Here is a 56,229-nt window from a genome sequence, read left to right as displayed (position 1 = left end):
GACTGACCTGAGTGGGGAACTGATCGTTGGTCGGCTGCCGCTCGAACGAATTCACGTCTACATCGAAAGACTTCTGATCGAACTCGACCGAAAGCACCCCCCTGTCGTCTAGGCGGTAGCGATAGCGGCAGTCCATGGCCTGCGGTTTGCGGCCGCCGTCTGGCGTCGGAAAGTCGCCATATCCGACCTGGTGTTCGGTGACGAGCAAGGCGCCGTCATCAATCCGCATCTGGACTAGGAAGCAGGTCCCCGCCAGCGGGTCGAAGTGTGTATTGGTTGAGCTGACGTACCGGGCGAAGCCGAGGAGCTGGCCCGTGCTCACGCGCTCGGTCATCGCGTACCGGTACACCCGGACTGCGTCCATTGTTCCGGCGGCCGCACCGGGGCGGTCTTCGGCGTCAAGGTGGAACTGGCGACCGTGCGTGATCAAGGTCAAGTCGAAGTCGAATCCGTTTGTACGCTGGACCAGGTTGCTGAAGAAGGTCTGGTCCGTGTACGTCGTCTCCACGCGACCCTCGTGGGTGCGCGTGTTGATCGGCTGAGAGGTCAGAGTTCTGCCGATGAGGTTGTGCCCGATGAACTCGACCACGTCCTTGGACGCCGCACTCTGCATCGGACCCCCTTCCTGGTCAACGGGGTGTACCCAAGAACTGTAGCCCGTGAGCATTCCGGAAGCCTTTAGGCTGATCGGCCATGTCGAGCTCGTAAACTGATAGGAACTCGAATATGGAGCCCCAGCAGAGCGCGAGCGAGAGTCAGAGGGAAGCTGGCAATACATTGTTTGCCGCCCCGCGAGACGCTCACCGGCCCGGCCGAATGGAACGCATTATGGTGTGGCTCGCCGGTTGCCGTCGCCTGCGCCGCCACACGGCGTGTTCGGCTTGTGCCCGCTGCTGGTCTCCTGCGACAACCGCCCAGATGATCGGGCGACGCGGGCTGCAACGACACCGAAGCTAACAACAAGATCTTCCTGCAGGCTATCGAGCAGGTCAGTGCCTCGTGCCCTGATCCTACTCTCAACACTTCCATCACTACTCCGGCCGGTCGGAGTAGTGATGCTCCACCACGAAGGTCTTGGCCTCTTTCTCCGACTGCAACTCGACCGCGTACCGCCGGGCATCGAACCCGCCCTCACCGAGGTGACGGAAGGAGTGCCGTCGGCCGTTTCAACCCTGGCACCAGTCGGAGGCGGTAGGCAACTCGGTCAACTCGACGAAAGGAAGGGTGCCTTGGGCGAGGTCATCAGCCGCGAGCCCGTCGCCCTGGTAGCGTCGTCAGCCGAGCGGCAACACGCGACAACCGTCCGCAGAAGCGGTGATTGCCGCCGTGGCGCATCGCTACGGCGCCGATCTGCGGGAGAATCTCGGCCAGCCAGCGGTCTCCCGGCTCTCCCGGAAGCCGTGGGCGCGCGCCGAGCGCTTCGAGCCGTCTTTCGGCGCCAACGTGCCCAGAGTGGTCGGCTTTGATCTTGGCGATGGTGCGTTCGGAAGCGCACGGGTTCACAGATTCTTGGAGGTCAGGACGAAGGAACCCGTATGCCGAGCCACCGATGCTTCAGCTATGCGTACGAGTTCCACAACCCCTGGCTACGGGCGACCAGGGGGCGGTCATGGGCAACACCGGGCCGGTACGGCCCATGGGAGACGGTGTACGGACTGTTCCGGCGTTGGCATCGGGACGGCACCTGACACCGCTTCTTCGAGCAACTGCAGGCGCGGGCCAAGGCCGAAGGACTGATCATCTCGGACGTCTCGGTGGACTCAACCATCGCCCGCGCCTACCAGCATGCGGCTGACGCCCACAACAAGGTAAATGCAGCACGCGACGACGGTGCCTCGGAGATCGTCAGGACGAGAGGCGCGCATTACCCCAGGACCCGTAGTAACTGCTCCCGGCGTCTTGACCGGAATAGGTCACGGTTAGTTTCATCCGTAGCGCGTTACTCAGGTCCAGCTCGATCTTCTGTGACCTTCCGAGTGGAACCGTCTCGCTGTATTCCTGCTTGCCGTCAACGGAAACCTCGAAGGTCAGCTTTCCTCCAGTTGGGGAATCATCACGTAGCCCGATAGTGGCGGAAAACATGTCCCAGTGGCGGCTCAGGTTGTATTCGACGCTATTGACGGGACCTGCAGCGTTGGCGATCAGCGTCACGCTCCGGGCGAAGCCTTCACCGTTTATCTCGACTGCGCTGGTGTCTACGCCTTGGGAGGAAGTCAGTGGGGTGAGATCGCTCAGATACCGGGTCTGTGAAGTCGGGCTTGTACTCACAGACGGGCTCGGTGTCGAGGTCTCACCCGCGGTGACCGTCTGGGTGATGGTGCGGGTGGGCTGTGTAGCTTGGCGGCCTTCGCCTCCGCATGCTCCCGTGCCCGCCAGCATGACAGCCGTTGCCATACCCGCAGCTGCTATATGGAAACGCTTCAAAGGCGTGCGGCTGGCCTTGCGTGGCACGTTCATGGAGCTTGCCCCGTCACCCATTGCTGGGTCCGTGGGGCGCATCGGGCGGATCTTTTGGACGCGGTGGGTAGTTAGAGTAGGCGTCCCGTGATGTGCTGTCTCTGGGTTCCCGGGTTTCCCTGAGAGCCGCAGGATACATGAGTGTTTCTCCGGACCCCCACTTGAGGCCCAAGGCCAGGAGAACACAGAGCAACGTCAGTAGGGCGAAGACGAACCCTAGCCACAGCCCGGCACCGGTGCTGACGCTCACGGTCGTGAGGGCTCCCTCCGCGAACCGGTTGTACAAATCTGCGAGTTCGGAGACGTCCGCAACCTTGACCACGTATACGGCCAGGAGAATAGAGGTCGGCACAAGCGCGGCCCTCAGAAGTCGCCTGTCTATCCTTGTCAGAGCAGCTCCCAGCAATGCGATCGTGGCAACCGCCATCACGATGATGAGCGCCGGGCCAGCCGACTGCAAGCTGTCCCCGAAGGCGTTTTCACTCTCCTCCCCGCCGGTAAGCCAAGGTGGGAATAGCATGATGAAACTCAGGAAAGCCGTAACGGTAGCTCCGATGAGAGGCCAATCACGTGACATCTTCAGGCGCAACGAGTGACGTGGTTGGGAAGCGGAGACCGTCATGGGTCCTCCCTCCGATGTATCACGCAAATCCGGGTCATGTAGTCGCGAACGGTGTAGGCAGAGTCCTTCCTTGACTATGCGCACTGAATTCTCCTTTCCGCATCCCATACCTAACCTGAATGGAGCATGCGGTCACCCACTGGCCCAGAAGGCTCCATAACAGAAAACCCGTCTGGCCTAGCATGATATGCGCGAACGCGTGGTCGTTGGTATGTTTTCCGGCATGCGTAGAAACAGGGGAATTCCGGGAAATCGGTGGCGGGTGCGAACTGCTGCATCGCTGGTATGCGTGGTTTTGATGTCGGCTGCGCTCCCATCTTGTGGAGGCAACTCGACCTCCGAGGTGAAACCCTCTCCTGTACCGTCGTGGAAACTTGGACCATCTGTCACGATTGAACGTCCACGAGGGATAGCCGTATCCCCGGATGGGCGACGAGTGTACGTCGCAAATGAGGCGGCACTCGATTCAGATTTTGGAAGCATTTCAGTAATAGACGCAGCAACCGCTTCGGTGGCTGCCATCATTCCCCACGTAAGCGATCCAGAGAGTATCGCCCTCACCACTGACGGGCGCCAAGCCTACGTGATCGGAAAAGCGTTTTCGGTTGTTGATACCCAATCCAACACGGTTACCACTATTACTGAAGAGACGTCGGGTGATGACATCGTCATTTCCCCTGATGGACGTCGAGCCTATATTTATTACGGTCGTAGCGGCGGCATGGCAGTAATCGACCTCGGTACGTATAGCACTGCTCTCATCGGAACACCGGGATTTGCGGAGGCCATCGCAACTGCTCCAGATGGCAGTCGCATTTACGCGGCAACACATGACGAGAACGGCCTCTCGGTGATCGATAGCGTAACGAATAAGCCCACTGCAATGGTACGCCTGCCCGGGGATCCGCGTGGCCTCGTGGTATCACCAGACGGCAAGTACGCCTACGTCACCTACCGTAATAGTAAAGATCCCAAACGCCACGGTGTGGCCGTGATTGACACCCAAAAGAAAGCCATCGCGTCAACTATATCCACGGCTGATGCGCCAACGGCTATTGCCCTTAGTCCAGACGGCCGATACGCCTACGTAACTATCGCAAACAAGACGAGCAATGCAATCACGATGATCGATACGGCTACGAAATCCACGACTGCCACGCTACCCATAAATGGAATTCCTTGGTACGTCGCCATCAGCCCAAATGGGCGCCGAGCGTACGTGAGTGTGAGCTCGTCTGAGCCGCCTGTACAAGAGATTCCTGGCCACCTGCAAGTGATCAACATTGATTGATCACATGCGCACTCCTACATGAACACCAAGCGGCTACCTGTGATGCCGGGGCGTACCTGACCGACGCGCGAATCACTTGGGGAGCCGGGACGTACGCTCTGGGTGGGAAGCCGCGACGTAGCGCATGGCCGTCTGCTCCGTGATGCCGAACAGCCGCATGAGCCGTAGGGGATCACCGGTCTCGAACGCTTCGTTGAGGATCCGGTCCTGGCGCAGGCCGTCCAGGGTCAGGCCCTTAGGGAGGGCCGCGCGCAGCGTGCCGATACTGGCGGCCGGGTGGTCGGGATCGACAGCGGTCTTCTGGCTGACCAACAGGTGGGGATTGGTCGAGGCGGGCCACCGAAGATGGCGGTAGGTTGTCCAGTCGGCGGCGAGTTGGTGGGTGAGCTCGTCCAGGTAGAGGGTGTGCCGCAGCAGCCCGCGCGGTACTTCGAGGGTGCCACGGGAGAGGTCGAGGCCCGTCGTGTGCAGGGTTCGGATCTCGTGTCCGGGCAGTGCGTGGATAGAGGCCAAGGCGACGACGAGGCGGCCGAGCGGCGTCGGCGCCTGGTCGAGTAGCCCCATCAGGAGGTCGGAGGGGACGGACTTCGGGATCCCCTTGAGATCGCCGACCGGGAGGTCCCGGGCGGGGTTGCGGAAGATCACTCGCTCGCGTTTGAGCGCGCGGAACAGGCTGCGCAGGGCTGTGGCCAGCCCTCGGCGGGCGTAGCCGGACAAGCCGTCCACGGCGTTCTCGACGTGGTCCTTCGTGATCTCTCTCAGTGAGTTCACGCCGGCCGTGGTCCACGCGGTGAGGGTGGGCTGGAGCGTGGTGAGGTAGCGGCGGATACCGTCGTACCCGCGGGGCTCGCCTTCGCGGCGGCCCTGCTCGCGCATGACTTTCACCCAGGTGCCCACCTCACTCGCGACCGTCTCCGGCAGGGCGGTGAGGGTCGACTCGATCCACGCCAGATCCGCGTCCCGATGCAGGGAGGGGTCCTCCACCAGCAGCCCCCGGGCACGCAGGAACTGGCAGACGGGCTTGGCAGCGAGGTTCACGTCGATCCGGGCCAGGTCGTGCACCTCTCGTTCGAAGACAGCCGTATCGGCGCCGAGCCAGTACAAGAGAATCGTGAGCGTGCGGGTGTTCTTCCGGTAGTCCGGCCGCTGCCCCGGTCGATGGCGGGTGAACTCCTCAAGCAAGCACTGGGCGGTCTCGGTCAACGGCGGCTCACCCGAAGGCATGCTCCGCAGCCGGGCCAGCACCGGCGCCCAGTCGCGCCGGCTGGTGAACAGCGGTTCCTGTCCGCGGCTCGTATGCAGAGCGGGCCGGTGCTCGCCGTAGTCGGGCGCCTGGCCGTCGCCGACCGGGAACGCCTCGAACGGCCCGCCCTTGCCGGTCGGCAATGCGATCACCAGCTGCGTGAACCGCCGGGACGCCGGGCGGGCTTGGTCGATGAGGCGGTAGGGGTGACAGCTGCGGCAACGGTCATCGCGCAGGGCCAGTCCCTCGCGCCCGCAGCGGCAGCACCGGCCTCGCCCCGCCCGCTCCCGCCAGTGCCGACACGGATCGCAGACAAATCCTGCCCGTCGGCCGGCGGGAATCCAGGCGTAGCAGTCGGCGCACTGACGGGGCGCCCGAGGCGGCAGTGGCATCGGAGCGGTGATGTACGGGGTACGGGCGGGCTGGTCCGAGATGGAGAACCGCATAGGTTTGGGCGCCTCGTCCAAGAGCCCAACCCGCAGCAAGATCAGGCGGACCGCGTCCCCGTTGGTCGGCAGGTCCCGCAGCATGGCCTCGGGCAGCCGCTCGGCGCCCTCGGCCTCACGCACCGCCAGGGCGAGGCGGACCATCTCGGCGACCTTGCTGCGCCAGCCCGCGGTCAATCCGTGCTCAGCCGCCATCGCCTCGATCACCTGCCGGGCCTCCTCCCACCCGACGACCGGCCGACCGACGATCGCGCTGACCGTGGCGTCGCTCAATGCCCGGGGCACGGTGAAGAGAGGAACCTGACCGCGCATTTGGGTCTCCAGCACAGGCGGCCCGGCGGGAGCGGCGCGCTGCCGCCTGAGCTTGGTCCACCACTCGACCCCCACACCCCGTCCGTTCTTGATGGGTCGGCGCAGCGGCCGGGCCGACGACGACCGGTCGCCGTAGGTGCCGCCGACCGTGAGCTGGACCGGACGAGGCCGCGCGTCCTCCAGTCCCAGAGCCCACTCGGCGTCTTCCTCAACTCGGATCGCCATGAGGCACGGCTTGCACAGGCCGTCAGTGTTGAGGTGTGCCTCGTGCCGGCACCGCGGGCACACCCCGCGCTCGGGGTACTTCCTTACCCAAGGCCGGCACCCGTCGCACACCCGGTACCAGTGCACCACTATCCAGCCCAGGCACACCGGGCAGCTCCGCGCCAGCCCCTTCCCGCGCCCCACCGTCACTGGCTGGCCCTCAGCTCGGCGGGAGCGAGCGCGGCCCGGCACCATGACGGCTGCGCGGCACCGGCCGCACCGGGCCCGTCGTCGGCTGTTCCCCGGCGCTGACGGCCCGTTGGCCGGACTCCGGCGCGGCCTGGCCCTCTGCGAGCGGCTCGGCCTGGAGCAGGTCGGCGACCGTGCAGTTCAGTGCGGCGCACATCTTGTCCAGGTCATCGAGGCGCACCGTGACCGGCGTGCCGCTCCACAGTGCGGCCACCTTGCTCAGCGATGGGTTGAACCCGACCTGCTGGAAGGCGGCGAGCACCTCGGTCGGCCGCCACAGGTCCCGCTGGGCGGCCACCATCCGCAGATTCCACTTCACCGAAGGTTCCCCTTGTCCATCACCAGTCGCTGGGCCGCCCGAGAGCTGGCCGCCAGATTCGCGAGCTCCGGGTCAGCGTGAGCCGTCGCTAACGGTGGAGTCGGGTATTGGAAGTGTCCGAATGCCTGGCGGATCACGTGTTGCGGAGCTCGATTCGTGCCTCTCCCGGGGCTCTGGCGAGGATCTCGTCGACGGTCTGGGTGGGGGTCTGTTCGGAGGTGTCGATCCAGAGTCCGCGGCGAGGTGTCTCCTGCCGCAGAGCGTGATCGAGGGGGCCGATGGTCCACGCGTCGTAGGCGGTCTTGGATCTGGCGGTGTCGCGTGCGGCGATGGCGTCCGGGTGTGGGGTGAGGGCGATCACGTGGAGAGGGCGGCTGCGGATCTGCGCGATCATCCTGGCAAGGTGTTCTCCGAGGATGACGTCCTGGGCGACCACGGTGAAGCCGGTCTCGAAGTAGCTGTCGATGGTCTGTGCGGTCAGCTGATGACGCAGCCGGAGTTGTCGTACTGCTTCCTCGGACGGGTCGGCAGTCATCTCGGCTCGGCCGTTGATCACCATGCGCCGGAACAGATCTCCGCGCACGTGCACTGACCTCGGGAGCCGCTCGGCCAGCAGTTGGGCGATCGTCGATTTGCCCGCCGCGGGGATTCCGGTGATGAGGTAGATCTCCTGGCTCGTGGTCGGTCCGGTAGCCGTGGGCTGCTTGCGGTTCGCAGGTTGGTCGGTAGTGGTCGGGATCATGGGGCCGGATGCTCCTTGGTTCGTTGGCTCACATCAGCGGCGTAGGCAGCCCAGTCTCCGGCGGCGGCTCGCTGCCATTTGACGGCGACGGTGATGTCGATGCCGAGGGTGCGGGCGAGGACCGCGGCGGGCAGCTCGGTGGCGAGCTGGAAGAGTGCGGTCGAGCGGGCTTCCGCCAGCCGGATGCCGAGTTTGCGGAGTCGTTCGCCCATGGCCCAGGCGCTGATCGGGCGGCCGGGCTGGCCTCCGGGGAAGAGCCAGGGTGAGTCTGTTCGGGCGAGGACGGCATGGCTGTGGCGGACCGCGACTTGTTGGAGGGCGAGTTCAGCAACGGGTGCCGGAAGTTCGACCGGGACGGCGCCGAGGCGGATGCGGACGGCTGCGTCGGTCTCCTCGATGTGGTCGACGGTGAGCCGGGAGATCGCCGCGGGCCACTGGGCATAGAGGAGCAACAGCAGGCCGGCGAGGCGGTCTTCGGGCTTGAGGGTGTCGTCGTGCAGCAGGCGTCGGGCGGTGGCCCAGCGGGCTTCGTTGTCCATCGCCTGGGAGGGGCCGTTCCATCGCTCGGCCGGGAAGCTGAGATCCCGGGCGATCTTCTGGGCGAGGGCCCAGCGCACGAAGTGGCCTGCCTCCTGGCGAAGGCGGACGTCGTCGCTGGTCATCCAGCGTTCGAGGTCGGTCTGTCGGCAGGCGGCAAGGGTCAGGTTCTGGTCCTCGAGCCAGTTCAGGAGATAGACGGCCGCCCGCAGATGTTGTCGCGCGACCGTGAGCTGATAGTGCGTGATCTCTTTTCCGCGGCTGCGACGGCGAAGCCGGCGCAGGAGGTGCCACGTCGCGTACCGGTGCAGGACTTTCCGTCCCTCGGCCGTCGTATGGGAGGCGACGAGGTTCTTCACGTGCCGTTCGAGACGGACCATTTGCTCGTCCCGACTGGGTAGGACGCCGGTGGCGACGAGAACACTGCGGATGTGTTCGACGACCTTGTCTTCAGGCAGTTCGTCCAGGGCCTCGTGGGTGAGGGGACGGCGGCCGGAGCCGAGATCGGACAGGACCGTGGAGACAATGCCCTTGGAAAGCCAGCGCATCGCGGTGCCGGCCCGTTCAGCGCTGGCCAGGGCGTCGTGGAGGGGCTGCAGCTTCGGGGGTATAGAGCCGGTGCCGTCGCTGAGGATCTCGTGGAGCCGATGCTTGAGTGTGCAGCGAGGGCACGGACCCGGCGCGTGCAGCCGCTCGGCTTGTTTGCAGGTCGGACATGGACGCCAGAGTTCAGCGTCCGGTGTGGTGCAGGGGCCGCAGATGGGGGCGTCGGCGGTGCCGGAGTGAATGCCACGCATTCGTCCGCAGACAGTGCAGTGAGCTTGGCGCCTGTCACAGCCGCCGCAGCGGGGCAGGCCGGTGAGCTTCGAGAGCATGCAGGGTGCGGTGCGGCCGCAGATCGAGCAGAGCAGTTCGGGCAAGGGACGGCAGTTCGGACAGATCGGCCCGTTTGCGGTGCGGGAGTTGACCATGCGTGACTCGCCGCAGACGATGCAGGTCTCCAGGTTCGCCGGGTCCCTGACCAGGCAGCTCGGACACAGCGGGCGCCCCTCGGCGTCGCGGGTGGCCGGCTCGCGCCGGGCACCACAGCGTACGCATTCTTCGAAGCGGGACTTGGCGATGCAGTTGCGGCAGACCCGCTGCCCGTCCAGCGGCTTGTCGATGTGGACCACCCGGCGGCAGCGAGGGCAGGCGGGCCGGACGATCCCGGCGACACCAGCCTCGTGCAGCAGGTCAATGAACTTCAGGATGGCGCGCTGCGGTGCAAGATGTCCCTCCCCGGTCAGCAGGCGCGGGTTGTCCTCCAGGGCCCAGACCACTCGCTGGCGATAGTGGGGACGGTGGGGTGCCGTCCGGCGGAGGGCCTCGGCGACCGCGTCACGGTCGGCGCCCGGGGCGATCGTGGTGATCAGTTCGTGGACGACGGTGACGGGATCACGGTCGTCGTGGTCGGGACACATCGAGCAGCGGGGCAGGCCCTTGCGGTCCCGGAAGCCGACGCGTCGGATGTTGCCGCAGGTGGTGCACTCGGCCCTCTCCTGACCGCAGACTGAGCAGTACCAGTCCTGGCCCTTGCGGTGCAGGGTTCGCAGCTTCTTGCCGCACTCGGCGCAGACCGGCGGTGCGATCGCCGATGCCCCGGCCTTGCGGAGCTCGATGAGCAGATCGCCGACGGCCCGGGGCGCCGGAGAGCGGCCGTCGGTCAGGACGGCAGGCCGTATCGCCAGGTTCTTGGCCACGTTCCGCGACTTCGCGCGGCCGCCCGCGACCGAGGTGACCACGGTCCGGATGGTCTCGCTGTCGAGATCGTTCTCGACGTCGGCGACGAGGTCGGTGATCAGGCCGATCGGGTCGGTGACGGCGCGATCGAGCTGGTCCGCTGTGGTCATGACCGGTCAACGCCCCTGATCCGGGCCCGCTTTGGCCGCAGCCCGCCAAGTCCCTCCGTATTGGGTGCCGAGCCGCCGGAGGCTGCCTTCTTCGGCTTCTTCACGGCGCCCGCCGCCGCGATGGGCTCGATGAGGTCGTCCATGGTGCAGTCGAGGATGTCGAGCAGGGCCATGAGGATCTTCAGGCTCAGTCGCTCCGGTCGCTCGACGACGAGCCGGTAGACCTGGCTCGACGACAGGCTGATAGCGCGTTCGGCGAGCGGAGGGATGAGGTCGGTGGTAGAGAACATCCCGCGGTCCGCCATGACTTTGCGCAGGTGCCAGTGGTAATCGAGCTTGGCGGCCATCGCCGGGATCCCTCCTGTCAGGCCCCGGCGAACGCCGGAGCCAGTGCCTTGTGCAGGGAAGTGTTCATGAAGTCGTCGCTGACGTGCGTGTAGATGGCCAGGGAGCTGTCGCACTCATGGCCGACCTGCTGCTGGATGAACCGGCGGTCGACTCCGTCCTCGGTCAGATGCGTGACGTAAGAATGCCGGATTGAGTGGGGAGTTAGATCTTTTGGGATCTTTAGGGCGTCCCGGTATGCCTCGAACCGGTCGTTGATGGAGCCGGGCTGGAGACGGCCCCCGCGCTCGGTGATCCACAGAGCCGGGTGATCAGGGAATCCGAATCGCGGCCGGACGTTCTCGACATAGTCGGCGACCGCCTCGACGGCCCAGTCCATCACCGACAGCACGTTCCGCCGCCGCGGCGGCTGGCCCTTCTTCGCCTTGCCGTAGCGGACGTTGAGCGTGCCGTACCGGCCGAACTGCCGGGCCTGCGGATTGCGTCCGAAGTCGACCACATCGAGCTTGGAAGTCTCGGTCCGGCGAAGCCCCCACCCGTAGATGACCTTGAAGAGGGTGGCATCCCGGTAGGCGGCGAGAGCACCCTTGCGCTTGGCCTTCACGGCGCGTGCGACCTGGTCGTCGGCATAGTCGAGGAACCGCTGCAGCTCTTCCCTTGTGAACGGCCGTGCCTCCGGCTCGCCCTCGTAATCCTGCAGGTGAGGGAGGGTATTCCACTCGTGACAGATCGCCACCGGATAAGTGCCGAATGCTTCTTCACATGCCGGACCCCAGCCGTATCGGGCGTCGATGAGAAACTCGCTGAACAGGCGGACGTCACCCTGGTAGCTGCGGATCGTGGACGGCGCCAGATGCTTCTCGCTCGTCAGAGATGCCGACCACTCGTCCAGGTGGGCCGGCGTCCACTGCCACGGGTACTCGTTCGCGAACTCCAGAAACCGGCGGATCAGCCGTTCCCTCGGGTCGATCGTCTCGTCCTTCAGCCCTCGCGACTTCTGCTGAGCCCGCCAGCCCCTCACTAGCTGTTTTCCAACCGATCACGTGTCTGACCTGCTTGTTTGCAGCTTGTGATCTTCGGGTTCGGGCGTGCAGGGTGCCGGTGTTCTCGTCGTCGAGCCTGGAGGTCCGCCGTGCCCACGCCCGCTGCTGTCATCAAGCGCCGACTGGGTGATCTCGAAGCCCGGGCTGTCGAACTCCACGAGCGGATCGCGGTGTTGCAACGGGAGGCGGCCCAGGTCGAAGAGCAGGTCACGCGCTGGCGTATCGGCGGTGAGGTCTTCGAGGAGGTTGAACAGGAACTGCGCGAGGGCAGGGCTGGTGGCCGGGCCACCGGGGCGGACGATGCGTCCGAGGTGGCCGCTGCGGAGGGCGGTGGGGAGTCCTCGCAGGCGGTGACGGGGGCGGAGCCCGCCTCGCGGTATGTGCCGCAGTGGAGCGAGGGGGCCGATCCGGCCCGGCTGCCCGGCCTGTACGCCAAGATCGTGGAGTTCGTGTCGGGCGCGGACGGGCCGGTGCGGGTGCCCGATGTGGTGCGGGCCCTGTTCGGCGAGGGCGCCAGCCGCAGTCGGCACGAAGGCGTCCGTGTGCAGCTCAAGCGGCTCGTGGAGCGGGAGTGGCTGGCCGCCGGCGACGGCCGCTGCTTCACCGCCGTCTCACGCTGAGGCGAGTCGGCGCGTCATCAGCGTGACCATCGCCCACTTCACATACGCCTCGTGCGCGGCGGCGGTGCGTTCGTAATCACGTACCAGGCGACGGCAGTTGACCAGCCACGCGAACGACCTCTCCACCACCCACCGTCTCGGCAGCACCACGAAGCCGCTCATGTCGTCGGTGCGGCACACCACTTCGACTTTCAGGGCGAGTTTCTCGCGGGCCCAGTCGGCCAGCGCGCCGGCGTAGCCGGAATCGGCCCACACCAGACGCACCCGGGTGAACAGGCGGCGCACGGCACTGAGCAGGGTCACGCCCGCGTCGCGGTCCTGCAGGTCGGCGGCGGTCACCATCACCACCAGGAGTAGGCCCAGACAGTCCACCGCGATGTGCCGCTTGGAGCCCGACACCAGCTTGGCCCCGTCATAGCCCCGGCGTTCGCCGGTGAGGGTGGCCGCGCCGCGCAGCGACTGGGAGTCGACGATCGCCGCCGTCGGCTCGGGATCGTCCCGGCCCTCGACCAGGCGGACCTGTTCGCGCAGGCGGTCATGGAGGACGTCGAGGAGTTCGTCGGCCTGCCAGCGATGTTGGAAGGCGTAGACCGCTGACCAGGGCGGGAAGTCGGCGGGCATCGCCCGCCACTTGATCCCGTTGGTCACGAAATAGCGCACCGCATCGAACATTTCCCGGTGGCAGTAGCCCTCCGGGTTGCCCCCGCGCCCGCACAGCCAGCCCGGAAGTGGCATCATCCGCCGGATGACCTGCCACTCCTCATCCGTCATGTCTGACTCGTAAAACCGGGACCGCAAGGGGCGGTCGCCGGCGTTGCCGTACAGATGGGCGAGACAGTCGCACTCCGCGGCGAACCGCAGATCCGGAAGCGGACGATCAGGTGCACAGACGGTACCGTGATGCACAACGGGGCTCTGTTCCTTGCGAGTTCGGCGTAGACAACCGACACGCTAGGCATCGGGGCCCCGTCCTCATGCCCGCTCCCGCCAGCAGATCACCCGATCAAGCTCACCGTACGGACCGCCATCGAACACCCGACGGTTGGAAAACAGCTAGTCAGCATCGCGTCGAACATCGCGTCCTCCGGACGCAACTGGACCACGCCGGAGACAAGCTCCAGATGAGCCGACCCCGCCAGGGCCGCCATGCGCTGATGCACCACTCCAGACCATCCCTTCTGGAGAGCAGATCATGCATCAGAAGGGATCATCTCGGCAACACACCTGTTCAGGCTGCCAGTTCGTGCAGGGTACGGAGTCCTTCCGTCTCCCGCCGTGACCACGCGACCTGCGGCTTCTCGCCCGCCTGATGCAATTCCCGAGGGTTCATGTACCGAAGAGTCGTAGTTGCCCAGTCGTGTCCGAGGACCTTCTGGACCTCCCAAAGTGTCATCCCACGCTCGTAGTTGTGGGTCGCGCAGGCATGCCGCAACAGGTGCGGAAACAGGTCGGTGACCGGACCCGTCAGGTAGTGCGCGGCCGCGGTGTGCAATGCCCTCCGGAACGTCGAAGGCACGATCGCCGGCGCGATTGGCACGTTCAGATCGGCGATCGCCTTCGACTTGCGCTCCGATGGCCACAGCGGCGCCCGCGGGTGCTCGGCGTCGTCACCGAACTCGCCCCGAATCTCCTCGATGTACCACCACAAGAGGGCGCGGCCCTCTTGGAAGAGGTACGCCTCGCGCGGCCGGGGACCTGAGCCTCGGGCGCCCTTTCCGAGGACGACGAACCGGCCCCACTGGCCGTGCTCCCAGTGGATGTCGCCGATGCAGACCCCGCACAGCTCCGCCGCGCGCACTCCCGACAGGTAGGCGATCTTCGTCATCACGTAGTCGCGGCAGGCGACCGCGTACTTCCGTGCGTTCGGCAACTCGTCGCGCCAGCGTGCGAAGAAGTCTTTCGTCGCGGTCTGGGACGGCGGGATGCGTAGCCCGAAGTCACCTCGGTGGCGCGGCCGGTTGAACGGGTCGATCGGAGACTCGACGGTGGCGCCGAAGCGGCGCATGACCTCGCCCGCGTAGCGCTGCTCGAGGAAGGCGAAGTACGCGTCGATCTTGTTGATCTTTCCGCGCAGTGTCGACTGTGCCCGCTTGCCGGGGCCCGCGAAGTACTTGTCGACCTCACGGGGCGTCAGCTGCCAGGGGACCGTGCCGTAGTACTCACAGACTTCGATCACCGGCTTGATCAGCCCGTCGAGCGTCGTCGGCGCCAGGCCAGCCGCGTCGCGCGCCCACTGGTATTCCGAGAGCGTGTCGAGGAAGAAGCTCTCCTCGTCGTATGCGGACATGCGGGCCTGACGGCGCCGCTGGAGCGTGACGACGTCCGCGAGCCCGGTCTCGACCGACACCGACGCCGGGTCCACCGGCACGGTCGGCTCCGGCGCGGGGCGAACGAGCGTCAGCACGCGACTTTCGGAATCTGCCACGAGGCTGCATATTACAGCGATCGCTCGCAGATTTTGCGAGTAACTGCGGATATCTCACGCCAGAGGTTAGGGCGGGCTGATGTGGTGATCTACCTGCTGAGACGCGGCTTTGCGGTCGTCGATCGTCCGATGGGAACCCGCGCGTACTCCACTAGCGAGAACGGACCCGTCTGGGAGCACGGTGAGGGTTCTGGCTCGGGTCCGCTGCAGGTAGTGCATGTTCAGAGCCTGGTAAATGGTGCCAACATGCCCAGGGAAGAGCGGTTCAGGGCCGTGCGGCGTTTGACGCAGGCGCGGCTGTGGGTCGCTGTGAGCTAGGATACCGCGGATGCCCTGAGTGTGGGCCTGGCGGAAGCATCGGGCCGCGAACCAGCTCTCGGCCGGCGCTTTCACCTCGTCCAGGAGGACGAGCCTGTTCAACTCGAGGGACTGCCGGTACGGCACCTTCTGCGCACCGGAAGGTGGCATCCTCCCAGGTCGCGTCATGTGTGATCTGTGAGTCGATGCGTTGAGCGACTGGGGCGTCGGGTCGTCCGGCTCGCGCGGGCCGGTGTTCGTCACCCACCGCCGCCCCGGCCCGGGGAAGGTGCTCTCCGCCCAGGACGCTGCGCGTCCAGTTCGAGGTCGAGATCGAACCCGAAGAACCCTGAACGGCAGCGTCCCCGTCGGCGTCAAGATCCTGGTGCTGGACGGGGACTATGAGCCGCAGCCGCTCCCGTGGGACGCCCTGGAGCCCGCAGACCTTCCGCGCCTGATCTCCAGCCTCCCCGCAGACTGAGACGCACGGGCGCGCCCGGCGCCCTCTGGCCTGACCGGCCCCCGGCCCCTGGGGCGCCCGCCTCCCGGAGCACGCAGGTACTCTCCCGTAGGCCTCGAACGCGGTCGGCGGCGACCGTACTGGCCGCCGCCGGGCTTGAGGATCGGCTTCTCAGCGCCGGACTGCCGCCGCTGTCCAGAACGGAGGCGCCGGCAGCAGGAGGCGGTGTCGCCAGTGTCGCCCGACACCGGGGTGTTCGTGGTGACTGCGCCTGCCACTACGGTGATCGCATGGCACCCTCCGCTGCCCCGAGCGGGCTCGTCGCTGTCCACGTCGCCGTCCGGAACCCCGCCGAGTTCCCCGAGCCGCATCCGGACGCGCATGAAACCCTCCGGGACCAGTGGGTGGCCGCTCACAAGTACGACGGCATCACCTGGGAGAAGGCCGGCGCCGACCCTCGGTGGCTCGGGACGGACACCAGCACCTGCGCTGCGGCCATCAACCCGAGCATCTTCGGCGGGCGGGGCGCGGACGAGTTCACGAGATTCCTCGACGGCGCTGCCTCGCGCGGTGAGACGGCCCTGATCATCGCCACGATCGGCGACGCGGACAGCGAGCCGCGCAACTCGGTCTTCGGTGCCGACGTCGCCCACGTGTACTTCCGCGGCCTTGACAGTTCGATCGCCGGCAAGCGCCTCGGGTCCGGTTCGGAGATCGCTCTGGTCCCGGGCCTCGATGCGGTCGACCAGGACCTCGCGCTCCGGATCCGCAACAGCTCCGGTGAAGGCCCCTGGTGGGCGATGGCCCCGCGGTCCCTGGCGGCGGAGGGGCCGTCAGGAACCACCGTCTACGAGCCGGAGGGTGAGCTCGTCCCCATCATGGTGGACACCCTCGGTGATCCGGTCGTGGCTCGTTGGATGCCCAGCGACGGCAAGCAGATCTGGTACATCCTTCCGGACGGGATCAACTGGAACACGGTGGTCGGCTGGCTCGTCGAGCGAGCTCTGCCCGCGCATGTCCCAGGCGCTCTTCGCCGGGTCCGCTCCCCGCACAGCCTCGACCCCAACCTGGAGACCACCGCCGAGTCCTCGGCCCGGCTGGCGCTGGAAGAACTCGAACGCTACTACGCCACCGAGAAGGCCCGGCTTCACGCCGAGCAGAAGCGCGCGAAGGAGGCGGCCGAGCCGATACGGACAGGGCTGCTGTTCGGCACCGGCAGTGAACTGGTCGACGCCGTCGCGGCCGTTCTGCGCGCGGCTGGCTTCGACGTCACCGACCTGGACAAGGAACTGGGCACGAAGTCCGCGGACCTGCTTGCCATCCGGGGCGAGGATGCACGCCTCGTCGAAGTGAAGTCTGAAGGCGGCCAGGCCAAGGAAGCGCTGGTGGCCGATCTAGAGCGTCATCTGAGCACCTGGCCGCAGCTGCGCCCGCACCAGCCGGTCAGCCGCGGAACCCTGGTCGTCAACCACCAACGCAAGCTCGACCCGGCGCAGCGTACGCCGGCGGTGTACGGGCGCCGCGAGTTCGTAGCCACACTCCAGCACCCCGTCATTCCCGCCACCGCCCTCTTCGGGTGGTGGCGGACCGAAGACTGGGAAGCCGTGCGTGCTGCCGTGCTCGGGCAGCAGAACCACAGCACCGAGCCGAACGGACCCGCGCTGACGAAGCCTGAAAGAGCCGCGCAGCGGCGCAGCCTCTGGTCCCGCCCGCGCCGCTCCGCCGACCCGACCGATACCTGACGGTGGCGTCGGGCAGCACCGCCAGCCGGCGCGGCCGCGTCCGGCCGAGGTAGGCGAACCCCTGGACCGCGTTATGGGGGTCGTTCGCTCCTGTCCGTTGTCCACCAGCCGAGCTCTCGCTCTACCCAGAGACCTCAGCCAGCAGAAGACCCACACCAACATGGGGTGCCCCGGCAGCACCCCCCGGATCATCAACGACAGGGGCAAAGAGCCATACCGGCCCCGGAGACCACGAGCACAGTTCGGGCTCTACTCGGAAGGTAATGGGCATACCTGTGAGTTGATGGTGTGATTGACAGGTGCGGCGCTCGATTGCATCGGATCGGCGAAAGACAAGGCGACACTGCCGGAGATCTTGAAGCGCATCGGCGCGACAGTGTGATCAACTGGCATGCTCGGGTGGTGAGCTTGTGAGTCTCTACCCGTCGAGGTGCTTAGTGTCCGTCCCCCTCTGTTTCGGCCGTGCAGGTTCCGTAGCTGCCATGGGTCGTCAGCGCAGGCGATCTTCGTGGCCCGGCAGTGAGGCGCATATGCCATCGACTCGGCGGGCCTGTGATGCGCCGAGGGCTTCATGGCCTGTTGGCCGTTCGTGGGGCAGGCGCGACGCTTCTTGCTCAGCTTGCAACCGCCGCTGGTCGACCTGCTGTTGGACATTTCCCCGACTATTTCCGAGCGGATCAATTCCACAACCGCAGAGCGAGGTGGCATGAAATCAAGGTATGAACGCCTGGCGCATGCGCTGGCTGAGGAAGCACTAGGGATTCGCCCGGCAGGATCGGTTGACAGGCGCAATCTTTTTGTGTCTACTCTCGCCGAATATCTTAGCCTTCCTTCTCTGCAGGAGCTTGAATTTGACTTTAGCGTATGGAATGCAAAGAGGCGAGAGGCGCCAAGGGTATTTGATCGCGTTTACGAGCTCTGGGAGGCGCTTGGCAGCCCATCCTATCTTCGCGAAGAAGAACTCAAACCTGGCACGCTGGTAGCTATCCAGGATGTACAGCTTATCGAATACGTAAGCAGGAATCCCGGGTATATCGGTAGTGCTGGTTACAGGGGTCGCTGGACATCAAATGAAGACGTGCTGCTCACGCCTTCCTTTACTTGGGTCGAGTTGAGGCAGTTGCGCCACCGGACGGTAGCCCTGCTAGGCCTTGGTGATGTGAGGTTCACCGAATTTAACGGCCGGATGCGCCTGCTGAATGTGGTCAGCGTCGGGAAAGGGGCGTTGGCTCGACGATTCTCTCTGCGGGAGAGGCCGGATCCAAATGAAATCCTCCAGGTGAGTGATGAGCAAACCCGTGCCCATCTGGATGATGCTTACGGGTTCCATGCCAGATACGAGAACGAAGATCTGAATCTGCAGCCACTAGCGCTCGGTGGCCGACTGCGCGATCATGTTCAGTCTATTTATGCGTCAAGCTACAGTGCGGATGAGCTATCTATCGGAGGGTTTCCGCTTCTAGTCACTCCAGGCGTATATGACCGCATTGCTGACCGCATGCAAAGGTTTGGGGCTGTGCGACTGAGAGAGCTGACGGGCATCCTCGTTCAAATCCCGCCTGACTTTCCTCTGGTCTACGGTCCGGGTCGACCGCGATGGTGCCTTGTGGCTGGCGCCGCCAGTGGCCTTGCAGGGGTTGATGATCCTAATCCAGTCGTGTGTTCAGCGTGGACTGTGACAGTGGACGACCAGACGGGGAAGTTGCCAGAGGAGAAGTATCTTCAATGGATGTTCAAGGTGGGAGTAAAGGGCTGGAGATCTCAGGTCGAGCAAGCAGTCGATGTCGTGGAGAGCGTGAGGGTTCGGACCGGCGGAACAGCGCTGTTTGAGTTTGATGAAGAGTCAAACTGGTTTGGCGATGGTGCGGTCTTCACGCCTCGCGCAATTCGCGAAATGCATAAGTCCCTGATTTCACAACGAGGCCACCAGGAGGTAATTATGAGAGACAAGTATGAAATCTCGGGGCAGGCGGGGGCTGTGGGGCCCGAAGCTCATGCTCATGATCTAGAATTTAAGCAGACCCAACAGCATTACCGCCCGCAGTTTGATCTTGCCGAACTGGCGCGAGAACTGGAGATCCTGAGGCAGGAACTACGGCAGCAGGCGACGACGAGCGAGCATGATATTGCAGTGGTTGAAGTCGGCGCCGCCGTTGAAGCAGCAGAACGCGGCGACGAACCGGAGACCCTGAACCGACTCCGTCGTGCAGGTCGTTGGGCACTCGAAGCAGCAACTGCTATTGGGACCGGAGTTGCGGCGAACGCTATCCAAGCCTCGCTCGGAGGGTAGGGCCAATGCCGACTGTCCCGAGACACGGGCTATTCCGCAGGAGTATGTCGGGTCGCAGCCTTGAGGCTCAGCTGTCGTCGGACGGCTGATGCCCGCTCCCGAGCAGCCGGGTGTTCTCCACCATGAGGCGTTGAACGACGTTGCGCAGTGCCAGCAGTTCCGTGTCTGCGCGTCGAACCGAGGCCAGGGCCTGGTCCCGCTCCCCGCGCAGAGCCTCGACCTCGGCATCTCGGTTCGGCGTTGACGCGAGGTCGCCCAGCAGGCCGGCGGCGAGGTCGCGTACGCGGACGGCGCGCAGCTCGGTTCTCGCTGCTTCAAGGTCCCGGCGCAACGCTGTGTTCTGTTCGAGCAGCATGCGGTTCTCCACCGCCAGGCCCGCGTCCTGGCGGGCTGCTGCGGCGGCCGCGGCCCGGGGCCGGTCGTCGGCGAGGTGCGCGCGGACGGCTTCCGCCTCGACCTTGAGGTCCCGGTGCCGTTGCAGGTACTGGGGATTGACCGCGGCGCGCCGGGTGATCTCCGCGTCGGAGAGCCCCATGCGGGTCTTGCGCATACTGGCGATGACGCCCAGCACGCGCTGTCGGCACGCCTCGCTGTCCGCACGGCGGCGAGCCGCGGCGGCCTGCCGGCCCGCGTCCAGGACAGTCGCGCGCTCGGGGGCCAGGCCCTTCGATACCTGCCACTGCGGGCTGCGGCTGCCGGTCACCTTGCCTCCACGGTCAGCAGGATCGGGTCGACGGTCGGCTGTGCCAGCTGCTGGCGGCCCGCCAGGACGGCGGCGACGGGGATCACGGTGAGGAACCGGTCCCGGCTGTGGAGCCACGCTTCGACCGTGGCCTTGTCCTCCTCGGTCAGCGAGCCGAGGTCGGTCTCGCACTTGCTGATGAGCTCGTCGATCTGGACGAGCTCCTGGCGCAGAAGCTCCGTGTTCGCCTGGCTCAGCGGCCCCGGCACGAGCAGGCTGCCGTAGGCGGCCTCCAGGCGGACCAGCTGCTCGGCCTTGGTGTCACGGAGCTGGCGCAGTTCGGGGAGCTGGGTGAAGTCGGTGGTGAAGAACTTGCAGGAGAAGCACCGGTAGTACACCGGGCAGCCGTGCCCGTCCGCTCGGACGTTGTTCATCTCGTGGCAGGTCCCGCCGGGGACCGGCACCTGGCCCACACCGGCGCGGGTGCGGTCGGCGAGGTCGTCGGCCGGCCCGCATGCGCGGAGCCGGCCGCCGGAGATGTCGAACTGGTACTTGGAGGCGATGGCGCGTACGGCCTCCACTCTGCGCGGATGTGAGACCCGGTAATAGATCTGCGTCGTGGACGGCTCCAGGTGAGCCATCAGGACCTGGAGGATCTCCAGCGGCACACCGGCATCGGCACGCAGCTGGGCATAGGTGTGACGGAAGGCGTAGGGGAAGACGCGGGAGCGGTCGAAGTCCTGGCCGTGCTCGTCGATCAACCGGGGGATGCGGTCCATCCACACGTCCAGCCAGTAACCGCTTGTGCTGCTGTCGTAGGGACGCTCACCGAACTTGTTCGCGCGCGACAGCCGCGGTGTGGGGAACAGCAGGAGCCGCGGCGAGAGCGGCCGCCCGTCGGCGTCGAACCACTGCGGGAATTCCCGACGGAGGTAGTCCTGCTGTCGGGTGATCACCTCGACGTCGGTGAGGTGCAGCGGCAGCTTGTGGCGTCGGCGGACCTTCTGCATCCAGTAGAGGAGGAACGGGTAGCGGCGGCGTTGCACGCTGCCGTCGGGCGCCTCGATGTCGACGTCGTGCCACTGGACGCAGTCGAACTCCAGGTGCCGAACTTCCCACGGGCGCCGGGATGGCGGCCTTGACCTGTGAGGGGCTGATGCGGCCGCCCTGCCGCAGCTGGGTTTCGTAGCCGCGCAGGACCTGGATGCGCAGCGCCTCCCCGAGGTCGCCGAGGGGGATGAGGCCCATTGTGGTGTAGACCGCCGGAGCCGTCAGCGCCCACTGCGGCAGGTCGGGCCTGCCGGCATCGGCCCACTGCCGCTGGTGCGGCAAGCACAACCGCCTACCCTTCTGCACCGCCCAGCGCGAGCACACCCGTACGACGCACTCGCCCAGGCCCGGACGCGGAGCCGGGCCGGTGGCCAGGTACTCCTCCACCGATAGTCCCGTCGCCTTGCGGGCACTGGCGCAGCTCTTGCACAGACCGCTCGCTTCCGCTGGCCGCGGGCAGGCGACCGCGCACCGCTTCTCGCCGTACACCCGGCGCGCGGGAGGCGCGGGAGCAGCGGCGCACCAGGACGCGACGTCGCCGGGCGAGCCGGCCTTCCGCCAAGCCGAACAGCACTGCCAGCACAGCCAGGGGTACTTGTCCGCGGGTCGATCGCAGGCGGGGTGGGCGCACGCGCGCAGGGTGTGCCAGTCGGCGCCGAGCGGGAAGTGCAGCTCAAGGGTCGCGCGATCCAGTCCGTGCTCGACCAGGTACGACCAGTCCGGCTCGGGCACCGGAACACTGGGGAGCGGGTTCGAAGCCGGTGAGGTCATGACGGTCCGAAGAACTGTTCGGAGACGGCGTTGGCGGCGATCACGATCTTCGCGTCGCCGACCGTGCGGTAGACGTCCTGGCTGGCGACGTCGCTGTGGCCGAGCAAGCGCTGGAGGACGTCCCGCGCGATGTCGAGGTCAGCGGCCGTCTCGCCGAAGGTATGCCGGAGCATGTGCGGGTGGAGGTGCCGCAGGCCGGCCTGTGCGGAGAGGTTGGCCAGCAGGTCCTGGACCCGCCGGGCGCTGAGTGCCTCGCCGCCCGGATCGCCAATAGGGCCGGGGAAGGTGACGAAGGCCCACGGGCAGTCGGCCGCTCGCCGGATGCCGATCCGCTCCCGCAGCCAGTCGGCGTACAACATCTCCACCGGGCTGGGCACCGGCAGGATGACGGTGCCGCGGTTCTGGTTGGCCCCCCCTTCGGATGCCCGCCCCGCTTCCGCAGGTGCAGGTGCGGACCCTGGATGTAGGAGCACCCCGGAACCGTTCGGCCCACCGGGACGAAGTGGATGTCCTCGCGCCGCAGCGACACCAGCTGTCCCACCCGCAGTGCGCAGCAGGCCATAACCGCCACCATGCACCGGTCCCGGGCGGTCTCTGCCGCCCGCAGGACAGCGGTGAACTCCTCGTGCGTCGCTGCCGGCCGCCGCGCCGAGGCGTGACTCGGCCGAGAGCCGACGCGGATGCGCGGCCTGACCACGCCGGTCCCGCCGCTGCCCTGAGCCGGGACCGTCGTGAACAGCGCGTCGATGACGGCGGCCTCGACGCGCCCGAGGTCGGCCAAGTGCAGATAGAACCCGTGGATCGCGGCCAGAGCCGGCGCAAGCGTCGACTCCTCCGGCAGCCGTCCGTACCCGCGGCCACTGGTCGCCCGGGGTGTGGTCCGCAGGCGCATCACGTACGTCGACAGGCGTAAAGCCGCTTCGCTCCTGGAGAGTCCCCGCTCGTCACACCAGACATGAAGCCGCTTCAGGTGGCCGGCGTAGGTCTTGATCGTCGACTCCTCGCGTGCCCGGCCGAATCGCAGGTGACGAAGATGATCGTCGATATCGCCGACTACGGCCAGGGTGGGCCCAGCCAGGACCGTCCAGTAGGCGAGCTCATCGCTCACCGGGACGCGCACGATCTCCGCGTGCATCGGCGCCAGCATGACCACACCGGAACAGTACGTGCACTGCCGCGACAGACTCCCAGAAAGGGGAATCTCAGGACAGCCAGCACCACCACATGGTAAGAGCCCCATCTCGCACATATTCGGCACGCTGTTCCGCTATGAGCCAGTCGGTCAACCTACGGCCAGCATGGTCGACTCACTGAGCGCTCCATCGGCGAGCGGTACGAGTGAGTCAACGCGTTGAGCGCGTGCGCAGAAGGGAGTAGGTCAGGGAAAGGGCCGGTGAGTACGGCTTGCCGCATCGGCACTCCGAGGGTGAGCACGCCCACGAGTCGGGGCAGAATGCCGGTCACGTCGAGGAGGCCATAGCAGAGGCTGACCGCCGGGTTTATCTGCAGCTGTCAAGTGTTCGCACTGGTAGAAGCGTTGCAGACCGCATCAGGCATGTAAGGCACATGCAGCTTGGAGCCCCGGTTCCGCAAGGAGGCCAGGTGTCTTCCATATGCTCCCGTTGTCTCACCCTCGGCAGACGTGAGCGGCCACACCTGACGCGAGGGAACATGGATGCGGAGGTGTTGATGAGCGACAGATGGCGGCTGCGGCTGGGCGACAAGCAGATCTTGTCCGGCAAGAACGAGTTCCCGTCCCGGCTGATGACCGTCTTCCAAGAGGAAGACAAGTACATGCAAAAGGAATGGGTCCGGGCCATCGATGAGCTCAACCGCAACCCAGCCGATCAGGAGCTATCAGCGCGCCTGGAGACGATCGGGGCGGCTGACGATGATGACAGCGGTGGATTCGAGCGTTTCGGCTACAGAACCACGGTTGAGACCGTCCTCGCCAGGCTGAGGCTCATGGGCTTTACGCCTGAGGCGAGCGTTCGGTCCATGGCAGAGATCCGCAGGTCGGAGCTGAGGGAGTATGGGATGGACGAAAACATCCTCCTCGTCAGCCCAGCCCACGGAGTTCAGGGGACACCTCACGAGATGTCATGCGTGCAGGTGATCCTCACCGGACTTGCCGCTTACATCAAGGGGTGCACCGCGCGCCATGAGCTCGACTTCAAGGGAGAGGAAGATGAGGAAGAGAAGGGTGAGGACCTTGACCTGGTGGAATTGAATTGCATCGAGGAGCTGGAGTTCTACTTTGAAGACGGCACTGACGATCCTCGCTTTATTCTGAGTGCTCTTCTCCACGGCCAAGACCCTCAGGCCATAATGACGATGGACCTGTCGGAGCTGCTGGCGACGGACTACATCAGCAGCACCGAGGACCTGTCTGCTCAGGCCAACCGGGAGCTGAGCTTCATCACGGCAAGCACCGGCCCGATCATCGTGATCACTGAAGGAAGATTTGACTCACACGTCCTACCGCGAGCCCTTCGACTTGTCCGCCCCGAGATCGCCAACTACTTCAAGTTCTGGGACTTGGACACCTCGAAGGCAGCCGGAGGAACCGACCAGGTCGTCAAGAACATGCGGAGCTTCGCGGCCGCTGGCGTCATGAACCGAGTTATCGGCATCTTGGACAACGACACAGCTGGCCGCCAGGCCGAGAAACAACTCGTGAGCACCCTCCTGCCAGGTCACTACGCGGTCTGCCGACTGCCAGACCTGGACTACGCGCGGTCCTACCCCACCCTCGGTCCGTCGGGCACCGGACTCGACGATGTCACAGGCCGAGCTTGCTCGGTGGAATTCTATTTCGGACGAGAGTGCCTGCTCGGGACCGACGGTGAGCTAATCCCAGTCCGTTGGAAGAGTCACATCAACTCCATGGACGACTACCAGGGCGAACTTAGTGAAAAGGCATACGTCCAGCGACGCATCGAGGCAATGCTGGCCGAGGCCGAAGCGCACCGGGAGCCGCTCGGAAGCGAGTGGGACCCGATGAGGCAGCTGGCCCAGATGCTCGTCGACCTCGCCGAGCCCCCGGCTGACTGACCGGACTGGAAATCCGTTTCGGCAGTCATGAGAAGACCAGCCCGCGATGCCAAACGACATGGCACCCACCAGGTCAGCAGCGCACGATCTGCCAGCTTCGCTACGACAGGACAGGTGGCGCTCTGGCTGCTGGTTGCTGCTGACCTTCGGCAGCAGGACGAGGCGGAGTGTGGTGGCCCCGGGCCTGACACCACGACCGCACCTCTCCGGTTGTCCGTGCTTGGGCAGGATTCACATGCGCACGGGTAGGCCCCGTCGAAGTCGGTACTCCCATATCCAAAGAACCTCGTCGGTTAGCGGCGATGCATTGACGGTCCATGCGCGCTTACGAAGGCGCTCCCTTTCCTTTGGATCTTGGAATACTTGTTCCAAGCCCTGGAGCGTATCGATGCCGTCACGCGTGAGAAGGTCGGTCCAGGCGACAGCCTGGTCCTGGTCCGGACAGCACTTGACGAGCCAGCAGACTTGTCGCATCGCGTCCATGGTGCTCTTCGGCACGCCCAGGGACTCTGCCAACTCCTTACCGTTATCGCTGACCGTGCGCATCAGCAGTTCGTCGGGGTAGCGGATGCCGTCCCTCTCCAATTGGTCGGCGTGCTTTTCGAAGAACGCAATGTCAGACAAACGGGGCTTGTCCAGCATGGCCATCACTTCCGGTCCCCTCAGTGGATCGCTCCTTAGGAGCACCAGTGAGGGGTCGGACGGTACCGTGCTGCGCAGCCTGCTTAGGCCTAGCGCCACATCGAGGTCCTTTACAGCCGCTTTGAGATCTTCGGGTGTTCCTTTCTCAGCTCGTAGGCAGGCACGTAGGTAGTAGTTGGACAGGGAAATGTTGCCGTCCTTATCACTGTCAGGCTGTGTCGTGGCGGCAGTTGTGCCTGAAGCGGCACTCCTGAAGATCCGAACGGTGCGGTTCATCTCTTCAGCGAACTCTCTTGCCCCCTCCTCGGTGGATTCCTCTTCTCGTTTGACCAATTCGTCGAGCTGGCCCAGCTCCTGGAGCGCGACGTCCCTCTGCCGGTCCCCTTCGTCGCTCTCCTTCCTCCGGACCCGGTTTTCCCGGTCGAGAAGGAGCGCAAGGTTCCACCGAGCAGCGATCAGCGCGTACGTGGCTCGCATGCGAAGCGGAACGAAGGCATCGGCTTCCTCGCGTGTGTTCAGACGCTTCACCAGCTGCTGCAGCCGGTCTACGTAGCGGCGTTCTCCGTCTTCGGTGCCCACCTTGCACCCGGCCCGGTGGTACAGGTAGCCCAGCCATGCGGCCTCATTGCCGGGATCCTTTTCCACTGCGGTTGCGAAGAACTGCTCGGCCGCGCCAGGGTCGTCCTTCCACGGCGGAGTACCGGCCAGCACTTGGCAGGCGAGGCTGCGCCAGTGTTCCGCGCCGTTGAGGCCTCGCTTCAACGTCAGGTGGCGCTCGCTCAGTCTGAGCAGGACGAACGCGGCAGCTGCCGTCAGAAGCTCATGCTCCACAGACTTCCCATCGCCGTTCGTCTGCGGCCGGCGGTCGCCGTCAAGTCCGAGTTCGGACGAGAATAGGAGCGTCGAGTCCAGCTGACTGCCGTTGCGTGACAGAGCGACGGTCGCCGTCCCTTCATCAACAATCACCACCCTCGCTCGCCAAGGCGTGATCGCAGCCAAGGCACGCAGCATGGCCAGAGCAGCGGCGACTATCTTCCCGCGATCATCGGGTATCGCAGAGACTGCCTGGTCGGGAAGAGTCAGGACATCCGTGCCGGCCGGCGCGTTGAGCCCGCGAGGTCTGTTACCCCCCATGGCTTGTATGCGCTGTACAACGTAGGCGGTGGCCGCGCTGTCTCGTGCACCGTCGCCTCTGGAGACCGTGACTTCCAGCCGAAGCCTGGAGCCCAGCCCCAGCCCGAAGATCAGCAACCCCTCAACCGTCACGACGGACACCGATGCGTAGCTCACTGCAGGTGTAGGAACCACGGCGCGCGCAAGCACCACTGTGATCCATGGGGTTGCGAACGCCACAGCGAGAGCGACGCCGGTGGCAAGAGCGACGCCGGTGGTGGTACTGGGCCGGCCCGGCAGGAGGAGCAGCAAGGCTGCGGCGAGCACGCTGGCCAGCACCGCACCGGCGACAACCAGTGTCACCACCGTCCATGCTGGAGCCCCTGCGCTACTCTCCATGGCGAAATCGCTCCATGCGGTCGCTGACCAGGCAAGCAGGAAGAATCCCGTCCACGTCCAGCCGAGCCAGAACCGCTCGCCGAAAGGGATCTTCCACCGTGGCCTCACCGACAACGCGATGAGCCTTGCTGCGATCAACAGCCCCAACATGATCAAGAGGACCGTGAAGATGTCTTTCCAGGTCGACTCGCCCCAGGGCCAGTAGTCCACTGCGAACATCGCAACCACTTCCGCCCGATGACGCTCTCTTCCCAGAATCCCGTCATTCACGCGTACCAGCCACCCGAGGGCCTGGTGAGGGCGTCGTCTCAGCTGATCAGCGGCAAACGGTGCCCGGCCCGCGCAGCCCGCAAGGCGAGGCACTGCGGCCATGGCTTGATCGAGCAGCCGGGTGTACCAGGCAGCCATAACCACCTGAACGGCCCACGTGCCCGGTACCTGGCGTGCGAGGTAGCCCATTCGGGCGCACGCTTAACTCCACTGCCGGTGTGCCACATCTCTCCGCTCACATCTGAGTAGGGCACCGTACCGCCCGCCCCAACGAGATCCTCTCCTCCTGTCGGATCGGGTGATCGCGGGGACACACGAAGCTCCTTGGCCGCCGCAAGAGCGTCGGGCCAGGGGGCTTCGTCGGCGGCACCCCACTTCCGCTTCGCCTCCGTTACTGCCCGGTGCCCTGGTTCTCGGCGCGAATCATGCGCCGGAGACTGGTCCGGGCGCTGACCAGATCGTCTTCGACCTCGCTGAGCTGCGTGGTCAGTTCCTTGACCCGGGCCAGTGCCTCGTCGCGCTCACCCTGCAGACGCAGGTTGTCCTCGGTGAGTTCGTCGACTCGGACGCCGAGGTCGGAGGCGCCGAATTGGTCGAGCTGCTGGCCGAGACTCCTACGTACGGCGCCCTTGAGGCGCTCAACCTCTTCCCGTAGACGTCGGTTGTCCTCCTGGAGTAGTCGCTTCTCCACCTTCCACCCCGCCGGGGCATTGGCGCCGGCGCGTGCGTCGTTGGCCGCGTGTCGGCCCTGGCGGCGACGGGCGGCCTCGATGTGCTCGCGCACGCCCTCGGCGTAGACGAGCCAGTGAGAGACATTCGCGGCGCGGGCGACCCCGGTGAAGGTGACCGGTTCGTCGTCCGCGACCAGCTGGTCGACAACGGACAGAACGCGAGCGCGCTTGTCGCGCGAGTCCTTCTGCCGCGCCTCGCGCAGGACCTGGGCGGGGGTGCGGGGCTCACTCATCGGTACTTCTCCGGGTGGGGATGGAGGGCACAGGCAGGACGGGTGGGGGTGCCGCGGCGCGGACCTTGCGCAGCACGGCAGAGGCCTCTTCAAGGTGGCGGCGATCGTCTTCCGGCATCATCTCGATCTGGCGTCGGAGGCTGGTGACGACGTTCTGGAAGGAATCGATCTGGTCGCTGAAGTTGCGAACGACGAACTCTGCGGTTCCCAGGGCCCTGGCCATCTCGCGGTCGGCCTTGAGGGCCCGGATGTGGTCCTCGACCGCGGGAAGGAAGGAGGGATCGGGGCGGTAGAAGGCGCACCCGGAGCACTGGAAGCGGATCGGGCAACTGCCGCCGCCGGCCTTCACGTTGGACGGTTCGTTGCAGTTGCCGAACGGCACGGCGACCGAGCGCGCCTCGTACGCGGTCGCGGACGGCGTCGGCGCCGGATTGCCGGATCGGTCGACGACGTGCTGGCGCATCGTCTCGACGGCCCTGCGGCGCTTCTCCATCGATACTTTGAAGTACCCCATGGTGGTATCTGCCGATTTGTGATCCATGAGGTCGCGCAGGGTGTTCAGTTCGGTGCCGGCGTCCGCGTGACGCTGGGCGTAGGTGTGGCGGAATGCGTAGGCGAAGATGCGGCTGCGGTCGAACGGTAGGAGGTTGCCGTCCTTGTCCACGGTGTCGGTGAGCAGTTCCGGTAGGCCGTCGACCCAGCGCCGGAGCATCTTGGCGACGGTGTCCGAGTCGATGCATGCGTCGTAGCCGTGGCGCGCCGTCGGGAACAGGAAGGTCCTCGAGCGGGCGGGGACCTTCAGGGTCCGGCGGATCGCGAGCCACTCCTGGATGGCAAAGGCGGTCTCCCTGCCGATCTCAAGGCGGCGTCGGTTGCGGCGGGCCTTGTGGTTGTCCCAGATCAAGATGTACTCGTTGTCCTGCGCTTCGAGGCAGTCCATCCGGAGCCAGCGCACTTCCCATGGGCGGCGGCCGGTGTCGCGCAGCAGGATGTAGACGGTGCGCAGCATGGCCTTCACCACGTCGGGCGCCAAGTCCCCGTAGACGAAGTCGGCGCCGATCAGGTGGACTTGGGCGTCGAGCTGGGCGACGACGTACTCCGGGATGGCCTTGCCGGCCATGTCCTCGGCGGGGTCCTCATACGGGATCTTGTGGTGCGGGTGGCGGGCGAAGACGGAGGCGACATGGTCAAGGATCTGAAGGCGCCGCCCGAAGTCGAGCAACTGGCAGAAGTGCGCGAGGAGCTCGGCGCGGGACCCGTAGGCGAGGGTGGCGGTGCCGTCCTGGCGCTTCCGGTCGCGGATAGCAGCGACGACCGCGTCCATGTCCGTGACCTTCAGGGTGCCGGGGTCATGCCCGCCGCCGGGTCGCGCGGACAGGGCCCGCGATGCCGACAAGCAGCCCTCGAAGGTGACCCGGAAGTCGTTGTTGTCGGGGGTGGTCTCCTTGACCCAGTCCGCGAGCAGGCGGCGCAGCCACTCCTGCCGGATCTGCGTCACATCCAGCCGGCGCGAAGACACACGGACACCGGATCGCGTGCGTGAGCGCAGGCCGAGGTCGCCGAGCTCCCAGACCGGCCGGTCCAGCGGGTCGATGCCTCGGAAGCGGTCGAAGGCTCCACGTACGAGACGTACGACGTCGTTCCAGTGGGCCTCGCAGTTGCGGTCGAGGTACCCGAGGTCGCCGAGCTTCTTGTCCGTGAGCTCGGCGATGGAAGAGACGCCTTCGAGTCCCCGGACCATCAGCCGCATCCCGACCGGGCTGAGGGTCGGACGCTGCTTGTCACGTTCCGCCAGCGCGAAGAGCAGCTCGTGGCGAAGCAGTTCGGGCAGACTGACGAGCGAGAACTGGAAGCCGGTAAGCCACGGCGGCTGTACGGAGGCCCACTCCTCCAGGCCCTCGTGGATCGTGCCCTTCATGCCGGTCTCGTTCCGGTGACGGCGCCAGCGATCACGGTGGTACGTGCATAGCGGCACCCGGCCATGGGCGCTGCCGGCGCAGGCCCCGACCAGGCACGGTGTGCCCGGCGGGAGTGGTTCAGCCTCGACCTGGAGCCACGCGTCCAGCGCCAGAGTCGTCCTCCCCCTGTTCCGGAGGTAGCGCCATTTTGTGTAGTGCGGGGTGCACGCGCCTCGCGACTGGGCCTCCAGGGCGCAGCGCACGCCGTCACGCTCGACCGAGCACGGCGGCCGTTCCCCGGGCAGGGAGCGAATCAGTGTCCGGCGGCCGACCTTGGCGAACTCCTCGCGGCTCAGTCCGCTTTCAAGGAACTGCTCGTAGCAGGATCGGCACAGGTGCCGCGTCGCGCGGACCGCGACGTGGCAGCCAGCGCTGTTGCACCGCCATATGGCGGTTTCGTCCCTGTCCGGATCGCCGGTGAACAGCCAGTTCGCCGTGTCCCATTCGTCCGGCCGCCAGTCTGGCTCGGTGTTTTCGATCAGCCAGGCCATCCACCCTGCGCGGTCAACGGGCAGCGTGACGACGCGGGGCTCGGCCACGGCGGCCGTCCTCTCGATGGTCATCGCGCCATCTCCCGGCGTCGGGCGTCCGCGCGCTCGACCGCGGCCCGCCGGGATCCCTCGTCGACGTGGACGTACGGGGCCATGGACGACTCGGACATGTGTCCGAGGAGGTCGGAGACCACCGACCGGTCGGTGCCCTGGCGGATCCACTCGGTGGCGGCGCTGTGACGGATCATATGGGGCCGGGCGATCAGGTCCGCGCGCCGGGCGAGCCGGTCGAACAGGCCCTTGACCCCGGAGTACGTCATCGCCTGTCCGAGCGGCTCCCGGAAGAGGTTGACCAGCACCTGCTCGGTGAAGTCAGCCTGCGGGATGGCCGAGCGCTCGTGGAGGTAGTCGGCGTAGCAGATGCCGAGCTCGCTGGTCACCGGGATGGCGCGCGGCTTCCGCGACTTCGCCCACGCGCCGTTGCTGTTCAAGCGGCGCCGTACGTGCACGTGCGGGCCCTTGACCTGGCAGCCGAAGGCCTGCGAGTCGGCCAGGAGGTGCATGTCCTCGCGGCGCAGTCCGAGCGCCTCGCCGATTCTCATGCCGGTGCACCACAGCAGGAGCACCAGGAAGCGGTCCCGCGCGTGCCGGGTCACGTCGATCAGGCGGGCGATCTGCTCGACCGTCAGCCACTCGATCCCCGAGTCGACGCCCCGGAGCTTGAGTATTCGCGAGCGGACCGTGCGGTGCTGGTCGTTCTCGCCCGGGTTGAAGCCCTTCGGTAGATATCGCAGGTAGCGGGGCTCGGTCAGCTGCCCGGTGAGTTCAGGATCGACCCACTTCATACGTACGCCGAAGCTCAGGAACTCGCAGACCGTTCCTACGATCGCGTTCGCGGTGTTCTCGTCGCGGAATCGTTCCGGCCCGCCCTCGCCGCGGGCCCGCGAAGGCAGAGGCTCCTCCACCAGCCAGTGCAGGAAGCGCGCGAGCTGCCACACGGTGATCTGTGCCCATTCCAGGCGGTGGAAGGTGCAGTACGACAGGTACAGCGCCGCCCGCCCGGCGTACGTCCTCTCCGTGTTGTAGGCCCGGCCGGCGTCACGCAGACCTGCGAGGAACAACGAGCCTTCACGGTGGAGGGCGTAGTCGTCAGTTCCGACGATCACCCACCCTGTCTTGTCCTGGGCCAGCGTCGCCCGCTCTGCGCGGAACGACGTGACAAATGTGCCTGTGATGCCGAACACCCCTTGGATACCGATGATCCGGCCAGTTCAGCATGCATGTGGCTGACGTGGCTGTTGGAAAGATCACGGTGAAGATAACCGGGTACGAGCCGGAGTAATGGTGTGCGAGCACGAACCCCTTGGCGGGCTCCTCGTCGGGGATGACGTCCACGGTGTACCGGCGGGCGTCGAAGCCTCCGTCGCGGACATGTGCCCAGGAGTGCCTCCGCTCGCGCCACCGCTGGCACCAGGGGGACGCGGTCGGTACCTCCGGCAGGTCCTCGAACGGCAAGGTCTCCTGGACCGGGAACCTCACGGTGCCTCCCCGTCCCCGTGCTCTTGCAGGCCGCCCGCGAAGAGGGGGAGCTGTCCCTCCGGGGTGGCTGCAGGCCGCTGCGCGGGGACGGCGTGCCGGGCGGCAGGGGGTTGCTCGGGTTGACCCGTGTCGGCGGTCTCTTCGACGGCCGCCGTGTGAGGGCAGGGGCAGAGCCACCGGCAGGGCCGCTGGCCCGGTCCGTACCGGATCACGGCGACGACGAACCCTTGGGCGTCGGTAATGGTGTCGGCGTGCTGGTCGACGCGGGGGCCGCCGGCGCTGACGCACCGGTCGTGGTGCCCGGAGGCACAGCCGGGGCAGATGCCGCGCTCGCAGGAGCACCAGCGGTGGAAGCCGCGGGGGTAGGCGTCCTCGATCTTGCGCAGGCCCTTGGTCCAGGTGTGCGCGTGGACCCAGGCGCCTTCCTCCTCGCTCATCGGCGAGGGCACGGTCGAGGGAATGGGGTCGAGGATGCCCATGATCGCGGCGCCGATATGGCGCAGGCGGGTCGTCATGATTCGTCTCCGAACAGGGTGGGGGTGGCGTGAAGTTCGTTCATCCAGGCCAGAAGGCGGGGGAGGTTGGTGTCGGGCCCGAAGGCGAGGTAGGTGCCGTCGCAGCTGGTGCAGCCGAAGGCCTGCGCGATGCGCAGCCGACGGCGCGAGTTGACGCGGCCCATGTGGACGGCCAGTCCGCGCTCCCGGGCCTCAACGGCCAGCCGGTGAGCGGCCGGTGAGGTCTTCCACTCGGTGCTGCCGGCGACGAACAGCACGTCGATCGCATCCCAGGGGATGAGGCCGTGCTCGCTGCCGTCCTGGGCGGCGAACGCGGCCGGGACGCCCAGGGCGCGGATGCGCTCCAGCCAGGGCAGAGACTCGGCGAGGGTGGCCACGGCGTCCATCGGGACGTCGGGGGCGACGGCCCACAGACAGAGCTCGGGGCCGTAGCGGTCGACGGTCGCCTTCAGCCACGCGAACCAGGCCTGCTCGCCGGGCCAGCCCTTGCCGAACTTGCCGTTGTCGCACGCGTACAGGGCGCCGGGCGGGATCACGTTGCCCTGGGCCGGGGTCGTCATGCAGGCCAGGAGTCCGGCCTGCATGGCGGCCCGTACGTCAGCTCCGGAGGGCGTGGCGAGGTACAGCACGGCGGAGACGCGGGGGAGGAGCAGGGGCTGAGGGCATGGGTGCGCGCACGGGAAGTCCTTCCGGAGATGGCGGTGAGGGGCGGTTCAAGTGAGGGGAAGTTGGGCGGCGGAGCCCGAGACGAGGGCGTCCCAGTACTGCTCGAAGTTCTGGTCCTGCTTGTCGATCACCCGGGCGGGGGCGGTGGCGAAGAGTTCCTCCGCCATCGGCCAGCCCTTGGCGCGGGGCCGGACCCAGGCCCGGGCGCGCCCGTATACCGGGTCGTGCTCGACGTCGACGCCGTGCCGCTCGGAGATGCTGATCAGCCGCTGGGCGAGTTGGTGCGGGCGGCCGAGGTCGACGCGCTCGGTGGAGCGCTTCACCGGCCGGCGCCTGCCGTCCTCCGTCACCAGGAACAGGCGGCGCACGTGGTAGAGCGCCCACGGCATGTCGAGCTCGCGCTCGAACGCCTCCAGGCACGCCCGGTCCCGCGGCTGGGCCGGGTCGAACATCTCCAGGAGTGTCTTGCGGCCATAGAGCTTCGCGTTCGGGTTGAGGCTCATCGCCGTGTACTCCAGGCGCAGCACCTCGCCGGCGATGTCCGGGTGGGAGCGCATGCGCTCCATGTGGACTGGCAGCGATCCCATGGAGGCGGAGAAGCAGCAGAACGTGCAGTACGACTTCGGCCAGTGCACGCCGAACCGCTCCAGCAGGTAGGCCTCGCACCGCTGCCGGTTCCAGCCCCAGTCGATGAGCGGGAACTCCCCGGTACGCCCGGGCATCTTCGAGGTGACCTGGTCGCCGAGGCGGCGGCCTTCCTCGTCGGCGTTGAAGCCCATGATCTGGCGGAAGGGGCGGCCGCCGAAGACCTGCTTGAGCCACCAGTCGCCGACGTCTCCCTTCGCCCACAGGGAGCACTTGCGAGTGCCGGCGACCTGGGGCACCGTGCCGACGGACTCCTGGTCGTCCCACAGCGTCCACGGCCCGCGCGCGAAGAGCTGCTCGGGGCGGCGGGAGTCGTCCAGGATCGTGATCCCGTCGGACAGGAGGTGCCCGTTGCGCGCCAGCTGGACGAAGCGCACGCCGTTCTCGCGCAGCAGCGGAAGCATGAACTTGTCGACCAGGAGCCGGGTTTCGGGCCACTCGCTGCCGGTGGCCATGTAGAGGACAGCGGTGCGATCGAGGTCGATCCCGTGCGCCTCCGGGGCGGTGAGCATCTTGGCGAGGTAGGCGGTGGAGTCGGCGCCCAGGCCCCAGTTGATGATGGTGTCCAGGTCGTCGTCGGGGGTGAGGCCGGGCAGTGACGGCGTGTACGTCGTACGGGGCATGGCGGCTCTCACTCCTTGAGGGGCCGGTCGGTCAGCCGCTGGGCGGAGACGATGAGAAGGCGGTCGTCGGCGGGCCACGGGTCGCAGGACTCCCAGGGATCGCCTTGGGACAGCACCACCACCTCGCCGGGCTTCGTGACGAGGCAGCACACGCCGCATTTGCACGACGGGTCGAAGGGCTCGGGGTGGGCGATATAGGGCGTGGTGAAGTAGTCGGCGCCGTCCTTCCCGACCGCGGCCAGGAGCAGGTCGCCGTCCGCGACGTCTCCGGCGCGGGCCACGCGCGCGTGCGGCAGGGCGAGCGCGAGACGGGGGTCCGGGCTGTTCACGGCGAGCTGCTTGTCGATGAGGCGGGCGTTGCCGCTGGACCGGACGTCGCCGGTGGCGGGCGCGGCGAGCAGGGGCCGGTGGAGGCCGACCGCGGTCTCGGCCGCGTGCATCGCCACGACGTGGTCCAGGGCCTCGACGAGGATCACCGCCCGGGCGAGCGCGGCCAGCAGGGCGGCGCTGGCCTTCAGCGTCGCGCCGCTGGCTTCGGTGCCGGGCCGGTAGAGGCTGACGGCCGCACCGCCGCTGTCGAGGATGGAGCGCAGCAGCGGGGCGTGCGCGTGGGGGTGGGCACCGTCCAGGCCGCGCGGCAGGACGGCGAGGGACGCCCGGCCGGTCTCGGCGGCGGCCTGGTGGGCGGTGGAGTCGACGCCGTAGGCGAGCGTGGCGGTGACCGTGTGATCGGCCTCGGCGAGGGCGGTGGCGAAATCGTGCGCGCGGGCGACGGCCTGCTCGGTGGGGACCCGGTTGCCGGTCACGGCGACGGCGCTGCCGGTCAGCCGCGGCAGTCGCTCGCGGCCGCGGACCCACAGACCCAGCGGGCAGGCCGGCCCCAGATCGGCGAGCGAGGTGGGCCACTCCTCGTCCGAGGGGATGACGAACGGGCAGGTCAGCTCTGCCTGGGCGAGTTCCTCGTGCGGCCGGTAGTGTGCCAGGCGCCCGCTGCCGTCGCTGCGGACGCGCCGGTCCCACACCTCGGCCGGGGTGTACTCGGTGAGGCCGGCGGAGAGTTGGCCTGGAGTGAAGTGGGCGGCGAGCGCGGCGCGTGCGGCTCGTTCGGACAGGGCGTGTGCGGGCATGGGCGGCCGGCCTTTCGGGCAGGGCGCGGCACCGGCAGGCGAACCGGTGCCGCGCCGGGGGCGGGCGAAGGGGCAAGTGATCAGCGGCCGACGGGAAGGGGGGCCGTCATCGGCTGCGGTGGAGTGGCCGGGCTAGGACCAGTTGGCGGACCGCTTTCGCTCCCACCAGGCGGGTGGGCTGCCCGGCCGCCCGGGGGCCGTGCGGGACGCGGTGGCGGGCTGAGGCGCCGGGGGAGCGGTGACCGGAGGAGCGGTGACCGGGCGGGCGGCGATCGGACTGGGCAGGCTGGTCTCGGTGTAGGCGATGCGCCTGCGCAGGCTGATGCCGAGGTCGTCGATGCTCAGGTAGATGGAGTCGTCCTTGACCCCGGTGACGCGTCCCTTGACCAGGACGCTGACCCCGTCGACGAGCGATTCGGCGGCGTTGCTGGCCAGGTCCCGCCAGGCGGTGCAGATGTAGGGGATCGGCTCCAGGTCACGCCACTTCTGCGCGGTGGCATCCCACTGCGTGGGGGTCTCGGTGAGGCGGAACCGGCAGACAGCGATGCCCTCTTGGGTGAAGCGGACTTCCACGCCACCGGCGACGGTGCCGGTCACGTGCGTGACGGACGGGGCCATGCGAACAGCTCCATTTAAAATAATAGTGTCTTTCAGGGGATGGTCAACCCCCCTGTCGGCACTTCCCGCCGCCGGAGAGTGCGGTACGGCGGGTGAGACGCCGGAAGCGTGCCTTCCACCCGGTCGGCTGCGCCGGGGCCGGCGGCGGGGCGAGGTTGTCGAACACCGTGGCGTCCCCGATCTCCACCAGCAGCGGCACCGTGCTGTCGGCCCGGACCAACTGCTCGTCGATGGTGTCCAGATGAACGGAGACCCGTACGGCCCCGCGGTCGGCGTCGAGGTAGGCGAACACGAGGATGCCCGCGATCTCCATGCAGGGCAGGCCCTCATCGTCAGGCCCCCGCATCGCGTGGAACACTGCCGCACTGTTCGCCTCCGCGCACTCCTCGGCGTCCGAGAGGCTGGGATTACGGGGCGCGAGCACGCAGCGAGAGATATCCGCGTCGTACAGCGTGTAGCCCTCGATGTCCTCCCTCGACCCGTAGAACAGGTCCACGGCCCTGCGGTCGTCGGCGGGCGGACGGAACGGGACGCCGTCCTCGCCCGCCACGTCGTCCCAGGCGCTGCGCACTTGCTGCGCCAGTGACGCAAGGGCGGAGGCCTCGTCGGACCAGAGCGTGACATCGTCGCTGTGCCGGTCCCACTGGCGCAGCACCCACGCGCGGCCTGTCACCTGCGGGGTGAGGTTCTCCTCGACGGCGAAGCTGAAGCGGCTCAGCCACCCTCCGAGGACGTCGACGGTGTCTGCCCCCGGCCATTCGCCGGTGCGCTCCTGGAGGCTGTCCATCAGGTCGGCCAGGTCGATGATGGCCCCGCCTGTGGGCGTGGCCGGGTCCGGGTTGATCGGCATGGCGGTTTCCTTCCGTGCGGAACGGGCGGTCAGGCCCCGCCCATCAGGGCGTTCCAGAGGTCCATCAGGTGTTGCGCATCCGGGCTGAGGGTCGCGGTGCGCAGGACGCGTTTGCGCAGGACGGGGGCGTCGAGGCTGATGCCGGAGGGCACGTCGGGCCGGTCGGGCAGCGAGACCGGCTGGTAGTTCCGGGTGTGGATCATCCAGGCCTCGTACCGGTCGGCGGGGCTTCCGCTGCGGGCGGGGTGCCCCTCGTCCGTGGTGCGGGACAGGCAGAGGCAGGACGGATCTGTGCAGGGCCGTCCGGCGGGGTGGCTGGCCAGGACCGGGCTGCGGCGGTAGTGCGTGGCGGTGCCGTTCAGCATCGGGCAGTGCGCGGCGGTGTACGGCAGGCACTCGGGGTGCAGCGCCGGTTCCGGGGAGCAGCCCTTGACGACGTCGGCCGGGCGGACGAGCAGGAAGCACCGTTCGTCCAGCGGGTGTTCGCAGATCTGGCACAGGCGTCGCCGGAAGGCGTTGATGGTCTTGTCGGCGTCGAGGACACCGAAGGCCGCGTGACCGTCGTGGATCAGGGTCACGTACGGCACCACCAGCCCGCCCGACAGCGGCCGGTGGGAACAGCGTTGGGGTATCGCGTGCATGGGGTGAGTTCCTTCGGATCGCGGGGGCGTGCCACGGGGGCTCGTGCTGCCGGAGGTCAGCTGCTGGCCGGTGGGGGAGGGTCGGCGGGACCGCCGGCGAGGAGCGCTTCCCAGTGGGCGTAGCGGCAGTCGGTGGCGTCGTGCAGGCGCAGATGCAGCCAGTTGAGGTTGTCTCCGGCCCGGATGACGGCCTCGGCACCGATGGCGGCGGCCCGGGGGTAGATGGTGCCGTCGTCGGGGTCGACCAGGACGACGATCAGTCCCGGGCGGTGCGGCACGTGGCGGAGCGTGAAGTCGGTGTAGCTGCGGTCGTCCAGGAGCACGAGCGGAGCGCGCTGGTACTCCTCGGCGCTGAACAACGGCGATGGCAGGTGCAGGCGGGGGACTGGGCTCGTCCGCAGGCCGACCGGATCGTCGTCGGTGCTGTCGGTGATGACCAGCACCGGGGCCTGCGGTCCTTCCCGTGGGGCTTGTGGTGGGGCGGACATGGCGGTGACACGTCGCTTTCGTGGGGACCGTGGCCAGGGAGAGGCCTCGGGAAAAGGGGAGTTGGCGGCCCGCGGGCGGGGCGGCCGACGGGGGCCGCCCCGCCCGCAGGCGTTCGCTCAGCCGAGCGGGTAGAGCACCAGCGCGGGGAGAGCGGTGTCGGGGATGCCGTCCGCGTACAGCTCGCGTAGGGACTGGTCCGCCTTGAGCTCCTCCGGCAGCGGGAAGACGTCGCCGACGAGGTCGCTGTGGGTCGGCGCGTACCGGGCGAGGCTGTAGGTGGAGAACGGCGAGTAGAGGTTGCCCTCGGCGTCCCGGGACATCACGACGAGCGTGTCTCCGGGCAAGCCCTTCCAGTCCTTGCGGACCAGATGGCGCAGCATGGCGAGGGTCAGGGGGCGGTCGGGGGCCTCGCCGTCCGGGTCGGGGGACGGGGGCCTGCTGCTGGTCGGTCATGACGGCCTTTCACGTGCGGGCAGGGCTGGGAGGCCCGTCCGGTTGATCGGCGGGGTGCGGGCGCCGCCCCGTTGCCGGGGCGGCGCCGTCAGGCCCGGTCAGTCGTCCTCGATCACGTCCAGGCAGGCGACGGGGATACCGCTGCCCGGGATCCGGAAGCGCTTCGTGTCCTCGGGGATGCGGTACTTGGGCTTGCCCGGCTCGCCGTTGCGCGGGTCGCGGCGCAGGATGCGGGTGGACTCCTCGTCCAGCAGGAAGCCCGCGCGGCTGCCGGTGCGGTTGCGCTCCTGCACGGTGCCGGTGAGGCCGCGCAGCAGGGCCGGGCGCAGGGAGTCGTTGAGGCGGGCCCGGCGTCCGGCCACGATGCCCGCGAACGCTTCCTTGTCGATCGCGCTGAGCCGCAGCGCGGAGGCCTCCTGGACCTTCGCGACCTGGATCGCATTCGGCAGTTTGCCGATGAAGTCGAGGACCTCGTCCATGGTGAGGGGCATGCTGGTTCGCCTCTCTGTGACGCGGGGGGTTGGGGAACCGGCCGGGCACGGGCGTGCCCGGCCGGGGCTTGGGGGAGGTGCTGGTCAGGCGGCGGTGTCGGGCCGGTGGCGGGTGACCGCCTGGTCCTCGACCTCGGACAGCCGGTAGCTGCCGTTGTCGTCCTGGCCGAGCGCTTCGAGGAGCAGCAGGTAGCGGGCCTGCCGCACGGTGAGGTTCGACCACGTCTTGGGCTCGCGGATGTCGTACTCGCAGGCAGCGGCGACGTGCGCGAACAGCGCGTTGACGACGCGTGCCTTGGGCAACTGCACCGCTGTCTCCGTCAGGTCCGCGTTCTCGGGCTCCTTGATGCCCAGGAAGCGGGCGACGGTCTCGGACTCGTGCTTGTCGGTCCAGGAGCTGTAGAAGTGCGGGAGGGTGAGCACGACTTCCTGCGCGAAGACGCGGGCCGCATCCGGCAGGGTCTTCTGGCGCACCAGGCGGGCGACGAAGTCCTGACGGGGACCGGCTGCGGCCTTCCAGGCCCGGTTGCAGGCGATGACCTTGCGGCGCTCCTCCGCCCGCTGCTCGTCCTCCTCCGTCCTGGGCTTCTTCGGCTGGGGTCGGACCTTGTGTCCGTACGCGGCCGGGTCGGAGCAGTGCCACACGGGCTGGTGCTCGTCGTCGAGCCGGGCGCTGTGGCCGGGGCAGTTCTTGTGGTTGTCCTCCGTGAGCGGGTTGCCCAACTGGGTGGTCAGCTCAGCCAGGGGCTTGGACGTGTCCTTCTGCCCGTATCCCGGCTGCCCCAGCAGCGGGATGTCCGCCTTCTTGAGGGCCTCCTCGGCCTTGGTCCGGGCGTCGTCGTCGGCCTGCTCGGCCTTGAGCAGCGCCATCTCCTGGTCCCAGTGGCCGCGCCCGCCGTTGCCCTCCTGGCGGTCGCGCTCCAGCGCTCGCAGCAGGCGGCGTTCCGCGCCGCGCACGTGCTCGACCTCGGCGAGCTGGGCGGTCTGCTCCAGGTCCATGCCTCCGGCCGTTGCCCGGCGAAGGGTGGCGTCGTCGAGCTTCTGCGCCGCCCTGGCCTGCTTGGCGGCGTTGCGGCCGACACCAAGAGCCTTGGCGGCCTGGCGTCGCTCGACCTCGCTCATGTCGATCAGGGACAGCTCCTGCGACTTGAGGATGTCGCGCTCGCTCATCCCCTCGCGGTGCTTGTTCTCGACCAGGGACAGGAACCGAGTCCAGCCGTCGCGGCCGACCAGGTCTTCCCGTACGTGTGCCTTGATCCTGCGTACGGGGCGGCCGTCCTGTTCGGCGGTTTCGTTGGCGATCTTCTGCGCCTGTGCGCGCCGCCAGCCCTTGAAAGCGCCGTACGTGCCGTCGGGCCGGGGCCGGACACTGATGGTCTCCTCGACACCGATCTCCTTGACGGAGGCGATCAGCTCCTCGTCCGGTTCCGTGTCCTCCTCGCGGGCGTTGCATTCGTCACGCACCACCTGCGCCGGGTCGAGCAGGACGATCTGCGGCGCGTCTTCCTCCTCGTGCGTGACGGGTTCGGTGGGCTGGGTCGAGACGGCGGTGGCCATGGGGCTCTCCTTCTCCTTGCCTGTTCGGCGAATTGGGGCGGTTGGGGTGTCGCCCCCTCGCTTCAAATGTAATAATAGTGTGTTCTGGTGTGGGGGCTAGATACCCTCTGACCTGCGCAAACGCTGCTTCTTGGGGGTGTCTGAGGTGCTCCGGATGGCGATCTCTGCCGACGAGTCCGGGCCTCACCTCAGCTCAGGTCGTGCACGATGTGCCAGCACGGACCGGACAAGATCGTGAGCCCCAGTTTCCTCACCTGCTCAAGCAGGGCGTCGTCCCACCCGGCGCTGACCGGGAGAGAGGGAACTGCCCGGTACGTGTTGGGTCCGAGCTCCTCGTAGCCCGCTCCGAGAACGGTGTGCTCGTCGTCGCCGACCGTGAACAGCTGCACGCGCACGTCGGCAGGGTTCCCGCTGGCGGGGCGGTGTGTCTGGGCTTGCAGCGACCCGTCCAGCGCTTCCCGCTTTCGGGGCGGCGCGAGCACGACGCCGTAGACGGCGTACACGTTGTGGGACACGGACATGGTTCAACCTCTCTGGATCAGTGGCCGGTTCGGCATGCGGGCGACGCGGGCGCGGGCGCGGCCGGCCGGAGCGAACGGGCGCGGTGGCGGCGGTCGGGAAGCCGGGGCGCTCACGTGGCGCGCGGGTGCCGGCTGCGTGTGCGGGCGGCCCGGATCTCCGCGTCGAAGTCCGGGTACTGCCTAGACGCCGACGGCAGCAGCGCGGTGCGGACGTCCATGGCCCGGGTGAGAACCCCCAGTTGCGCGGGAGACAGCACCCAGGGGCCCCGCTCGTCAGCGTCCAGCACGGACAGCAGGTCCTCGGCAGTGCCGACGTCCTCGGCCTGCCCGAACACCGGGTGTGTCCGGTTGACCCGCAGTGCGAGGCTCAGGCTGGCTCCCAGGTGAGGGGCGTAGCAGCGCCGGTCGGGCGTGATCACCTGGTGGCCGTTGGGGACGGTGAGGATCTGGAGTACGCCCGCGAGCACGATGAGCCGTTCGTCGCTCTGGACGGGGAACGTCGACTCCGTAGCCGGGCTGCCGCAGGAGCGGCAACGGTAGGTGCCCGGGCTCTCGGGCCGATAGCGGCCGCTGTGGCAGACGTGGCAAAGGATCGGAACGGGCACGGTGCACCTCCGCGCGGGCGCCCCTGGGCCGGGGCCCCCGCAGGCATGGGCGGTCAGGGCTTCATGCGGGTGACACGGGAGCTCGGCAGGTGGACGCGCAGGACGTCCTCGTGCGAGGGCGGGTCGAGAGCCGCCAGCCGGTGGAGCGCTTCGGACAGCTTCGGGTCCGCGAAGTCCTCCTCGGCCCTCGCCGCTTCGCCGACCGGCACCATGCGTGCCGTGGTCTCGGTGTGCCTGAGGTCCGGCATCTCCTCGGTGGGCGCGAGAGCCGCGATGAACGGGCTCCATCCCACAGACATCCCGCTGCCCGTCCGCTGCTCCGTCGTCGTGAAGTACGCCGCCACGGCCTGCGGTCCGTCGCCCGGCTGCTCGTCGGCGAAGGCCCGGGCCCGGTCGGCGACGACCTGCCGCCATCCCCGCTCCGCCGCATGGTCGGCGACGGTGGCCAGCGTCTCAAGGGTCTTGGGTGGAAGATCGCGGAGCGCGGCGCGCATCAGGGGCGTGGTCGGCTCGGCCAGCAGCGCGGCCAGTTCCTCGTGTTTCATCGCCGGTGTCCTTCCGTGGCGTGGCGGTGAGGGGGCCCGTACGGCGGGGTGGTGGCCCCGCCGTACGGGGTGTTCCGCAGGGCCAACAACATCAATAATAGTGTCTTTCTGGGTGAGGTGAACCCACCCCTGACCTGCGGTTTTACGGCCAGTCGTGCTCTCGGCGGGGCGGCAGCGGGAAGGTGCGCCGGGGGTCCATGCGTACACAGCGTTCGCAGTAGGCCGTGACGCGGTTGGCGGTGCACTCGCCCCACTGGCACTCGAAGCGCTCGCGCGGGCCGCAGATCAGGCACCGCCACAGCGTGATCCCGTGCAGTTCGCACGGCTCGTAGCGCTTGCGCGCGGGCAGCAGCTCCAGGGCGGGGCGGGGGCGTTCGAGGCGGGCGACGTCGGCGGCCGGGAACGACTCGTCGCCGTCGCGTATCCAGCGGGGCGACAACTGGGCGTACCGCTCGGGCGTGGTGTAGTACGGCCAACCGGCCGGGCTGAATACCTTGGCCAGAGCACCGCCGGTGATCAGGGTCTCCAGCCGGTCATGGCTGAACTCGCCGCGCAGGGAGAGCATTACGTCCTGGCGCAGGCTGAAGCCGTACCCGTACCGGCGCAGGATCCGGTGCTCGGTGGCGGCCGGGCCCGTCTGGGCGGCGTCCAGTTGCTCGACGGCCTCGATCGCGGCCGTCGGGCTGGCGGTCAGCTCGCGTACCGCGTCCTCGGCGGCCGCGCGGGTGGCGTGGCTGCTGAGGGCGTACCCGTGGAGCTGGTCCACGACCTGGTGGCGTCCGTCGTGCTCGGCGGCGGCGTACCGGACGGGCCGCTGCGGCTGGGTGCGGCGTCGGGGCATGGCGGAACTCCATCTGCGCAAAGGGGCGGGAGGTGGCGGCGGAGGCCGGCCGGGCGGCGGTCAGCTCCTGGGCAGCGGCTTGTTGACGGAGAAGACGTAGTGGCCCAGCTCACGCAGCATGCCGGCGATGTCGTCCACGGCCGCGGGGTCGTGGTCGGCCTGGCGCGTGTACGCCTCGATCTCGCTGTTCCAGGCGAACCCCTTGGCGGCAGGGGACTGTTCGGTGACGGGCGTGAGGTCGTCGGAGGACTGCGGAGCGGCGACGAGTCCGTGAGCGGGGTCGGGCACGACGAGGAACACCGGGCTCCTTCCGTGCGGGCCGCCCTGGTCGGGGCGGCCCGCAAGCCGGGGCGGATGGCTGGTCAGTGGATGACGGCGACGGTGTAGTCGGCGTCCAGGACGGCGAGCGCGGCGCGGATGGACGCGCGGGTCTCCGCGCTCGGGACCGAGTAGGGGAAGTCCAGGGCGAGCACCGCGTCGTCCAGGTCGTCGTCGGTCATCGGCAGCGTGTATCCGCTGCGGTAGAGGGCGACGGCGGTCGCGGTGGCGACACGGACGCGGTTGTAGGCGATGGCCTCCCCGGCCGTGACGTCGGTGCCGAGCGCTTCGCGCGCAGTGGGCGGCAGTTCCGCGATCCCGGCGGCGAACCGGCGGGCGGGAATGCGGATACGTGCCGGTCGCAGGGCGCGGCGCAGCGTTCGAAGCATGGCAACTCCTGGGGCTGGAAGGGGGAAGGGGGCCGTCACCTGGTGAAAGAAGTGGGGGAGGTGGCGGCACCCCCCGACGCACTACTAATAATAGTGTAAGTCGGGGGTGTGTGAACCCACCCCTGACCTGCACAAACGGGGAAGCGGGCGAGTCTGCGCCCGACACCTCAGAGCTGCGGGGCGTACGCGGCCAGAGACTTCGGTGCCGCCCTGGTGTAGATGCCTTCCAGGCTCGACGGTGCGATCAGGCCCCAGGCGAAGGTGACAGTGTCGGCGTAGAACTGCCCGCGCCGGGGGTGCGGCGGGGTGAAGGCGCGCAGGGCGCCGATGCCGTAGACCTCCAGCGTGCCGTCGAGCAACGCGTCGCGCTGCTCCCCGGTCACGTCCGGTCCGTACTTGTCGAACTGCTCGTCGGCCACGACGGCGAAGACGGGGCTGAGGTCATCCTCGGTGGGGCCGAACATGCTGCGCCAGTGGGCAAGGTCAGCCATGGCCTCCGCGCGGCTGGCGCGGGTGCTGCGGTAGTCCACGCCGTCGCGATGGTCGGCGAACTCGTCCGTGTCGTACAGCCACGCCTCGAACTGGTGCTCCGCGTACGTCCCGACGCCGTTGTGGCGGCGGCGCAGGAACCCGAAGGGCTCGCCGTCGACGAGTACAGGGTGGCGCTCCGTGCAGAACTCGCAGGTCACGCCGACGTGGCGCAGGAAGCGTTGTAGGCGGGGGAACCGGGCGAACCGGGTGGCGCAGTTGCAGCAGGTGTACACCTCCCAGCGGGAGGGGCTCGCGACCGTGTCATGGTGGCACTGCGGGCACTGGTAGGCCTTGTTGCTGTACCAGTCGATGACCGGCATCGGGGTCCCTTGCACGGCAAGCTCCTGAGAACTGGATTCGGGGGAAGGGGGTGGGCCGTCGCCCCGGAGGGCGGGTGTCGGCGCGGCGACGGCCCGGGCTCACTATCTATAATAGTGTGAGTTAGGTTTGTGTGAACCCCCGTCTGACCTGCTGGGTTACTGTGTTGCCGAGGTCTTTCAGTGCCGGTGGGCCGACGGCGTGGCGTCCGGTCCGAGGTCCGGCGGAACGCAGTAGTCGACGTCCGATTCCGGGGAGACGAGGTCGCCGGTGTCGGTGTCGGTGCAGTAGGCGTCGAAGACCTCGCCTGCGGTGAGGGGGTCGAACTCGCCCGTGCGCAGCCGCCAGCCGTAGACCCGGTCCGGGGAGCTCGGGGCGGAGCTCCGCATGACCAGCCCGCCGGGGCTCCGGGTCGCCAGACCGAGGGCCAGGACGGTGGTGAACTCAAGGGCCTCGGACTCGTCGAGCTGGCACGTGCCGTCCGGGCCTGTATCCGCGTGGAGGACGGCGACCAGGGTTTCCGGTGCCGCAGAGACGCTGCAGACGAGGTGCCGCTCGCCCGGCCGGGCCGTGTCGAGGATGCGGGCCAGCAAGCCCGATGCCCGGGCGAAGGCTGACCGGCCGATGTCCTCGCCGCAGGAGGCGCAGGCCCCGAGCCGGGCCAGGAGTGCGGTCGCGTACTCCCAGGTGGCATGGCGGACGGCTTCGTCGGCCAGGGCCGGGATCAGGTCGGCCAGGGGCTGGCCGTCGTACGGGATGGTCGGGCCCGTGGTGGCGAGTTGGGCGGTGAAGCTCGCGCGGCTGGACGGGCTGTCGGGGTCGAGGCCGGTGTCGGTGCAGAAGTCGGCGTACTCCTGCGGGTCGAAGAGGGCGACCGCGGTTCGCATGCCCTGGGAGGCGCGGCTGCTGAGAAGGTCTTCGAACGCTTTCAGGTAGGCCTTGAAGTCGGTGAAGGCGAAGGTGCGGTAGTGCCGCATGGCGCGGAAGTCGTGCTCGTCGGCGAGCAGGCCGATGGTGCCGGCTATTTCGCGGCGCAGGGCACGCAGCATGGTGTGGCGGTCGGTGTCCGCTGTGTCGCCCGCCGCGTGCGACAGACGCTCGGGGGACTGGGGTGCGTGGGTCACGTGCGCGCCTTTCTCGCGGAGTTGCAGGGACCGCTCGCGCCGGGCCGGGCGGCGGGAACGAGCGGCTCGCGCTGGCCGGTCGCCGGGGACGTCATGAGGTGGTGGTCCACAGCGGGTAGCCGGACCGGATCTCGACGTGCCAGCCGCGTCCCTGGAATACGGGCGTGTACGGGTCGCCGCAGTGCTCGGTGACCATGGAGCTCACCGCCCGCGTGAACTCGTGGTCCGTGAGCTCGGAGGCGTTCTCGACCGTCGCGCACGGCTCGTCGGACGTGATCGAGGGACCCATGCCGGTGGGCGGGTAGTTGTACCCGAACATCTCGCCCTCGGCGTTGATCCTGTGGAACATCCACTCGCACCGCTTCATGGGGACCTTCCTGGCGCAGGGGCGGGCTCTCCGCCTCACAACTTCAATAATAGTGTCTTCCGTGTAGGTGTGAACCCTCCACTGACCTGCGGTTTCGTTACTCGTTCTGTTCGGATCATCACCCGTCGTGGGCGTCGGCAGGGTCGGGGCTCCAGTGCATTCCGTCGGCGGCGAGTGAGGCGTCCACGGGCACGGTCCCCTGAAAGTGGCGGTCGTTCGGCTCGTCGTCCTGGGCGTGGGCGTCAGTCCACTCGTCGGCGGCCTGCTCGGCACCGAGGGCGCGAAGCAGGTCGGTCAGGGCGTCGACTTCGGTGCATCCAAGGCTGGCGGCGACGTCGGACGTGATGACGGTGGTGCCCCATGCGTCCGTGAACGCGTGGGCGACGTCGGCCGGGATGCTGACGGTGTCGGCCATCGTGTGCTCCGGTGGGCGGTCAGGTGGATGCGATGTGCGTGCCTGCGAGGGGATTTGAACCCCTGACCACCCGCAAGTGGGGCCGCTCTACCGCTGAGCTACGCAGGCTTGGGGCCGCCGGTGCGGCGGCCGGGTGATGGCCGGTCAGCGTCCGGCGATCTCACGAAGCCGCTTCAAGGCGGTGGGCCCGTCGACGTACCAGAACGTCTCGCTGGGCTTCAGGCCGAGAGCCTTGGCGGCAACGTCACAGATCAGGCGACGCTCCTCGCCTCGCTCCGCGTAGACGCTGGCGAGTGTCTCGTACTCGTCGCCGTCATCGTCCGTGCCGGTGACCTCTGTCTGTTCCTCGTCGGACAGGGACACGAGCGTCCAGCCGGTGAGGTGCGCCGTCCATCCGGCTGCGCATAGTTGGGAACCGCATGCCGGAGCCTCCTCGGGGGTCAACCGGAGGGCCTCGGGCAGATATGCCCAGTGGTCCATGTGGAAGACGTCGGGCTGCGCCTCGATGGCGGCCAGGACGGCAGACGCCACGGTGGCGGGCGTCTCGGGCTTCGGGGTGACCTCGGTATCGGTCATCACAGCTCCAGTCATGTGGTGCGGCGTTGGAGTAGTGCTGGCGGGACTCGAACCCGCGACCTCAGGACTTATAAGATCCGCGCTCTACACAGCTGAGCTACAGCACCTCGGTGTTCGGTTGTCGGGGCCGCGCCCCTCGGCCCGGTCGGGCGGGCGCGGCCCCGTTCTGGGGGAGGGGTCTGCGGAGGTGGAGCGGGAATCGGTGGGCGGCAACCGCTCTCGACATCTAATAATAGTGTCTTCGGATTGAGAGGGAACCCGCCCCTGACCTGCGCTTCTTACTCCTGTGACGCCTGGGCGAACGCGGCCAGCATGGCAATCACGGAGCTGGGGCGCCCGGACGCTTCGGCCTGCACCCCCTCACCGGAGGGGCCCACCAGCACGGTGACGCTGTCGACCTGGACGGGGCCGCGCTCCCCGGGCGGCCTGGTGTCGTGCTGCCAGATGATGCGGGTGCGCCGGTACTGCTCCTCGATCCGGGCCCCGGGGAGTGCGCCGGCCACGGCTTCGGCGACGGCGCGGCGGCCGGTCTCCTCCGCCTCCTGCCGTGCGGTGATTTCGGCGGCCTGCTGCGCGGCCTCGGCGTGCAGGGGATACAGCCGCCGGGTGATCTCACGGGCCACGTGGCGGCCGCTGCGGGCTGTGACCCCGATCGACGGCGCGATCATCTTGGTCTCGTCCGGCAGTGCGGCGTGAATCTTCAGACGGTCGGGACGGCGGTCGTCGGGCTGGCACAGGCGCAGGGCGCGGCCGTCACCGTCGACGATTAGACGCCCCAAACCACGCCCGTAGTCGGTGAGGTCGGCCGTACGGCAATGCGTACCCAGCTCCCGCGCCACTTCGTCGGCAAACTCGTCGAACTGCTCCTGCGTGATCAACTCGCGTGTCATGGCGGTAGGTTCACTCCTTCGGATGGCTGGTGGGGGTGCTCGGCGCGGGGCTCCGCGCGCCCTGGTCGCGGATCTCGGCCTCCCGGCGGGCGTCCTCGGCGGTGTAACCGGTGTCGCACCATGGGCGGCACAGCTGGCCTGCGGGTGCCTCGCACGTCTCGCACTGGTCGTCGAAGTCCTCCGGGCGCCACGGCCGCAGCTGGCCGCTCACGGTGCGGCGGTCCACAGAGGGAGGCCGGTGGTGGTTCGGGCACTGATGCCCGGGTGCACGGGTACCTCGCGGTAGTCGGACACCTTCACGTAGCCGCCCCGTTCGGTGTCGAGGCGGACCGGCGCGCCCTCCCATTCCCACTGCTCGATGAGGTCTGCGGGGAGGTTGTCGATGTCGTCGGCCTCGACCTGTACGGCCCATGCGGTCAGTTCCTCGCCGTACTCCCGCCGCCACTCCTGCAGGACGGTGAAGAGGTGGGCGAAGTCGTCGACCAGGGCCAGGGCGCGGGCCTGGTCGGGGGCGGGGTCCTCGGCGTAGGTCGGCGCATCGGGGCGGGTGTGCTCACCGAGGCTCATCAGCCAACGCATGATCAGAACATCTCCCTCGTAGGGCGGGTGGGGCGTGTAGGTGAGGGGCGGTGCGCCAGGGGCGTCCGGACGGGTCGGGTTTGCGGTAGCGGTACAGGAAGCGGGCAGCCCACCCGTGGCTGGCGAAACCGGGAACGCCGCCGCCTTACGGGGTTGCCTCCCGTCGCGCCTCCCTCAGCTCTCCGTCGGAGCCGGGTTGGCCCGGATCACGGCCGTGATGGCCTTGATGGACGGGGTGTCGTGCTGACCCCTGCGGTCCGGCGTGACGCACAGCCCGGACCGGGTCCGGCGCGCGACGCCGGAAGCGACGAAATAGGGCAGGTCGTACTGCCACTTCCGGCCCCCGTCGGCCGGTCGAGCTACGCGGAGGTTCAGGAGGAAACCCCCGTCAAGGGGCGCCCACGCCTGCTGTGTCTTCCAGCCGTGGGCCTCAGCGAGCGCGAACAGGACAGCAACCGGCTTCGGCAGGGCGTAGCCCTCGGGAGCAGCATCCGTGATGCCTGCCTCCAGCCGTCCCTGCGTGACATCACGGACGTGCCGCTCGGCCGGGGTCAGAACGCTGTCGCGCTCCAGGGCGGCGACCAGGGTGACGGTCCGTCCGCTGTAGCGGCAGGTGATCCCGACGCCGTACGCGTCACGGATCACCGCACGCCGCGTGCCGTTCATGTCCCACGTCGACTTCGGCTCGTGCGTGGTCAGGACGCCGTTGCGGACGCTCGTCGTGTTGCCGCACGGGCACACCGTCTCCACGGTGCGCAGCAGGTTGGACCACACGTTCGGCAGGAGGATCGTCGGATCGTGCTTCTCCCCAGTAGCGAGCTGTTCGAGCATGGTCGGCATGGTGCTTTCCTCTGTGCCGGTGGTCACGAGGCGGTGCGGGCAGGCGCGTTGCCCATGTATGCGGTGTCGATCTCGTCGGGCCATTCGCAGTCGACGCACGGGCGGCGCTCGCACCATCGCCAGTCGTGGCCGTGGGGGCAGCGGGGCGCCCGGTAGGTGACGTGCACGACGGCCGAGTACGTGTGGTGCGCGTAGCGGACCGGGTCGGCGTGCTGGTGGTAGACGGAGTTGGAGTCGTCGAGGTGTTCGGAGACGGTGGAGACGGTGACCTCGTGGCGCTTGTTGTCGACGTCGGCGGTGATGTAGCGGTCGCCGGTTTCGAGGGTGCGGGCGTACTGCCGGCCGGTGCTCGGGGCCATCTCGGGCTCCTTCGTGGTCAAGTGCCCCCGCGATCACGGGCTGAGTGCGTGGGTGAGGGGCGGTGGGTCAGGGGCGACCGGACGGCTCGGGCTTGCGGTAGCGGTAGAGGAAGCGCGCGGCCCACGTGCGGCTGGCAAAGCCGGGGATGCCGCCGCCGCTGCCGGGGCGGTTGCCGGGGTACTCGGCGACCCACGCGTTGACGCCGTTCGGGTCCTGCCAGACGACCCCGTAGCAGGTACTGCGATCTTGGCGGTCAAGGACCCGGCGGCCGAACGAGCCGGTGTTGGCGGCGAACGTGAACTCCTCGGGCACGGTGGCTCCTTCGGTCGGGGTCGGGTGCGAGAGGGGGCGGGGCGGTCCGTGGCACCCTCTCTCACACTTCCAATAATAGTGTGTCTAGGGGTGTGAACCCGCCCCTGACCTGCGCTTTCCTCCGGCTGTCAGGGTGTGCCGACCAGGGACGGACGGCGGCCGCGCGGGCGCCTGAGCTGCTGGGCACGCAGGGAGTCGGCTTCCGCCTGGGCGCGGCGGGCGCGCTCGTGCTCTTCGGCGGCCGCGCTGACGCAGTAGGGGGCGCACCACTGCAATCCCCTGATCTTCTGGGTCAGTGAGTCGGGGCGGTCGGCCAGCATCAGCAGCAGGACCGGGTGCGGGGAGAGGGCGAGCCACTGTGCGGCGGTCCGCCAGGCGGCTTCGGTGGCCTTCCGTGCGGGGAGGGCGGTACGGGCTTCGCGCTCCAGGCGGACCGCTTCGGCCTGGTGGTAGGAGGCGGACCAGGTGAGGAAGCGCAGCAGGCCCGGGGTGTCGCGCTGCCGGGAGGCCTCCAGGATCGCGGGCAGGTCGGCGCGCTGCGCGACGTGCTCGGCGCAGCCGCGCAGGACGGCGGTGAGTACCGCGGCTGTCTTCTCCGACGGCGGGTGATCGGCAGCGGAGGACAGCGGGTTTACCGAGACCTCGGGGCGGTCAAGGCTGTCGCGGTAGAAGATCAGGCTGCCGTGGTAGCCGGTGCGGCCGTTGGCGAGTCGCGGGAGGTCCTCGTCGGGGGCGGTGGTCTTGAACGCGTTCACGGGGCCGAGACAGGCGCGTACGGCGGTGAACTGGTCCCAGTGGCGGGGGTGGGTAGTGCCGGTGACGTGCACGCTGCCGCGCATCGCCCCGCCCAGCTCGAACACGACGGCGTCGGCCTCGCGGGGGCCGGCTGTGGCGCGCACGGGGCCGGCGGGCGTGTCGATGGTCAGGCTCGGGCTGGTCATGGGCTGCGACTCCTCGGTGCTCGACTGGGTGGGCTGGGGGCCTGCCGCCCCGCGCTCGCCGAAGGGGAGGGCGCGGGCGTCGGGGCGGCAGGTCTTCGGCCAGTGGCGCGCTGGCCGGGTTGGCCGTCCGTCCCCCTGGGGCTGGGGAGGACGGGAACGGCGTCTGTGGGTTATTCCTGCGCGTGGTGGGCCCAACAGGTGCAGCCCGTGCCATCGGTGCGGGATCGGCCCCACAGGCGCACCGGGTCGTGTTCGGATTCCGGGTAACCGCACTCGGCGCATGGCGGGCCCCACGATGCGGGCTCGTCGGTCGGCTCGGCGGTGTAGATCTCCTCAGGACTCCACGGGAACCCGCCGGGCTCGAACCTGACCGTTGCGTCGGGCATGAGGTGCGCCCACCCTGCGGGCCAACCGACCGGGGGCTTTCGGCGGCATTTGGCGATGGCATCGCGGACCGCTTGACCTCGCCACAGCTGCGTGACACCGGTCGGGCCGGTCACGCGGTAGGCGGCGGCCGTCACTTGCTCGTCCGGCCGGTTGATCAGGACTCCGGATGCCTTGTCCGGCACGAACGTGACGACGGAGTGATTGCGGGTCCGGCGGTACCGGATCACTCCGTCGTCCGCCATACGCGCATCGCTGGACAACCAGAAATTGAGACTGCCCCGAAGCCACCTGTCGACGTCCTTGCCGCCTATGGTGCGCAGTCCGTAGCTGACACCCTGGGCCGGAAACTGCCCCGCGCGGCCTACAACCTGGGCGTACGTCACATGGATGTCCGCCTGGTCCATGTGGATGTACGAACCTTCGATCCCCCAGTCGGGTACGCGGTAGGCGATAAGCCGGGTACCGGGAAGTGGCTGCCGGGCGGGGATGTCGTCGTGGTCCGTGGGTGCCGGGGTGACGGCGGGCGTGTCAGGCACGGGGGTCCTCCTCGTCGGTGTCGAGGAGCGGCAGGACCGGGGCGTCGTAGACCTCGCGTGTGACGGCGGAGACGTCGGGGCACGGAATGACGGCGGCCTGGAGTGCGGCCGTGTCCATGGGGTGAAGCCACCCGCCGCGTATGGTCCAGCCGCACGCCCGGGGGTTGGGCTCGGCGGCCGTGGTGGCGACCAGGACGGCGCTGCGCATCGTGCTGCCCTCCAGCGCGAACACCAGCAGCATGCGCAGGGCGCAGAACTCGTCTTCGTCCAGGACGGCCAGGCGCAGCGGCTCCATGCCGATCGAGAGATCGGTTCGGCCCGTGACGAACGCGTCGTCGGTCCGCTCGGCAACGAGGTTCAGCGTGTGCTCGCCGTCTCCGAGTGCCTGGAACACGGCGGTGAGGGCGGTCAGGGTGCGGCTCATGGCGGCCGCGATGGCGTCGTCTCCGGGGTGGGTGAGCTCCGGTCGTGCAGACATGAGGACTCCTTGCGGGGCGGTGGGCGACGGAGGCCGGCCGCACTGCGCCCCTGGGCACAACGGGTGTCTTGTGGGCGCGCGGGCGGCTCCGCCGACGCGTCGCGCTGCCGCTACGCGGCAGGGGCCGGCGCGGGCGCGCTCCGTGCTCCCTGCGGGGCTGGGGCGCGCTCCGCGCTCTGGGGACGGTCGGGCCCGTGCGGGCCGGGCTGGGGGAGTTGCCCGGCCCGCACGGGGGTCTGTCAGCCGTGCGCGGCGGCGGCCGTGAGGGCGGGAACCGCGAGCGCTTCCAGGGCGGCGGCCTGGTCGGCGTCGGTGAGGGTCTGCGCGGTCGACGTGATGGCCTGCATCACGCCCCCGGCCGTCATCTGACCGCCCCGGACGAAGTGGGCAAGGATCTTGTCCTTGGCCTCGTTGCCGATGCTGAGCGTCTTGGTGACGTGCTCGATGGTCTTCGTCGGCTCGTCCAGCGTCTTACCGGCGGCGGCCTCCATCTCGCGCACCTTGGCCTCGACGTACTCCCGTGACAGGAAGGTGCGCACCGCGTCGGCGGTCTTGGACTTGATCAGTTCCAGCGTCTTGCGCTCCGTCTCGTTCGACCAGGACACGACCCCTTCGTCCTGCTTGCCTCCGAGGTGAACGGCGCGCATGACGTCCTTGGACTGGGTCAGGCCGTTGCGGCAGACCTGGACGACCGCGCGCGGGGTGATGGTGTACGCCCCGGAACCGACCTCGCTGTTGCTGATGACGAAACCGGCGGAGATCACCGGCAGTTCGTCACCGCTGCGGCCGTCGAACGGGGAGCGGTAGCCGCGCAGCAGCCTGGGGGCGTGGATGGCGACCGCTTTGGACTCGATCCGCACGTACATGCGGCGGTCTGTCAGGTCGCAGCCGGTGACGCGCGTGGGGTGCCCGGACTGGGTCACTCCGTCCAGTGCGGCGAGCAGCATGTCGAAGTTGTCCATCAGCTTGTAGCTGTCGGACAGCAGTGCGCGGGCCACGCCCTCGGCGGGCGGCATACCGGGGCCGTTCTCGCCCCGGAACGCGCGGAGCATGAACTTCCGCTCGGGGGCCTCCCGAAGCCACGCGTTCACGTTCTCGTCCAGGAGCGGGACGTTTTCCGCGCGCATCCGGCGCAGGTAGGCCAGCGGGATGCGGAGCTTGTCAGAGATCCCCTCGTCGGCAACGGCGGTGGGCCGGTAGATGCCGTCGACGTCCGTCACACCGTCCTCGGTGATCAGAGACTCCATACCCTCGACGTGCACGTTTCCCTCACGGAAGCGCAGCGCGGCGGCGGGAGCGATCACGTCCAGCTTCCGGCGGTTCTGGTCCTCCAGGATGCTGACCAGGTCGGAGAGTTCGGCGTTCCGGGCGCCGGTGGGAGCTAGGTCCGTGGCGCGCTCGGCGAACTGCTGAGTCATGCGGTGTTCCCCTTCGTTGTTGGTCTCTGCGGGTCGGGGGCCGGAGCCACCGACCCCCGAACAACTTCAATAATAGTGTGTTTCAGGGGTGGGTAAACCCACCCCTGACCTGCACACTTAGACCAGCGGCGCGCGGAACTCGGGGAGCGGCGTCACGCTCTGCGGCCGTACGTCCGTGACAGCGGCCACCGGAATGCCACTGATCACCTCGCACAGGTCGTAGCGGACGCTGTGAGCCGCTCCGACCGGGCCGGCCTCCGCCTTGATCGCCCGCACCCAGTAGACGCCGTGATGCCGTGTCAGGCTCCCGTGATACCTGACCTTCTGCCACAGGACCGGTCCGGCGTCCTGCGGGTCAAGTATCCGAGCCAATGAGAGCGCAAGCTGATTCGCCACCCGATCGGACAGCAGCAGCCCCAGGAACGCACGGTCAACCGTCGCCCGGTCGACCGGAACATCGGCCATTGCGGGGCCGGTGTGGCCGGTGCGCACACCCATGGCCCAACCCAACTCGAAGAACGACCGGACGACGTCCAGCTGTTCGGGAGACACCCTCAGAGCGTCCGGGTCGCTCTCGCTGCGCGCCATTTCCCGCAGCGCGTAACGGGCCTGCTCCTTCTCGGCGTCCGTGAGCGGGGCTCCGGCTTCCTGGGCCTGTTCTGCAATCCGCGTGTTCTCCATGGTCCCTTTCCCTTTCTTTGATGCCGGGTGGAAGGGGGCGCCTCTATTGGGGCGCCCCCGTGCGGATTACTTCAGGAACCCGTTCGACCGGAGGAACTCGGCCGTGATGAGCGCGATTCCGTGGGGCTTGTAGATCTGCGGGAATCGCCGCAACTCGACCTCCATGCGCCCGGACTTGTCCGGGTCGATGAATTCCTGAACCAGACGGTAAGGCTCCTCGCCTGTCGGCATTTCCAGCACGACCGGACCGGCGGCCTTGGTCTCGAATCGAATTCCGGTGTAATTCCGGTCGGCGTTGTGCACGATCTTGACCCCTGCCCGCGCGCACAGCAGCGGCAGGAAGTTCGCGACGGTGCGGGCCCGAACTGCAAGCTCGGTCATGGGCGCGTCTGCGCCGCGCACTCCGCGAACGATCCCGTCAGTGATCGTAAGTTCCACGTTCTTCCCCTTCGTTGGTCCCTTGCGGTTCCTGGGGGTCGCCTCCCCCAGAACTTCAAATAATAGTGTCTCTCTCGTTCTGAGGGAACCCCTGTTGCGCTGCGAGTTGCGCTGGATGTTGCGCCAAGGTGTTGCGGTGGAGGTTGCGTTGGGTGTTGCGGGGCCTGGTGGCCGGCTTCTACGTCGCCCCTGGTCACCCCAGCAATCAGGCGTGGTACGCCTGCTGACATCCCCTCTGCGGCCGCTGCTCCATGCCCAAGTAGAAGAGAGAATGGGGGGCGGGCGTGGTCGGCGCGGCGGCGTCGGGGATCGGGCGGGGTTGTTCCTGTGTTGCGCGTCGGTCTGGGGCCGTCGCGCGGGTGGTGGTGGGGTGGGTCCGGGGCTGGCTGTGGTGGTGGGGTGGGTGGCTGTGGTCTCTCTCTGTCTCCTCTCTCTCTTCCCTCCTGCCGGAGGCAGTCCTCTTCCTCTCCCTTCCTCACTGGCAACCGGGTCCCGGAGGGGCCTGGTTGCCCTCTCTTGGTATTCCGTGATTTACTTTTTTCACGGAATATCAATCAAATACCCTCGGTTTTAAGGGAATCGGAGATTCCCCCCGGATCTCGCCTCAGGAAAAGGAACATGACGCACCCTCAACACATTCTCCAACTCAAACCCGAACTCCCCGTCAACACAACAAAC

57 protein-coding genes and 2 tRNA genes (1 of these 59 only partly in view) are annotated in these 56,229 nt (G+C 67.9%); 5 read left to right on the top strand and 54 right to left on the bottom strand.

Features of this window, described 5'->3' with window-relative positions:
* The 3 genes from P8T65_RS00295 to P8T65_RS00285 all read right to left on the bottom strand — a co-directional run.
* On the bottom strand, window positions 1-613 hold the 5' portion of the coding sequence (locus P8T65_RS00295) for a hypothetical protein (protein WP_316723394.1). The gene continues 41 nt to the left of window position 1, outside the view; only the first 613 of its 654 coding nucleotides appear in the window; the start codon lies at window positions 611-613; the stop codon falls past the left edge of the window.
* Between the two features lie 1,232 nt (window positions 614-1,845).
* Entirely contained in the window at window positions 1,846-2,457 is a 612-nt protein-coding gene (locus P8T65_RS00290) for an NPCBM/NEW2 domain-containing protein (protein ID WP_316723393.1), read from the bottom strand.
* 13 nt (window positions 2,458-2,470) lie between these two features.
* On the bottom strand, window positions 2,471-3,079 hold the full coding sequence (locus P8T65_RS00285) for a hypothetical protein (protein ID WP_316723392.1): 609 nt from the start codon (window positions 3,077-3,079) through the stop codon (window positions 2,471-2,473).
* 187 nt (window positions 3,080-3,266) lie between these two features.
* On the opposite strand from P8T65_RS00285, the gene P8T65_RS00280 reads away from it, so the two are divergent.
* The gene (locus P8T65_RS00280; RefSeq protein WP_316723391.1) at window positions 3,267-4,370 is read left to right on the top strand and encodes a hypothetical protein; all 1,104 of its coding nucleotides are present in this window, start codon (window positions 3,267-3,269) and stop codon (window positions 4,368-4,370) included.
* A gap of 72 nt (window positions 4,371-4,442) precedes the next feature.
* Here the strand turns inward: P8T65_RS00280 and P8T65_RS00275 are convergent, their stop codons facing one another.
* The 6 genes from P8T65_RS00275 to P8T65_RS00250 form a co-directional block, all read right to left on the bottom strand.
* Window positions 4,443-6,596 (bottom strand): hypothetical protein, encoded by a 2,154-nt coding sequence (locus P8T65_RS00275; RefSeq protein WP_316723390.1) that lies wholly within the window; start codon window positions 6,594-6,596, stop codon window positions 4,443-4,445.
* Between the two features lie 199 nt (window positions 6,597-6,795).
* Window positions 6,796-7,143, bottom strand: coding sequence for a helix-turn-helix transcriptional regulator (locus tag P8T65_RS00270; RefSeq protein ID WP_316723389.1), 348 nt, complete (start codon window positions 7,141-7,143; stop codon window positions 6,796-6,798).
* A 133-nt stretch (window positions 7,144-7,276) separates the two neighbouring features.
* On the bottom strand, window positions 7,277-7,885 hold the full coding sequence (locus P8T65_RS00265; protein ID WP_316723388.1) for an AAA family ATPase: 609 nt from the start codon (window positions 7,883-7,885) through the stop codon (window positions 7,277-7,279).
* On the bottom strand, window positions 7,882-10,311 hold the full coding sequence (locus P8T65_RS00260; RefSeq protein WP_316723387.1) for a site-specific integrase: 2,430 nt from the start codon (window positions 10,309-10,311) through the stop codon (window positions 7,882-7,884). The genes P8T65_RS00265 and P8T65_RS00260 overlap by 4 nt, the downstream gene beginning before the upstream one ends.
* Entirely contained in the window at window positions 10,308-10,658 is a 351-nt protein-coding gene (locus P8T65_RS00255) for a helix-turn-helix transcriptional regulator (protein WP_316723386.1), read from the bottom strand. Before P8T65_RS00255 ends, P8T65_RS00260 begins: the two co-directional genes overlap by 4 nt.
* 17 nt (window positions 10,659-10,675) lie before the next feature.
* Entirely contained in the window at window positions 10,676-11,677 is a 1,002-nt protein-coding gene (locus P8T65_RS00250; protein ID WP_316723385.1) for a tyrosine-type recombinase/integrase, read from the bottom strand.
* 111 nt (window positions 11,678-11,788) lie between these two features.
* Here P8T65_RS00250 and P8T65_RS00245 point away from each other — a divergent pair, with 111 nt between their 5' ends.
* Window positions 11,789-12,319 (top strand): hypothetical protein, encoded by a 531-nt coding sequence (locus tag P8T65_RS00245; protein ID WP_316723384.1) that lies wholly within the window; start codon window positions 11,789-11,791, stop codon window positions 12,317-12,319.
* Here the strand turns inward: P8T65_RS00245 and P8T65_RS00240 are convergent.
* Window positions 12,311-13,090, bottom strand: coding sequence for an IS5 family transposase (locus P8T65_RS00240; RefSeq protein WP_316723383.1), 780 nt, complete (start codon window positions 13,088-13,090; stop codon window positions 12,311-12,313). The genes P8T65_RS00245 and P8T65_RS00240 overlap by 9 nt on opposite strands.
* A gap of 457 nt (window positions 13,091-13,547) precedes the next feature.
* Window positions 13,548-14,681 (bottom strand): site-specific integrase, encoded by a 1,134-nt coding sequence (locus P8T65_RS00235; RefSeq protein WP_316731440.1) that lies wholly within the window; start codon window positions 14,679-14,681, stop codon window positions 13,548-13,550.
* Between the two features lie 1,110 nt (window positions 14,682-15,791).
* On the opposite strand from P8T65_RS00235, the gene P8T65_RS00230 reads away from it, so the two are divergent.
* A complete protein-coding gene (locus P8T65_RS00230; protein ID WP_316723382.1) occupies window positions 15,792-17,243 on the top strand; it encodes a hypothetical protein in 1,452 nt (483 codons plus the stop codon).
* A gap of 610 nt (window positions 17,244-17,853) precedes the next feature.
* On the top strand, window positions 17,854-19,533 hold the full coding sequence (locus P8T65_RS00225; protein WP_316723381.1) for a hypothetical protein: 1,680 nt from the start codon (window positions 17,854-17,856) through the stop codon (window positions 19,531-19,533).
* A 67-nt stretch (window positions 19,534-19,600) separates the two neighbouring features.
* Here the strand turns inward: P8T65_RS00225 and P8T65_RS00220 are convergent, their stop codons facing one another.
* The 3 genes from P8T65_RS00220 to P8T65_RS00210 form a co-directional block, all read right to left on the bottom strand.
* Window positions 19,601-20,236 (bottom strand): hypothetical protein, encoded by a 636-nt coding sequence (locus P8T65_RS00220; protein ID WP_316723380.1) that lies wholly within the window; start codon window positions 20,234-20,236, stop codon window positions 19,601-19,603.
* Window positions 20,233-21,261, bottom strand: coding sequence for a tyrosine-type recombinase/integrase (locus P8T65_RS00215; RefSeq protein WP_316723379.1), 1,029 nt, complete (start codon window positions 21,259-21,261; stop codon window positions 20,233-20,235). Before P8T65_RS00215 ends, P8T65_RS00220 begins: the two co-directional genes overlap by 4 nt.
* A 771-nt stretch (window positions 21,262-22,032) precedes the next feature.
* Window positions 22,033-22,413 (bottom strand): site-specific integrase, encoded by a 381-nt coding sequence (locus P8T65_RS00210; protein WP_316723378.1) that lies wholly within the window; start codon window positions 22,411-22,413, stop codon window positions 22,033-22,035.
* A 1,294-nt stretch (window positions 22,414-23,707) separates the two neighbouring features.
* Here P8T65_RS00210 and P8T65_RS00205 point away from each other — a divergent pair.
* Window positions 23,708-25,090 carry a hypothetical protein gene (locus P8T65_RS00205; RefSeq protein ID WP_316723377.1) on the top strand — a complete coding sequence of 461 codons (1,383 nt, stop codon included), beginning with the start codon at window positions 23,708-23,710 and terminating at the stop codon, window positions 25,088-25,090.
* A gap of 231 nt (window positions 25,091-25,321) precedes the next feature.
* Here P8T65_RS00205 and P8T65_RS00200 read toward each other — a convergent pair whose 3' ends face one another.
* The 40 genes from P8T65_RS00200 to P8T65_RS00005 form a co-directional block, all read right to left on the bottom strand.
* Window positions 25,322-27,463: a hypothetical protein gene (locus P8T65_RS00200; protein ID WP_316723376.1), complete on the bottom strand. Its 2,142-nt coding sequence runs from the start codon at window positions 27,461-27,463 to the stop codon at window positions 25,322-25,324.
* A 442-nt stretch (window positions 27,464-27,905) separates the two neighbouring features.
* Window positions 27,906-28,478, bottom strand: a complete 573-nt coding sequence (locus P8T65_RS00195) for a DUF6262 family protein (RefSeq protein WP_316723375.1) — start codon at window positions 28,476-28,478, stop codon at window positions 27,906-27,908.
* A complete protein-coding gene (locus P8T65_RS00190) occupies window positions 28,471-30,999 on the bottom strand; it encodes a tyrosine-type recombinase/integrase (protein ID WP_316723374.1) in 2,529 nt (842 codons plus the stop codon). Before P8T65_RS00190 ends, P8T65_RS00195 begins: the two co-directional genes overlap by 8 nt.
* The gene (locus P8T65_RS00185; RefSeq protein ID WP_316723373.1) at window positions 30,996-32,093 is read right to left on the bottom strand and encodes a tyrosine-type recombinase/integrase; all 1,098 of its coding nucleotides are present in this window, start codon (window positions 32,091-32,093) and stop codon (window positions 30,996-30,998) included. Before P8T65_RS00185 ends, P8T65_RS00190 begins: the two co-directional genes overlap by 4 nt.
* A gap of 369 nt (window positions 32,094-32,462) precedes the next feature.
* Complete coding sequence (locus P8T65_RS00180) at window positions 32,463-32,981, bottom strand: DUF6248 family natural product biosynthesis protein (RefSeq protein ID WP_316723372.1); 519 nt, start codon at window positions 32,979-32,981, stop codon at window positions 32,463-32,465.
* Window positions 32,978-33,610, bottom strand: a complete 633-nt coding sequence (locus P8T65_RS00175) for a hypothetical protein (RefSeq protein ID WP_316723371.1) — start codon at window positions 33,608-33,610, stop codon at window positions 32,978-32,980. The genes P8T65_RS00180 and P8T65_RS00175 overlap by 4 nt, the downstream gene beginning before the upstream one ends.
* An 84-nt stretch (window positions 33,611-33,694) precedes the next feature.
* On the bottom strand, window positions 33,695-34,915 hold the full coding sequence (locus P8T65_RS00170; RefSeq protein ID WP_316723370.1) for a hypothetical protein: 1,221 nt from the start codon (window positions 34,913-34,915) through the stop codon (window positions 33,695-33,697).
* Between the two features lie 8 nt (window positions 34,916-34,923).
* Window positions 34,924-36,042: a DNA-processing protein DprA gene (locus P8T65_RS00165; RefSeq protein ID WP_316723369.1), complete on the bottom strand. Its 1,119-nt coding sequence runs from the start codon at window positions 36,040-36,042 to the stop codon at window positions 34,924-34,926.
* A gap of 132 nt (window positions 36,043-36,174) precedes the next feature.
* Entirely contained in the window at window positions 36,175-36,660 is a 486-nt protein-coding gene (locus P8T65_RS00160) for a single-stranded DNA-binding protein (protein ID WP_210549093.1), read from the bottom strand.
* Window positions 36,661-36,703: 43 nt separating this feature from the next.
* Window positions 36,704-37,510: a hypothetical protein gene (locus P8T65_RS00155; RefSeq protein ID WP_316723368.1), complete on the bottom strand. Its 807-nt coding sequence runs from the start codon at window positions 37,508-37,510 to the stop codon at window positions 36,704-36,706.
* A gap of 29 nt (window positions 37,511-37,539) precedes the next feature.
* Window positions 37,540-38,151 carry a cell envelope biogenesis protein OmpA gene (locus P8T65_RS00150; protein WP_316723367.1) on the bottom strand — a complete coding sequence of 204 codons (612 nt, stop codon included), beginning with the start codon at window positions 38,149-38,151 and terminating at the stop codon, window positions 37,540-37,542.
* A gap of 56 nt (window positions 38,152-38,207) precedes the next feature.
* Window positions 38,208-38,594 (bottom strand): hypothetical protein, encoded by a 387-nt coding sequence (locus P8T65_RS00145; RefSeq protein WP_316723366.1) that lies wholly within the window; start codon window positions 38,592-38,594, stop codon window positions 38,208-38,210.
* Window positions 38,595-38,756: 162 nt separating this feature from the next.
* Window positions 38,757-39,020, bottom strand: coding sequence for a hypothetical protein (locus P8T65_RS00140; RefSeq protein ID WP_316723365.1), 264 nt, complete (start codon window positions 39,018-39,020; stop codon window positions 38,757-38,759).
* Between the two features lie 171 nt (window positions 39,021-39,191).
* Window positions 39,192-39,584 carry a hypothetical protein gene (locus tag P8T65_RS00135; protein WP_316723364.1) on the bottom strand — a complete coding sequence of 131 codons (393 nt, stop codon included), beginning with the start codon at window positions 39,582-39,584 and terminating at the stop codon, window positions 39,192-39,194.
* A gap of 84 nt (window positions 39,585-39,668) precedes the next feature.
* On the bottom strand, window positions 39,669-41,141 hold the full coding sequence (locus P8T65_RS00130; protein WP_316723363.1) for a ParB N-terminal domain-containing protein: 1,473 nt from the start codon (window positions 41,139-41,141) through the stop codon (window positions 39,669-39,671).
* A gap of 188 nt (window positions 41,142-41,329) precedes the next feature.
* Window positions 41,330-41,662, bottom strand: coding sequence for a hypothetical protein (locus tag P8T65_RS00125; protein WP_316723362.1), 333 nt, complete (start codon window positions 41,660-41,662; stop codon window positions 41,330-41,332).
* Window positions 41,663-41,772: 110 nt separating this feature from the next.
* Entirely contained in the window at window positions 41,773-42,267 is a 495-nt protein-coding gene (locus P8T65_RS00120) for a hypothetical protein (protein WP_316723361.1), read from the bottom strand.
* 53 nt (window positions 42,268-42,320) lie between these two features.
* Window positions 42,321-42,812 (bottom strand): hypothetical protein, encoded by a 492-nt coding sequence (locus P8T65_RS00115; RefSeq protein WP_316723360.1) that lies wholly within the window; start codon window positions 42,810-42,812, stop codon window positions 42,321-42,323.
* 142 nt (window positions 42,813-42,954) lie between these two features.
* A complete protein-coding gene (locus P8T65_RS00110; RefSeq protein WP_316723359.1) occupies window positions 42,955-43,653 on the bottom strand; it encodes a hypothetical protein in 699 nt (232 codons plus the stop codon).
* A gap of 60 nt (window positions 43,654-43,713) precedes the next feature.
* Window positions 43,714-43,953, bottom strand: coding sequence for a hypothetical protein (locus P8T65_RS00105; protein WP_316723358.1), 240 nt, complete (start codon window positions 43,951-43,953; stop codon window positions 43,714-43,716).
* Window positions 43,954-44,015: 62 nt separating this feature from the next.
* Window positions 44,016-44,360: a hypothetical protein gene (locus P8T65_RS00100; protein WP_316723357.1), complete on the bottom strand. Its 345-nt coding sequence runs from the start codon at window positions 44,358-44,360 to the stop codon at window positions 44,016-44,018.
* A gap of 167 nt (window positions 44,361-44,527) precedes the next feature.
* Complete coding sequence (locus tag P8T65_RS00095) at window positions 44,528-45,226, bottom strand: hypothetical protein (protein WP_316723356.1); 699 nt, start codon at window positions 45,224-45,226, stop codon at window positions 44,528-44,530.
* A gap of 162 nt (window positions 45,227-45,388) precedes the next feature.
* Window positions 45,389-46,258: a hypothetical protein gene (locus tag P8T65_RS00090; protein ID WP_316731439.1), complete on the bottom strand. Its 870-nt coding sequence runs from the start codon at window positions 46,256-46,258 to the stop codon at window positions 45,389-45,391.
* Window positions 46,259-46,424: 166 nt separating this feature from the next.
* Window positions 46,425-46,700, bottom strand: a complete 276-nt coding sequence (locus P8T65_RS00085) for a hypothetical protein (RefSeq protein ID WP_316723355.1) — start codon at window positions 46,698-46,700, stop codon at window positions 46,425-46,427.
* Between the two features lie 118 nt (window positions 46,701-46,818).
* Window positions 46,819-47,115: a hypothetical protein gene (locus P8T65_RS00080; protein WP_316723354.1), complete on the bottom strand. Its 297-nt coding sequence runs from the start codon at window positions 47,113-47,115 to the stop codon at window positions 46,819-46,821.
* Between the two features lie 39 nt (window positions 47,116-47,154).
* A tRNA-OTHER gene (locus tag P8T65_RS00075) sits at window positions 47,155-47,223 on the bottom strand.
* 36 nt (window positions 47,224-47,259) lie between these two features.
* Entirely contained in the window at window positions 47,260-47,691 is a 432-nt protein-coding gene (locus P8T65_RS00070) for a hypothetical protein (RefSeq protein WP_316723353.1), read from the bottom strand.
* A 32-nt stretch (window positions 47,692-47,723) separates the two neighbouring features.
* A tRNA-Ile gene (locus P8T65_RS00065) sits at window positions 47,724-47,798 on the bottom strand.
* A 171-nt stretch (window positions 47,799-47,969) separates the two neighbouring features.
* A complete protein-coding gene (locus P8T65_RS00060) occupies window positions 47,970-48,581 on the bottom strand; it encodes a hypothetical protein (protein ID WP_316723352.1) in 612 nt (203 codons plus the stop codon).
* A gap of 10 nt (window positions 48,582-48,591) precedes the next feature.
* The gene (locus tag P8T65_RS00055) at window positions 48,592-48,792 is read right to left on the bottom strand and encodes a hypothetical protein (RefSeq protein ID WP_316723351.1); all 201 of its coding nucleotides are present in this window, start codon (window positions 48,790-48,792) and stop codon (window positions 48,592-48,594) included.
* Window positions 48,789-49,160: a hypothetical protein gene (locus P8T65_RS00050; protein ID WP_316723350.1), complete on the bottom strand. Its 372-nt coding sequence runs from the start codon at window positions 49,158-49,160 to the stop codon at window positions 48,789-48,791. Before P8T65_RS00050 ends, P8T65_RS00055 begins: the two co-directional genes overlap by 4 nt.
* Before the next feature lie 174 nt (window positions 49,161-49,334).
* Entirely contained in the window at window positions 49,335-50,000 is a 666-nt protein-coding gene (locus P8T65_RS00045; protein ID WP_316723349.1) for a hypothetical protein, read from the bottom strand.
* A 23-nt stretch (window positions 50,001-50,023) separates the two neighbouring features.
* On the bottom strand, window positions 50,024-50,359 hold the full coding sequence (locus P8T65_RS00040) for a hypothetical protein (protein ID WP_316723348.1): 336 nt from the start codon (window positions 50,357-50,359) through the stop codon (window positions 50,024-50,026).
* Window positions 50,360-50,426: 67 nt separating this feature from the next.
* Window positions 50,427-50,672 (bottom strand): hypothetical protein, encoded by a 246-nt coding sequence (locus P8T65_RS00035; protein WP_316723347.1) that lies wholly within the window; start codon window positions 50,670-50,672, stop codon window positions 50,427-50,429.
* A 128-nt stretch (window positions 50,673-50,800) separates the two neighbouring features.
* A complete protein-coding gene (locus P8T65_RS00030; protein WP_316723346.1) occupies window positions 50,801-51,613 on the bottom strand; it encodes a hypothetical protein in 813 nt (270 codons plus the stop codon).
* Window positions 51,614-51,783: 170 nt separating this feature from the next.
* Window positions 51,784-52,404, bottom strand: a complete 621-nt coding sequence (locus P8T65_RS00025) for a hypothetical protein (protein WP_316723345.1) — start codon at window positions 52,402-52,404, stop codon at window positions 51,784-51,786.
* A gap of 124 nt (window positions 52,405-52,528) precedes the next feature.
* Window positions 52,529-53,014: a hypothetical protein gene (locus P8T65_RS00020; RefSeq protein WP_316723344.1), complete on the bottom strand. Its 486-nt coding sequence runs from the start codon at window positions 53,012-53,014 to the stop codon at window positions 52,529-52,531.
* 239 nt (window positions 53,015-53,253) lie between these two features.
* On the bottom strand, window positions 53,254-54,432 hold the full coding sequence (locus P8T65_RS00015) for a DUF932 domain-containing protein (protein ID WP_316723343.1): 1,179 nt from the start codon (window positions 54,430-54,432) through the stop codon (window positions 53,254-53,256).
* A 117-nt stretch (window positions 54,433-54,549) separates the two neighbouring features.
* A complete protein-coding gene (locus tag P8T65_RS00010; protein ID WP_316723342.1) occupies window positions 54,550-55,113 on the bottom strand; it encodes a hypothetical protein in 564 nt (187 codons plus the stop codon).
* A gap of 66 nt (window positions 55,114-55,179) precedes the next feature.
* A complete protein-coding gene (locus tag P8T65_RS00005; RefSeq protein ID WP_316723341.1) occupies window positions 55,180-55,551 on the bottom strand; it encodes a hypothetical protein in 372 nt (123 codons plus the stop codon).
* Window positions 55,552-56,229: the final 678 nt, after the last annotated feature.

Source organism: Streptomyces sp. 11x1 (assembly GCF_032598905.1).
GTDB lineage: Bacteria > Actinomycetota > Actinomycetes > Streptomycetales > Streptomycetaceae > Streptomyces.
Note: the sequence above shows the minus strand (reverse complement) of the source record. Positions and strands in the feature narration are given on the sequence as shown.

What these genes read in the sequence shown, in the direction of transcription:
- P8T65_RS00290 (WP_316723393.1), bottom strand. Translation starts at nt 2,457, where the DNA reads ATGAACGTGCCACGCAAGGCCAGCCGCACGCCTTTGAAGCGTTTCCAT.
- P8T65_RS00285 (WP_316723392.1), bottom strand. Translation starts at nt 3,079, where the DNA reads ATGACGGTCTCCGCTTCCCAACCACGTCACTCGTTGCGCCTGAAGATG.
- P8T65_RS00280 (WP_316723391.1), top strand. Translation starts at nt 3,267, where the DNA reads ATGCGCGAACGCGTGGTCGTTGGTATGTTTTCCGGCATGCGTAGAAAC.
- P8T65_RS00275 (WP_316723390.1), bottom strand. Translation starts at nt 6,596, where the DNA reads ATGGCGATCCGAGTTGAGGAAGACGCCGAGTGGGCTCTGGGACTGGAG.
- P8T65_RS00265 (WP_316723388.1), bottom strand. Translation starts at nt 7,885, where the DNA reads ATGATCCCGACCACTACCGACCAACCTGCGAACCGCAAGCAGCCCACG.
- P8T65_RS00260 (WP_316723387.1), bottom strand. Translation starts at nt 10,311, where the DNA reads ATGACCACAGCGGACCAGCTCGATCGCGCCGTCACCGACCCGATCGGC.
- P8T65_RS00255 (WP_316723386.1), bottom strand. Translation starts at nt 10,658, where the DNA reads ATGGCCGCCAAGCTCGATTACCACTGGCACCTGCGCAAAGTCATGGCG.
- P8T65_RS00240 (WP_316723383.1), bottom strand. Translation starts at nt 13,090, where the DNA reads ATGACGGATGAGGAGTGGCAGGTCATCCGGCGGATGATGCCACTTCCG.
- P8T65_RS00230 (WP_316723382.1), top strand. Translation starts at nt 15,792, where the DNA reads ATGGCACCCTCCGCTGCCCCGAGCGGGCTCGTCGCTGTCCACGTCGCC.
- P8T65_RS00205 (WP_316723377.1), top strand. Translation starts at nt 23,708, where the DNA reads ATGGATGCGGAGGTGTTGATGAGCGACAGATGGCGGCTGCGGCTGGGC.
- P8T65_RS00200 (WP_316723376.1), bottom strand. Translation starts at nt 27,463, where the DNA reads ATGTTCGCAGTGGACTACTGGCCCTGGGGCGAGTCGACCTGGAAAGAC.
- P8T65_RS00195 (WP_316723375.1), bottom strand. Translation starts at nt 28,478, where the DNA reads ATGAGTGAGCCCCGCACCCCCGCCCAGGTCCTGCGCGAGGCGCGGCAG.
- P8T65_RS00190 (WP_316723374.1), bottom strand. Translation starts at nt 30,999, where the DNA reads ATGACCATCGAGAGGACGGCCGCCGTGGCCGAGCCCCGCGTCGTCACG.
- P8T65_RS00180 (WP_316723372.1), bottom strand. Translation starts at nt 32,981, where the DNA reads ATGACGACCCGCCTGCGCCATATCGGCGCCGCGATCATGGGCATCCTC.
- P8T65_RS00170 (WP_316723370.1), bottom strand. Translation starts at nt 34,915, where the DNA reads ATGCCCCGTACGACGTACACGCCGTCACTGCCCGGCCTCACCCCCGAC.
- P8T65_RS00165 (WP_316723369.1), bottom strand. Translation starts at nt 36,042, where the DNA reads ATGCCCGCACACGCCCTGTCCGAACGAGCCGCACGCGCCGCGCTCGCC.
- P8T65_RS00160 (WP_210549093.1), bottom strand. Translation starts at nt 36,660, where the DNA reads ATGGCCCCGTCCGTCACGCACGTGACCGGCACCGTCGCCGGTGGCGTG.
- P8T65_RS00155 (WP_316723368.1), bottom strand. Translation starts at nt 37,510, where the DNA reads ATGCCGATCAACCCGGACCCGGCCACGCCCACAGGCGGGGCCATCATC.
- P8T65_RS00150 (WP_316723367.1), bottom strand. Translation starts at nt 38,151, where the DNA reads ATGCACGCGATACCCCAACGCTGTTCCCACCGGCCGCTGTCGGGCGGG.
- P8T65_RS00140 (WP_316723365.1), bottom strand. Translation starts at nt 39,020, where the DNA reads ATGCTGCGCCATCTGGTCCGCAAGGACTGGAAGGGCTTGCCCGGAGAC.
- P8T65_RS00135 (WP_316723364.1), bottom strand. Translation starts at nt 39,584, where the DNA reads ATGCCCCTCACCATGGACGAGGTCCTCGACTTCATCGGCAAACTGCCG.
- P8T65_RS00130 (WP_316723363.1), bottom strand. Translation starts at nt 41,141, where the DNA reads ATGGCCACCGCCGTCTCGACCCAGCCCACCGAACCCGTCACGCACGAG.
- P8T65_RS00125 (WP_316723362.1), bottom strand. Translation starts at nt 41,662, where the DNA reads ATGTCCGTGTCCCACAACGTGTACGCCGTCTACGGCGTCGTGCTCGCG.
- P8T65_RS00115 (WP_316723360.1), bottom strand. Translation starts at nt 42,812, where the DNA reads ATGAAACACGAGGAACTGGCCGCGCTGCTGGCCGAGCCGACCACGCCC.
- P8T65_RS00110 (WP_316723359.1), bottom strand. Translation starts at nt 43,653, where the DNA reads ATGCCCCGACGCCGCACCCAGCCGCAGCGGCCCGTCCGGTACGCCGCC.
- P8T65_RS00100 (WP_316723357.1), bottom strand. Translation starts at nt 44,360, where the DNA reads ATGCTTCGAACGCTGCGCCGCGCCCTGCGACCGGCACGTATCCGCATT.
- P8T65_RS00090 (WP_316731439.1), bottom strand. Translation starts at nt 46,258, where the DNA reads ATGCTGCGTGCCCTGCGCCGCGAAATAGCCGGCACCATCGGCCTGCTC.
- P8T65_RS00085 (WP_316723355.1), bottom strand. Translation starts at nt 46,700, where the DNA reads ATGAAGCGGTGCGAGTGGATGTTCCACAGGATCAACGCCGAGGGCGAG.
- P8T65_RS00080 (WP_316723354.1), bottom strand. Translation starts at nt 47,115, where the DNA reads ATGGCCGACACCGTCAGCATCCCGGCCGACGTCGCCCACGCGTTCACG.
- P8T65_RS00070 (WP_316723353.1), bottom strand. Translation starts at nt 47,691, where the DNA reads ATGACCGATACCGAGGTCACCCCGAAGCCCGAGACGCCCGCCACCGTG.
- P8T65_RS00060 (WP_316723352.1), bottom strand. Translation starts at nt 48,581, where the DNA reads ATGACACGCGAGTTGATCACGCAGGAGCAGTTCGACGAGTTTGCCGAC.
- P8T65_RS00050 (WP_316723350.1), bottom strand. Translation starts at nt 49,160, where the DNA reads ATGCGTTGGCTGATGAGCCTCGGTGAGCACACCCGCCCCGATGCGCCG.
- P8T65_RS00045 (WP_316723349.1), bottom strand. Translation starts at nt 50,000, where the DNA reads ATGCCGACCATGCTCGAACAGCTCGCTACTGGGGAGAAGCACGATCCG.
- P8T65_RS00040 (WP_316723348.1), bottom strand. Translation starts at nt 50,359, where the DNA reads ATGGCCCCGAGCACCGGCCGGCAGTACGCCCGCACCCTCGAAACCGGC.
- P8T65_RS00030 (WP_316723346.1), bottom strand. Translation starts at nt 51,613, where the DNA reads ATGACCAGCCCGAGCCTGACCATCGACACGCCCGCCGGCCCCGTGCGC.
- P8T65_RS00025 (WP_316723345.1), bottom strand. Translation starts at nt 52,404, where the DNA reads ATGGACCAGGCGGACATCCATGTGACGTACGCCCAGGTTGTAGGCCGC.
- P8T65_RS00020 (WP_316723344.1), bottom strand. Translation starts at nt 53,014, where the DNA reads ATGTCTGCACGACCGGAGCTCACCCACCCCGGAGACGACGCCATCGCG.
- P8T65_RS00015 (WP_316723343.1), bottom strand. Translation starts at nt 54,432, where the DNA reads ATGACTCAGCAGTTCGCCGAGCGCGCCACGGACCTAGCTCCCACCGGC.
- P8T65_RS00010 (WP_316723342.1), bottom strand. Translation starts at nt 55,113, where the DNA reads ATGGAGAACACGCGGATTGCAGAACAGGCCCAGGAAGCCGGAGCCCCG.